This window comes from Photorhabdus sp. S10-54 (genome assembly GCF_963878145.1).
In the GTDB taxonomy this organism is placed as follows: domain Bacteria; phylum Pseudomonadota; class Gammaproteobacteria; order Enterobacterales; family Enterobacteriaceae; genus Photorhabdus; species Photorhabdus kayaii.
In genome coordinates this window covers 1-57671 of record NZ_CAWNXG010000016.1, presented here as the reverse complement: position 1 = coordinate 57671, position 57671 = coordinate 1, and the positions used below count along the sequence as shown (strand labels likewise).

Below are 57671 nucleotides of genomic sequence, written 5' to 3'. Positions count from 1 at the left end.
AATCATTGCGCCGAATGGCGCCGGTGTAGTCCAGGGCGAAATAGCGACCATTTTATGCACCAGGTCAAGATGCAGGACGCTGTAGGACAATACTGCATTGACCAATGGCACAACCAGTAATGGAATGAATAAGGTTGGATTCATCACAATCGGTGAGCCAAACAGTAGTGGTTCGTTAATATTGAATATGGACGGAACCACGCTCAGTTTTCCGATAGTACGCAAATGCATAGAACGGCTGCGCAGATAAAGAATCGCCAGAACCAGTGTAGAACCAGAGCCACCAATACAGATATAAAACGACCAGTAAGGGTCAGTAAAAATGTGTGTTGTAGCAGTACCTTGAGCCATTAATGTTGCATTGGCAGCAATATTTGCCATAAAAATAGGGGCCATCAAGCCAGTGACAATATTAGCGCCATGAATACCGGCAAACCACAGTAGGTTAGCAATGAGTAGTGCCAATATAATGGCAGGTAGAGTATCACCGACGGAAATGAGTGGGTGGAACATCTGCATTATGGCTGCGGGAATAAGTAGATTGAATTCACTCTGTAATAGCAAGCTGGCGGGATAAACTGTCAGCAAGATACCTATGACTGGGTACAGAAGTTCAAAAGAACGGGCGATTGCTGGTGGCACTTGTGTTGGCATTCTGATGGTAATGTTATATTTTTTTAGTAAACGCGTTAGTTCAACTGACCAGATAGCGCAAATTAATGCGGTAAATACACCTGCGCCACCGAGGAAATCGAGTGCTATTTTGTTTTCTATTTGTGGTGCTGCTGCTAGCAAAAACGCCATTAGTGACAGTAAAGCCGAAGTTAACCCGTCCAGACCGTAGGATTTAGCTAAACTGTAGGCGGTACCGACCGAAACAAAGACACTCATTAATCCCATCGTCATAAAGTAAGGCATTGTGATGGTGTCCCAGTGAGTTTTGGCAAAGGACAACCAAGCTTGGCCGAATGAGGATGCAGTCTGTAAATCGAAGGGTGGGTTTGCCACAATTAACATTATGCTGCCGATGATCAAAAATGGCATGGCTGAGATAAAGCCGTCACGCATTGCTGTAATATGCCGCTGGTTACCGATTCGCCCGGCAAACGGGATAATGTGGTTTTCTAAAACACGCATAAAAGAGGTATAGAGACTCATGAGGGTACTCCGCGTGATGATGAAATTGCTTATTCCAACAGGCTTAATGCCTTATCGAGAACCTTATCACCACGAAGAGTGCCATAATCCATCATGTCAATAACGTCTATTGGTTTACCAAGTGGTTTGGCGATAGCGGAAAAATGGGCCAATTGATACCTCACCTGTGGGCCGAGTAAAACAACGTCAGCGTCGGCTATCATGTGTTCTAATTCAACCGTGGGAACAGCCTTGATCTCGATGTCCAATGCCCGTTTTATCACTTCTGCCTGCATGCGTTGTACCAGCATGCTGGTGGACATACCGGCAGCACAACACAATAGGATTTTTTTCATTGTTCAATCTCCAGTTTGTTATATCGTTTCTTATGGGATAAGTGGTTGATGAGAGCTTTCACTTTTTATTAAGACTAGCAACTTATGTTAAATATGTTGCGATTTTGTTCGCATATTAATCAAGAATAGTTTAAGGAATAGCGATAGAATGTGATCTTCGTTTGGATTGTACATAGTGTGAAAATGTCAAGTTATGTAGGACGTTGCAGCGAGATTTCTCACTTATGGAATGAGGGTGAGTGCTTGTTTATACCTTGTATGGTTATCGGCTATGGATCGTTAATCTTTGCCTTTTTCATAAATACGCCATATCATCCATATAACTAATATATGCAAAATACGAACTCAAGTAGATACAATATGGAGGCAGTATGATTACTAAATCCCAAACTAAGTCGAAGCATGTCAGCTTTAACTTCCTTTCAATGGATACCATTGAGTTGTCAAACAATAAGGATGTTGCTAAGCATATCAATTTGTCTGATATTCCCGTTGATGAGGCAGATCAATATGTTGTCGTGAAATTGCCAAGATCAATTGATTATTATGATATTAAGCTTGCAATAGCTAGCGCGGTAACTGCTGTCACTACATTCAATAAGCACAAACATTTGCCTTTGGTGACTGAACCATCTGAAAGTGAATTTGCTTACCGTAATGAAGCACGCCTCGAAAAATTAAAAAATCAGATCCTTACTGATTCAAAGTGGCTAACTGCAAGTGAACTTAGCAGATTAACCGGATCTAAATCGATTAATTCCAGCGCTGCGGCAAATCGGTTGAAAAAGTCGAAAAAAATATTCGCATTGCCCATTAATGGTAAAGATCTATTCCCGTTGTATGCTCTAGACGAAGGCGGCCAGCCGTTACCTGTGATAAAAAACGTTATTGAGCTGTTTAAGAACAAAACGCCCTGGTCAATAGCTATTTGGTTTGGTACACCAAATAGTTGGCTCAGTAATAAAAAGCCAAAGGATCTTTTATTAACTCAACTTGATGATGTTTATATGGCAGCCAAAGAAGAAGTTGAAGGGCCACGTCATGGTTGATGATGAAAAGGAGCTTCAAGAAAATATACCATTTCCTCCAGAGAATACAGGAGTTAAGGTTCAAAAGTGGAAAGCTGGTACACCTATGAACGTATTCATAGAATTAAGTTTAAAGGGATTGAATTTAATCCTGGCATTGGCAATGCTCGTTTTAGCCCGTTCAAAAATAATGGAATTTTCATTCCGACAATCTATGGTGGTGAAAACATAGGGGTAGCTATTATGGAGACGATTTTACATGATATTCCATTGAATTGCTCCGGTATACCTGTTTATCTTGGTAAACTAGATGACTTAGTGCGTAGCCAAATTATTCCGAGAAAAGATATCAAGTATGTGGATATCAATCCACGAATACTGAAGAAGTGGGGAATTATTCAGTGCCAGCTAGTAGAATCAGAAGCATCGGATTATCATATTACTCGGAGATGGGCAGCCCAAATTTATCATGATAATCCTGATGCTCAAGCAATTCGATGGTCTTCTAAGCAGCACGGTGGCAAAGCGATAATAATTTTTGGGGATCGAGTAAAAGAAGGCGATTTGAGTGTGTCTATTGAATCTGAGCCAGCAGCTACTTCTAAAGAAGTTAACGAAAAACTTAAAGACCTTGCCGATGAGATGGAGTTAGTTCTGGTGCCTAAAAATATTACATAAATATCCGCTGATTTTCATCATTAGGGTAGTTTTTAAGTCGTTCGATTAAGCTATTATTTTACAAGTGGTTGCGGGCCGTTCTGTGTTATGACGAAATATTATGCGCTTCTGGGGCTGAAATGGATTTAACTTATTGAATCCTAAAAATAGTTTTTTTATTCTTTACCTATACAGTTCATTTACAACTATTTTCTGTGATAAACTTGTTGGCGTTTATTACCAGCTCTGTTTGAGGTGCTTCTGAACACACCATCGCAGCTTTCGTTACCTTTGTATCTTCCCGATGATGAAACTTTTGCCAGTTTCTTTCCGGGGGAAAATGCCACCCTGTTAGCTGCAATCAAATTGGCCATTAATCAGCCGCATGGCAGCTATATTTATTTCTGGTCCCGTGACAGTGGGGGCCGAAGTCATTTGTTGCATGCCGCCTGTGCTGAGTTGTCCCTGAAAGATGAAGCTGTGGGCTATGTTCCGCTGGATAAACGTGCCTATTTTATCCCTGAGGTGCTTGATGGCATGGAACACTTATCACTGGTTTGTATTGATAATATTGAGAGTATTGCTGGTGATGAAGAGTGGGAAATGGCAATTTTCAATCTTTATAATCGCATCCTGGAGATCGGTCGCACATGTTTGCTTATTAGCGGCGATCGCCCACCTCGCCAGATTAATCTTAAGTTACCTGATTTGGCTTCTCGTCTGGATTGGGGGCAAATTTATAAATTACAACCGCTTTCTGATGATGAGAAATTACAAGCCTTGCAATTGCGAGCGAAGTTACGCGGCTTTGAATTGCCAGAAGATGTAGGGCGCTTTTTATTGAAAAGATTAGACAGAGAAATGCGGACTCTGTTTATGGCATTGAATCAGTTAGATCACGCTTCGATAGTGGCCCAGCGCAAGCTGACGATTCCATTTGTGAAGGATATTTTGCACCTTTAAAGATGATGGTGATGTCACCATCATCATATCTATTCTTAATCAATTAAGAATTTCTTTTACTTTTTCCGGTGGGCGCCCAAGTCTGGCTTTATCACCGCAAACCACGATTGGGCGTTCAATCAGTTTAGGGTTGGCAATTATCGTTTTCAGTAAATCATGCTGAGTAAGTTTTTCATCAGCCAAATTCAACTCCTTGTATAGATCTTCTTTTGTTCTCATCAATTGGCGTGCATCATGAAAACCAAGCTGTTCTAGCAGAACGGATAATTGCTCTACAGTGAGAGGAACCTCCAGATAAAGAATAATCTGTGGCTTAATTCCTCGTTCTTCAATAAGTGCCAAAGTTTCACGGCTTTTTGAGCAGCGGGGATTATGATAAATTGTCACCTGTTGCATGAGAATTCCTTAACGTTTGTATTGACTGTAACGCTGTTGTAGCTGGCGTAATTGATCGATACGAGCATCATAACGTGCTTGATCGTAACTACCTAATTTTACCAGTGCGCTGGCACTACTGAGGTATTTGATGGCATTGCCAAACTGACCGCGAAGTGCCATTTCTTCAGCATGCGCTGATAATTCTTCATGGCGTTTTCCTTGTTTGGCGGCAGCTTCGGCTATCAGGCGCCAACCGTTGGGATCATCTGGATTATTGAATGTATAGCGATGGAGCAGTTTTAAAGCCTGTTGATATTGTTTTGCGTGAATAAGTGCATTAGCGAGATTGATTTGCAATACCAAATTGTCCTTTTGTTTCTGCAAAGCGTTCTGTAACCGGGTGATAGCCTGAGCAATTCGGTTCTGTTCAATGTCGATATCAGTCATTGTGTCAATGTACCAGACATTATCCGGTTGTTTTGCTAACAGTGGTTCTAGAATAGCCCGTGCCTCAGTGTATTTTTTATCTTGAGAAAGCAAGATTGCTCGGCCATAAGCGGCGGCAAGTTGCTCTTTAGCTGTGCCTCTCCGATAATTTTCTAAAATTTGCTCAAGATAGTCGCGTTGCTCGGTGGTGTACATGCCCATAACACGAACTCTGGCGAACAGAAAATCTTGAGATTGTGGAATGTTCTGGGCCGGGTATTGATTAGCGCGGTTACGTGCATCAGCAAGGCGGCTGTCAGGTAACGGGTGGGTGAGTAGCATTTCTGGTGGCTTAGAACTGTAACGGGTTTGATCTACCATGATTTGCATAAAATCTGGCATACCTTGAGGATCAAAGCCAGCTTTACGTAATGTCTGCATGCCAATACGATCAGCTTCTTGTTCATTGGATTGAGTAAAACTGATCATACCTTGTTGTATACCGGCAATAGTGCCGCTGAGGGCTGCCATCCCTGCTTGTGGGCTAGCCATTAGCAAAAGAATAGAACCCAACGTACCTGCCCAGGCTAGCGGTGCTGTACGTTGCTGATCTTCCATCATTCGCGCTAGGTGGCGTTGAGTAACGTGGGAAATTTCGTGAGCCATTACGGAGGCAAGCTCGCTTTCATTACGACTATAACGAAAAAGTGCAGCATGGAGTACTACATTACCGCCAAAGAAAGCATAAGCGTTGATATTCGGGTTATCAATCAGATAGAAATGGAAAGGCGTTTTAACTGAGTCTGCATGAGCCACTAGCCTTTGTCCAAGGGCATTAATGTATTGTGTCAATAATGGGTCATAAATCAGCGGAGCGTTGTCACGCATTTGGCGAGCGTAGAAATCGCCCATTGCCAGTTCCTGATTGATGCTCAGGATTGAACCTGCCGTGGTACCGATATCCGGCAATGAATCTTCAATGGAGGCGCTGAGAACAGGGGAGCTTGTTAGCAATAATGTACTGATTAATATTGCTGTCAGAGATTGATTAGACATTATTTTCATAAAACAAAAATGCTCTCATTTGACCATCGTTTTAGATAATGCGTGTATGATAAACAAGGGTACCTTAAAAATTAATCAATTTTTAAGAAAAATAGAAATATGAATATTGCTATCAAGGAGCCTGGTCAATGCTGGATATGATTATACAGTGGTATCGCCGTCGGTTTACTGATCCGCAAGTTATTGCGTTATTTGTTATCTTGTTGGCAGGGTTTTGCATTATTTATTTCTTACATGGCATTTTGACACCTTTGCTGGTGGCGATTGTTCTTGCCTATTTGTTGGAATGGCCAACGGCTAAACTTGAAAGACTGGGATGTTCGCGCACAGTGGCTGTTTGTATTGTGCTGATTATTTTTTCCAGTATTAGTTTGTTGGTCATCTTGATTGTGGCGCCAACTGTATGGCAGCAGGGAATTAATCTGTTGTCAGATATACCCAATATGCTTAATCGGTTTAATGAATATGCCCAGACATTACCAGCCCGTTATCCGGCTTTGGTTGATGCTGGCATCATTGATATGATGGCCGAAAATTTGCGCAGTAAGATTTCAACTGCTGGAGAGTCTGTAGTGAAATTTTCGGTGGCTTCACTGATTGGTTTGTTAACGCTGGCTATCTATCTGATTCTTGTGCCACTGATGGCCTTCTTCTTGCTAAAAGATAAAAACCAGATGTTGCAAGCATTGCAACGGGTCCTGCCACGTAACCGCATTTTGGCCGGGCAGGTATGGCGCGAGATGAACCAGCAAATCACTAACTATATTCGGGGTAAAGTCACCGAGATGGTGATCGTCGGTATTTGTACCTACGCGGTGTTTGCATTTCTTGGATTGGATTATTCATTGCTGCTTTCTGTTTTGGTTGGGCTGTCAGTGTTAATTCCTTATGTGGGTGCGTTGATTGTCACGATTCCTGTTGTACTGGTTGCGCTATTTCAATGGGGAGTCGGAACAGATTTCTGGACTTTGATTATTGCCTATTTGGTTGTTCAGGGGCTGGATGGTAACTTGCTGGTGCCGATTTTATTCTCTGAAGCCGTAAACTTGCACCCGTTGGTAATCATTCTTTCTGTGATTACTTTTGGTGGTTTGTGGGGATTTTGGGGCGTATTTTTTGCTATTCCGCTGGCGACGCTGATTAAAGCGGTGATCCAGGCCTGGCCGGAAGATATAGTTATAATAGAAGACGATGAAATAAAAGAGTAAATTTATTTTTAATGATGCGGGTACCCGTTATTAGAGGAAGCACGGGTTGGTGATATCCCTCCCGTACTTGCCCCTGGCATCTTGAGCTGTTAAATGAGCGTGATTAAATTTTGAGTCATTTTCTATTTAAGGGTGCAGTTTCAGATAATCCACCACGATTTGGTGGTGATCACTGGTCTTAAATTTATCAAAAACGTACTCGATATTACCGTTGGTATCAATCAGGAAACTGATACGGTGGATACCATCGTAGGTTTTTCCCATAAATTGTTTCTTGCCCCAGACACCAAACTGTTCAGCAACTTGGTGATCCTCGTCGGACAACAATGTGAAGTTCAGCATTTCTTTCTCCACAAAGCGTGACAATTTACTTGGGTTATCTGTGCTAATGCCTAGCACTTCAACACCTGATTCCTTTAATGTATCCATTTCATCGCGCAGACCACAGGCTTGTACAGTACAACCAGGAGTCATTGCTTTAGGGTAAAAATAGACTAAAACACGCTGGCCTTCGAAATCAGATAAATTGATTGTTTCTCCATCTTGGTCAGGAAGGCTGAACTGAGGGGCCTTATCACCGGCTTTCAATGGGTTCATCCCGTATTCTCCGTTTAATCTTTCAACTAAAGTGGTTCAAGAATACTAATACTGCCTTGTGCATTTAGATCTGTACATAACTTATTAAACGCCTGCTTAATAATTATGCCGTCATCCTCTAGGCTGTGGGCGGTAATCTGGATCTGCAACCGAGCAGGGATATCGCCTTCTGGTGGATGTGTTTTTGATACCAGTTCAGCAATATTAAAATCCTGTGTAGTAAACAGATTGGTAAACTGCTCAACAATACCGGATGAATCATCAACATCAACCTTAACGGAAACCGTGGAAGGAAATGTTGTGTGGGTATCGCACTTTGTGCGTTTCATTACAATAAGAAGATCGAGCTCGGCCCCTTTCTGTGGCAGTGAGGATTCAATCATTGTGATAGCGTTCCAACTACCGGAAAGTAGCATAATGAAGGTGAATTCCTCGCCAAACATGGCTAATCGGCTGTCTTCAATGTTACAACCACACTCACTCACAAGACGAGTAATGGTGTTGACGATACCAGAACGGTCAGCGCCTAAAGCGGTTATAACGAGAAAATGTTGTTCTGATTGTGGCAAAGTCACTTTTCCTTCTCTGCTGTGGTTTCGTTAAGGTAAACATAAAAAGGCTATGCTGCCAAGGTCAATTGCATCAAAGTTGCTCTATTGTATTCCCATTCTCTATCATTGAATTTCAATAAATTACTTTGGTTATCACTTCTTTTTAACAGAGGTTATCTGGTATTAACAAAATTCATTGAAATCCTGTGTTAAATAGTTTCCTTCTGAATGACTAAAAAGTACCATGGAGTTCTTGTTTGTATAGGGGGTTATGTAATGTCTAGCGGGAGATTTGAATTTACAGGTAGCATTGTTGCGCTGGTAACACCAATGGATGCGAGTGGTCAGGTTGATAAGGCCAGTTTGAAAAAGTTAATCGATTACCATGTTGCTAGTGGGACATCAGCGATAGTCTCGGTAGGGACAACCGGAGAATCTGCTACATTGAGTCATGATGAACACGGTGATGTTGTTTTGACAACCGTAGAATTGGCTGATGGGCGTATTCCGGTTATTGCCGGAACAGGTGCAAATGCGACTGCTGAGGCAATATCCCTAACGAAACGTTTTGAAAACAGTGGCGTTGTTGGTTGCCTAACGGTAACGCCTTATTATAATAAGCCGTCGCAGGAAGGTTTATATCAGCATTTTAAAACGATTGCTGAAAATACGGATTTACCACAAATTTTGTATAATGTGCCTTCTCGTACCGGGTGTGATCTGCTGCCATCAACTGTAGCGCGTTTGGCGAAGATTAAAAATATTGTCGCAATTAAAGAAGCTACAGGGAACTTAAATCGCGTTAGTCAAATCCAAGAATTGGTTAATGATGATAGTTTCATCTTATTGAGTGGTGATGATACAAGTGGGTTGGATTTTATTCAGCTTGGTGGCAAAGGGGTTATTTCTGTTACTGCAAACATTGCAGCGCCTGATGTTGCTAAGTTTTGTGAATTGGCATTAAACGGCCAGTTTGCAGAGGCGCGTAAGTTAAATAACCGTCTGATGGATTTACACCGTCAGCTATTTGTTGAACCTAACCCGATTCCAGTTAAATGGGGATGTCACAAATTGGGTTTGATTGCTGATGACACCGTGCGTCTGCCGATGACGCCATTGACGGATGCAGGAAAAGTCTCAGTTGAAAAAGCCTTGAAAATGGCCGGATTATTGTAAAATTTAGGGAATTTTAATGGCAATATTGTTGCAAAAATCGAAGGTGATGAAGGTTGCTGGTATGTCACTTGTCATGTTATTGGCAGCTTGTTCCAGCGACCAGAGCTATAAGCGCCAAGTCAATGATGATGAGACATATCTTGAAACACCTCCCCGGAAGGCGTTGAAAGTTCCTGCGGGTATGGTATTGCCATTGCAGAATGGTGAATATGATATTCCAGCAATAGCCTCTAAAGGGCAGGTTGGGAAAGCGCTTGATATTCGCCCGCCATCTCAGGCACTAGCCCTATTGAGTGGTTCCCGTACTGAAAACAGTGTAAAGAGCAGTAAGTTGCTACTTGAAAGCACTCCTGAGAATAGTCATCTGTGGTCACAGATTAACAATGTGCTATTGAAAAAAGGTTTCCAAGTTAGCCAACGTGATGATGCTAGCCAGACATTGACAACCGATTGGATCGATTGGCCGCGAGCAGATGAAAATGTTCCATATCAGACTCGTCATCGTATTAGTGTTGCACGCCAGAGCTATCAGATTGAATTATCCGTGACTAATGAAGGGCTGAGACAAGGTGATCATCAGATAACTGATCCTCTTGAAATCCAACGTTATAACGCACTGATGCTCAATGAATTAATTGAGGGTGTAAACCAGCAGCGTGAACGTATTAGCGATGACTCTGTGGCGCGTAATCTAGGTTCATTGGACGTACAGAGTGGTGGTGATACATCTGGATTACCTCAGATGATTGTTCGGGCACCATATAATATTGTTTGGGATAGATTACCGGCAGCACTGGAAAAAGTAGGTATGAAAGTGGGTAGCCGCAGCCGTTCAACGGGTTCTATTACTGTAACTTATAAAAGCCTCAGTTCATCTAGTTGGAAATCAATGGGTGTTAATGAACCATCCATTAGTGAAGGTGATTACAAATTACAGGTTGGTGATTTGAATAACCGGAGCAGCTTACAGTTTATTAGTGATAAAGGTAAGCCGTTGACCCAATCACAAAATGATGAATTGGTTGCAGCGTTGAAGGCTGCTTTCAGCCAGACCACAGGATTATAGGTCTAATAAAGGGGGTGAAAAGCCCTTCAGATTATTGACAAAGCGCTGGCCGTTTGGTGAGCGCTTTGATTTGATTATAAATTTATATAAAAAACGAGTTTGACGCGCGATTAAGAAGCCCCCCAGCGCAATTTCTCCACGAAAGGATACCTCTGAAAAGTTGGCGCCTAAATATTATCTAGTCTATGGAATTGATTCGATTGTCAATTTTGCATTTATCTATGGTAAAGCTGTTATACCCTATGGATTTTAAGATGCATCGCGACGGCAAGGGAGCGAATCCCCAGGAGCATAGCGAACGATGTGACCGGGGTGAGCGAGTGCAGTCAACAAAGAGGCAACTTGAAAGATAACAGGTATATCTATAACTGCTTAATATTGGTTGCCAATATACAAAAGATAGACTAGATCTGACAGCCATCATATTGCTGAAAGCTTAAAATCCTATCATCAAAATGATTGGGTTTCCTTTCTCCACTATGAATGATTATCTCACTAATATATTAATGACCGAACTGGCAGCCAAATTGGGTATGAATGGACTCTCTTTTGATGAAGAGGGAAATTGCTTCTTACTCATCGATAACGCTATGCCTGTTATTTTGCGTCGCCAGGAAGAATATTTAGTCATTATTGGCCAGATAGATATGGTACTTCCAGATTCAGCCGATGCTGACACTCTTCGTTATTTGCTCAATATAGCACTTAATCCATTAAATAATCAGTTACCTAGCGTTGGTTGGCATCAAGAGCTTGGGGTCGTTGCGTATAGAATATTACCCTTGCTACATCTAACGGCCAATAAGTTGGAACATGAATTGTCTGAATTTATTACTTGGGCAAATACATTTCCATCGTCACTATCACAGAAAAATACCTTGCCGTCGTCTTATGACAGGAGAATAATTTATGATCGAATTTAAAAATCTTACCGCATTACAACATGCCTCATCACAAATACAAGAGCAGGTTCGTAACGAAGGTAAATTGCAAATTGCTGGCCATGAATACCATATTAATGCAGACCTGCAACAGGTTTTGCGTACGCATCCAAAAAGCAATCAACTTGCCCGTTTCTTTGAGGGGGTAAGTAAATTTTTCTTGCATGGCAGTAGTGCCTCAGTGGCTAAAGAGGTGACTAAAACCCTCTTTTCTACCGAAGGGGCGCAACAGCAGCGTCTACAGAGCACTGATTCGGTTAGCCATGCTCGTATGTTGTTTAAGGATGGCAGTTTACGGACACTAGAACAAGTACTAGAGAAATTAAGAACAGTAGATACACATAAAATGACAGAAGACATGTTGGCTGAACATACGCTTTTGCTACAGCGTACTATGTCAGAGTCGCTACAAAATACAGAAACCGGTAAAAAATTACAGGATCTGATGGGACATCAGGCAACAGCTCAATTGACCAACAAATTGGTTGCCCCTAAGCAGGAGTTTGTCAGTCTTGAACAATTGCGTAAGCAACCTTCGGCTGCTAATGCTGTTGCCAGTCTTGAGCCAGTTTTGATGATGGAAGAGAAGCACTTGCTGGCAGCTCAACATCATCAAGAAGTAATAAGAGGCCAAGATCTTAATCAGGGCATTTATGCAGAAATTCTTCCTGAAGAGTCTTATAACCCAAATAAGCTAACTGATAATGTTGACCGCGCTGCCGCCTGGATCCTTAAGGCATCCAGTTCAAAGGGGAACGAATGGAGTAACTTCACCGCGCTACTCAAGGAGTATACCCATAATGGAAAAGATCTCACTGATAGCCAAGTTCTTAAGGAGCTTCATCATAGACTGGTTCCAAACATAGAGCGTGATTATCGTGGTCCAGCAATTAGCGGTGGGAGCCTTCCTTCCAGTGTAGGCGGTGCAGCAATGCTGGCACATCATTTAGAGACATTGGATAAGGAAGATCCCCAGATTGGGAAACAGCTCTTTGCTGCTGTCGTCGGTTTTCACGGTTTCACTGATGGTAATGGTAGGATGGGACGTCTCCTCTATGCACTGACAGAACTGAGAGCGGGTCAATTTTCGCCCCTTTCTCTCCAGACAGAAAATGTTTTGCACGGGATCAAGTGAAAATAGGCCTGCGTATGCAGGCCAGCTTATTGACCTGGCGCTGTGTTAAGTGTCCCCTTCATGTAATTTCTCCCTGAGACTCAGGAAATTCAAGTTAATATCGCTTACTACCGTTGGTTACCATACTGCTAAGGTATTCACAATATTTTGGCTTTGTAACTGCTTAGAAATTTAGAAATGCAGAATTGATTAATTTTTTTATTAGCTTTATTTACGGATGGACTTTTGGGATAAGTTTTTTGACGGTTATCAGCTTGCCTTGAGACTGATTAGGGAAGAGAGGAAGTTTTTTAGCATGATGTTTGGCTGTTTTTTAGACTGTTCAGATAACTATAGAAAAAATCAGCCCCTTGGGCAGGATTTTATCGACAATCTGTTTTATTATTTATTTATGGTATTTATACAGTAGTAATATCTCTGGAGTATATAAGATGCAAAAAAAAGCTGAGTTGTATCGTGGAAAGGCAAAAACGGTGTACACCACGGATGATCCTGATTTGTTAGTGTTGGAGTTCCGTAATGATACATCAGCATTGGATGGCGAGCGTATTGAACAGTTTGATCGTAAGGGGATGGTGAATAATAAATTCAACCATTTCATTATGAGCAAATTGGCAGAAGCAGGGATTCCGACGCAAATGGAACGACTGTTATCGGACACTGAGGTATTAGTTAAAAAGCTGGATATGGTGCCGGTTGAATGTGTTGTGCGTAATCGGGCTGCGGGTTCGTTGGTCAGACGCCTTGGTGTTGAGGAAGGTCTGGTATTGAATCCACCTCTGTTCGATCTGTTTCTGAAAAATGATGCTAAGCACGATCCAATGGTGAATGAGTCCTATTGTGAAACTTTTGGCTGGGTTAGCAAAGAGCATCTGGCTGAAATGAAAAAGTTAAGCTACAAGGCCAATGAAGTATTGAGCAAATTGTTTGATGATGCGGGTTTGATTTTGGTTGACTTTAAACTGGAATTTGGTTTGTTCAAAGGGCAGATAGTTCTAGGGGATGAATTCTCTCCTGATGGTAGCCGTTTGTGGGACAAAGAGACGTTGAACAAAATGGATAAAGATCGCTTCCGTCAAAGCCTTGGTGGCCTGATTGAAGCGTATGAGGAAGTCGCGCACCGTATCGGTGTTCTTTTGGACTAATTGCGCAAACGATTACTTGGGCCGAAAGGCCCTTTTATTGGTACCAGTGATTCTGGTTGTGATTTTTTCGCTGGCCTTTTATGATCAAATATTATCTGACAATATGAGTAGTTAATATGAATTAATTTGATATAGAATAGCCCCCTGCGTTGTAGTAATGAATTGTTTAAATTACGGGCAATTTAAGGTACGTTAATATTGAATAGGAATTCATTTATATAGTCGCTATATATTTGTAAAAATCATTATAATTCATTGGAATTATTGCTATTTTTCACTCTATTTATGATTTATCGTTTGGAATAAGTTATTTATTGTTCATTATTCATATTGAGAATGTATCTGACAATTAGGTTATTAAATGACCTGATATACCCTATAGATTTCAAGATGCATCGCGACGGCAAGGGAGTGAATCCCCGGGAGCATAGGTAACTATGTGACCGGGGTGAGCGAGTGCAGCCAACAAAGAGGCAACTTGAAAGATAACGGGTATAAAGGTATTGACATCGTAGAATAAGGTATCAAGTTTATTTTTCGGCTATTTTCTTGTGATAGCGTTTATAAACATTTCAATCAGATCGTGATAAATGCGGGTATTTTGCGATAATTGCATTTTGCTGAATGTGAACCAGATCTTGCTGTTGTGATTGATCTGTTATTAATAACCTTGATGTTGGCTGCATATACAGATGTTGCAAATAACATCGCTAATTTTAATGAGGTGCCATAACCTAAAGATGAAAAGCGTGATGTCAAAGAATTTAACTGTATGGCGGATATTGCTACAGAGTGCCATACCATTTAAGGGGACAGTTGTATGTGCGTTTTTGGCCTTAGCCGTTACATTATCGTGCGATCTAAGCGGTCCTTATATTATCAGGAATTATGTTGATAAGGCGACATCAGGAACGACTGTTGATCAACTCATCATGTTGGCCATCATTTATGTTTTTATTGCGTCGATTGGTGTTATCGGTAGTCTGGTAACCAGTTACATGAACACTAAGGCCGGTTGGGGCATTGCTGATATCATTAGATATAAGCTCTTTCACCATGTGATGACGGTTTTACCTGTATTGGAAATAGAACGACGATCACAGGGCGAGTTGCTGGAAAATATCGAAGGTAATGCTGATATTATAGGAAAAACGATTTCTAAAGCAGGTTTTAAGGCCATTGCTAATTTAGCGCTGACATTAGGGACATTGGTCATTATATTCAGCGTTATGCCTCAGGCGGGTATTGCCATAGGGGTTGTCGTCATACTGGTGGCGTATGTGCTGATTCAGTTAACCAGACTTTCTGTCCGTCGTTGGCTAATTGCGCGAAATGAAAAAGCCCGGATTTTTGGTTTTGTCGGTGATTCATTACATGCAATGGATGATTTACAGCCATTGTCGCAGGCACATTGGCCTGCCGTTGCGTTTCGTAGGAAGCTGTCAATGTTGCTTAAATTTGAACGCAGCGCTTATATTGGTGGCAGGGTTTTTTGGCCAATTACTCAGCTCTTCTTTGCACTCTGTTTCGGTATAGGTTTTGGTTTTGGGCTTCAATTACTTGGTGAAAATAGCTTAAGCATCGGTACATTAACGATGGTTTATCTCTACGTTGATAAACTTCGGGAGCCGGTGGAGGATATGTCATCAGAAATAGAGCTGATACAGAAATTATTTGCTGCGTTGTCACTTTCGGCAAAAATGTTAAGTGAAGGTACCCCTGATAAATCATTAGATAATTTATTGCCTGATGGTCCTCTCTCTATCCATTTCGATAATGTTGATTTCAGTTATAACGGAGAAGAAACGCAGGTTTTGCATGGTGTTAATTTTTACGTCGCTCCGGGGAGTAAAATTGGCATCGTTGGTAGAACGGGAGCGGGAAAAAGTACCATTCTTAATTTGATGTGTGGATTTGCGCGACCTGATTCAGGAAGAGTGACAATTGGCAATGTCGATGTCTCAACGATTAAACCGGAAGAATTTGCAAAAAAGATTGCTGTTCTTAGTCAACGTACTCATCTGTTTTCTGCAACGCTACGGGAAAATTTAACGCTTTTCAGTAATGAAATATCTGACGATCAAATTTGGGAGGTTCTCCAGGAATTAGATGCGCTTGAATGGGTTAGGGCATTACCTGATGGCCTTGATACACAGGTTGGTACTAATGGTCTGATGCTATCAGCAGGAGAAATTCAAATGATAGCGGGTGCCAGAGTGATGCTACAGCATTGCTCGTTAGTGATTATTGATGAAGGAACTTCTCAACTTGATCCCCGAACGGAAAAGAGTTGGCTGAAATTGCTTGAAAAGTTAAGCCACAATTGCACTGTCGTGATGGTTGCACATCGCCTTCACACGCTTTCGGTTGTTGATGAAATTATCATTATCGATGATGGGCGGATTCAACAACGAATCCCTGAAACAGAAATCGCAATGTTAACGAGTAATCATGGGCTCATGGTATGACTATATCCAATGTATCAACTAAACTTAAAATGTTACCGGCCTTGACTGAACTGATAAAAAAGTTTGCTCCTCTCTATTTCGTTACCATGTTTGTGTGGACACTGATGCATGGTTTTCCTCTGTTGATTGGTTACCAAATCAGCAAATTACTTGATAGAGCGATGAATGAGCCAACTAACCCTGTCGTCTGGTGGTTGCTTGCCTCTGCGATTGCCACAATGGTCTTGCGATCGCTGTTTTTGTTCCTGGGATTAACCTTTGACTTTACGTTAATCTTCAAAGTCAGTGCTTACCTGAAAGAGCGGGTTTTGTGGGGAGTGAGCCATTGTTCCCGTAATCAGAGACAGACTTTTTCTCAAGGCGATATTCTGAACCGTATTCGTGATGATAGTGATGAAATTGCGGAATTTCTGAGTTGGACCTCTGATTTTATTTACCGCGCATTACTTTTAATTATCGCATTAGTTGTGCTTATCAACACTGACATAATAACCACACTTGCTCTTATGCCTATGATTGTGGGCCTTTGGGTCGGGGCGATACTTAAACGCAAGGTAGGGAATTTACAGAAGAGTAAACGTCAATCGCAAGGGGATATTGCTGGCAAGATTACGGACGTCTTAACGGGGATACGCGACCTGCGCCTTGGCAACAAAATGGAGGGGCAGATTGAGAATCTATCACGGAAATTTGTCAATCGACGGGCGATTCAAGCCAAACATCAGGTATTTACTGACCTTCTTTCTGGGCTGTTCAAAAATATTGTCATACTTGGAACGTCGGCTGTTTTACTGATAGTCAGTAAACGGATCGTTGATGGCAGTTTTACTGTAGGGAATCTGGCACTATTTTTAACCTATATCGGTTGGATCAGTGAACAGATACTCTTCTTTGGTCGGTCGGTTGCCTATTATAAAAATGCTGATGTGTGTTATGGACGAATCAGACAGTTTCTGGCAAATAAAGTAGATAAAAAAGAGACCAAAGAATATGAGCAAGGTGAAATTCTGCATAAACTGAGCGTTAATCATCTGACATATTCAAAAAACCAACCCCCTGTTTCGTTTGAAGCAACAGCTAATCAGGTTATTGGCATTGTTGGTGATATAGGTTCGGGTAAAACCACCTTTTTGCGTTATCTGATTGGTCTGGAAAAATCCAGTTCTGGCAGTGTACTGTGGAATAACCGAGAGGTTCTGGGAAATGAAAATTGGTGGCGGAATCCACGTATCGGATATGCCAGACAGAAAGCGGGTTTTTTTGGTGGCACCGTCAGACAAAACCTCGCGTTGGGTGATAAGGATATTGATGATGATGTCATGGTACAGGCGTTGGAGGCGGTAGGTTTAACGCCCGGCTCATATGAATTGCCAGAGGGACTTGATACCGTCATTAATTCTGGCAGTGCCGGTCAATTATCTGGCGGCCAGCGTCAACGTTTGGCATTGGCCAGGATGCTATGTCGTCCCGCTGACGTTTATATTGTTGATAACTGCGATTCGTCATTAGATACGGATACAGCCCGTCGTTTATGGACTGTTTTACCTAAGCGCTGGCCAGGTTTATGGATTGTTGTTTCACAGAATGCTGATCTTCTCGCTAAGGCGGACCATATTGTTACCGTTCAACAGCGGAGAGAGTTAGCATAATCTACTTGATATCCACTCCTGGCTAAGTTGGTAGGAGTGGGTTTCAATAATGAAATGGTATATACTTTTTTATATCAAACGAGGAGGGATTATGGGTAAACAGGCTGTTTTTACTATGAAACTTGAATCAGATCTGCATGACTACTTCGTGGTTGCTACTGCGATGAACATGTGGGCATTTGCAATATGGTTGAGTTGGCAGTTCACTCTGCTATATTGTAAATATGAAAAGAGAGGTTGTTATGGTGAAAATTGCTGATTATCCACAAATGAAAAATTGTGCCTGGTATCTGGCTGAGGATACGGAGCTAACTGATCGTGATGCGCTTGCGTTTTACGAACGCAATTGGAAATATGTCGAAGAAGATAAGCTTGAACCTCAAGAGCGTCAGTTGATTGAACGACTCATCCATGAACAGGGGCATGGTTTTTTGAATGTCTAATTTTCGTCTTGAGCATCATAATCGTATTGCGAAAGTATTAAGTTCTTTATCACATGGATTTCTTGATGGCGCAAATTGCTATTTTGCAGGGGGTACTGCAATAGTTATGATGCTTTCTGAATATAGGGAATCGGTCGATATTGATTTTTTGTGTTCTTCACGTGAAGGTTACAGTAAGCTTCGTTCAGCCCTTTATGGGACAGATTTTTCCCCACTTTTTACATCACCTATGCCCACCATTGGAGAGATTAAAAAAGATCAATATGGTGTTAGAGGACGCATCAATGTTGATGGTGTTCCTATTAGGCTTGAATTTGTTAGTGAATCCCGACTGGATCTCTCGTTTGGCTCCCGTATTCTTGGTGTGCCAACGCTAGGTAAAGTAGATCTATTGGCAGCTAAACTCCTGGCTAACGCTGATCGTGGCCTTGATAAAGCTTCGCAGAGTAAAGATCTCATCGATCTCAGCATGATGCAGTCCGAATGGGGATGTATCCCCGTTGAAGCTTGGAATAAAGCGCGCTCTGCATATGGTATTACGGTTGATAAAGCTTACGATTCTGCCATTCAAATGCTGAATAATAATCAAGCTTATTTTGATAGGTGCATGAAGAATTTGGTTATTTCTGCTGAAAATCAGGAGAAGATAGTTAATACCCTGAAGTTGGAATTTGTTCCTCCTGAGCTAGATAGTTATTATCGCGATTATTAATCTAAGATAGTACTAGTATGAAGCAGAGCTAAATGAATTTTAAGTAAATATGGTCAGATTTGAGTAATTACATGCTTATTAAGAATTTAATTGTCACATTGGAAGGTGAAATACAGATATTAATAACCACATTGCTTAATGAGCAATGGGAAGCAGCCAGGGAATTAATGAATGAATCATTGCGTATGGCTGCTGATGATTTAGCTTTAACTGTATTGGCAGACAGTTTGTGTAACTCAGATATCGATATTATTTATCAGCAGCAAGGTGCTTGTCATTTACGGCTAAATACTCTCAATGGAAAGTTCAATCTTTATATTGGGATTAAAGATCGGCAAATTGATTCTCTCACGTTATCTCGATGCCCAATACCTGATGCGTATGCAAAACAGGGTATTTTTATCGAAAAAACGTTAAAGACGTTTGGTCTTAGAGATGTCCCGGATGGTTTGGTATGTTTGCCATCACCATATAATGATGCCAAAGCACTTGTACTATTGCTTGCGGGTTCTGGTCCGCATTCGATGGATTATGATGTTGGGCCTAATCCACTGTTTCGTATGTTGGCACATGAATTAAGTCAATATGGAATTGCGAGTGTACGTTTTGACAAACGTTATTACCGTATCCGGCAGAGAAATATGAACCCTGAGGTTGTCGATCTCAATACGGAAATTGTTGATGATGCTTGTAATATTCTGACTGGTTTGATGGGACATGTTGAATTTCACGATGTGCCAGTATTTCTGGTTGGGCACAGTTTCGGCGGATATGTCAGCCCATTAATTGCAAAGAACTTACAGCAAAAATCGGGTTTAAATGTTACGGGTATTGCGATGTTGGCGGCGCCTTTCCGTAATTTACTCCGGGTGATTTTATCCCAATTACCCAGTGGGAAAGAGCAAGATACAGTATCTCTTGAGCGCTTTTTGTCAGTGCCGGATAGTTATCTCAAACAGATTGAGAATTATCATGCATTTGACTGCTTAAACAGCTTGCCTGCAATGCCGTTATTTTTTGCCCAGGGAGATCAGGATTTCCAGATTTTGCATAATGTTGATTTCACGATGTGGAAAACTGCACTGCAAAATAATAGGCAGGCAGAGTTCAAACTCTACACTGGATTGAATCATATTTTATTGCCTACAACAGGATGTGATGGTGGAGAGGATTATTTGCAACCAGGTCAGATACCGGAGCAGGTAATTGCGGATCTGTCTGCGTGGATCATCCACCATTCATCATGAAATAATGAAAGCGCTATTTATCTTTTGCCAGCAGTTTGACCCAATCGTTAATTGTCGGCCATCGCGCTAAATCTGCAAAGTTGACTGGATACCCCGCACATTTTAGCTGATCAACCAGCATCAGCATTTTTATCGAATCGAAACCGATATCAAAAAGATTTTCATCCTCCGGTATTATTTTTGCTTCCGGGTGAAGCGCTCTGATTTCTCGATGTAAAATTTCATAGATAAGCTGATTTTTCATTGTGTCTCCAAAAAGTTTTATGAAACAAAACAAGTTACAATTCTCTGATACCTTCGATTGGCGCTGATGCGGCTGCGCGATGTGATGGATATACACCAAATACTACGGTAATAAAGCAGGCTGCGAGGGAAGCGAGTAAAAAGGAGTAGAAAGAGAAACCAACCGTAATATCAAATAGTAATAAAATTCTGAAACCGATAAATGAGAATAACAATCCTAATAGTGTTCCCAATAGTGAAATTAAAAATGCTTCGGTAAGAAATTGATAAAAAATATCGGAATAACTTGCCCCTACGGCAAGTCGTATACCAATCTCTCTTCTACGTTCTCTGACACTGATGAGAATGGTATTCATGACACTGACACCTGCAACGAAGAGGGTCACTGATGATATTGACAATAGGAAAAGGTTAATTTTTGACTGGGTCTCATGCAACGTTTTCAACAACTCGGTGGTATTACGTACCTCATAGCTTTGTTGATGTTTAAACCGTGACAACCGTTGTTCAAGAGCGTATTTAACCGGCTCAATATGAGAGGCATCTTTGGCTTTCAACACCATACCGCCAGGAGGTGTATGGCCGAACAGCCGTACCAAATAGCTGTTGCCTGGCAAAAATGCGGCATCATCGACGCCTGCATCCATGCCTTCGCCTTTCTGTGTCAGGATACCGATAACTTGCATTGAGATATCGTTGATCTTGATGCTCTGCTCAAATGCGGTTTCTTTTTGTGGAAAGAGTCGCTCGGCCAGAGATGCTCCCAAAACCACGACATTTGCCAAGGCAGCATCGTCTTGTGGTGTGTAAAAACGTCCACGATCAATCACCAGATTACGGATAATCGCGATATTTGCATTAGCGCCAATCAATTGAGCATCAGCAGAGCCTTGTGGCGAAACTATTGTTCCTGGCGCAGTATAAAATAGAGTGCTGTGGCTAATATGGGGGTTACCTGAAAGTGACGTTATATCCTCTTGCGTCAGATAATTATTATGGGAATCGAAAGCGCCGTTTTTTTGTCCCTTGTATTTTACTGAAATGATATTACTTCCCATTGAAGAAACCATCTTAACAATATGATGTTTGGTTTCTGTACCAATTGCTTGCATGATCACAATCGAAGCTACCCCGATGGCAATGCATAATAGAGTTAAGAAGACTCGTGTTTTATGAGCGGTAAGAGAGCGTACCGCCATTTTGAGGTTGAACAGGATAACGGTTAAATAAGCATTAAATCTTAAGGTTATTTTACTCATGCTCATTGAGCCACCAAACAACCACTGTCCAGATATAGCCGGCGTTTGGCATATTCAGCAACAACTTGGTCATGTGTTACTAGAATGATGCCGCATCCATTATGATGTAATTCAGTAAAAAGCTGCATGAGGTTGGTCGCATTAGTGGTATCTAACGCGCCGGTAGGTTCATCAGCAATAATAAACTTTGGATTGTTGATCAAAGCGCGAGCGACAGCAACGCGTTGCTGTTCTCCCCCTGATAGATGGCGCGGGTATTTATCTAATAAATTGTCGAGCTGGAGACGATCGATTAAGTAACGGAAATGTTCTCTGTCATAATTGAAGTTTCTTTTTAAGTAGTACATGGGCATCAAGATATTTTCATCAATACGGTAGTTTTCCAGCAGGTTATAATTTTGAAAGACAAAGCCAAAATATTTTCGCCGTAAAAGCGCCAATGAATGAATCTTTTGCTGAGTTACCGTGAGATCGTTAATAAGATATTCTCCCGCACTGGCGATATCCAAAAGCCCTATTATATTCAATAAGGTACTTTTCCCTGAACCGGAGCGACCAAGAATAGCAACATAATCATTCTGGTCTATGGTTAAGCAAATATCTTTCAGGACAAGATGCTGTTTACTCTCATTGCCGTAGGTTTTGCAGATATTATTTAGCGTTATCATTGTTACTACCTCCAAGATTATCTTGTTTGGAAAGTACAATGATCTGCTCGTTATTCTGCAATCCGCTGACAACGACTGAACGTCTTCCATTGTTATGACCGATCAATAATTTTCTTACTACGATGTTTCCATCTTTCATTTCACGTAAAAAATAGGTAGTTAGATCATCGTTCAAAGGTTGATGCCGTTTATTATTCAGTATGTCACTGGGTATGGTCACTACGCCGGTGCTTTCGTGGGTCACAATAGTGACATCCGCACTCATACTGGGTTTGAGCAGGAAATTATCATTAGGGACATCAAATAGCACGGTATAATAAACGGCATTATTAATGAGATCGGGCTTATACATAATCTTCTTAACATTACCGTGCCATATATGCTGATTTGTACTATAGATCTTGAAGGAAGCTTTTTGCCCCGTCACGATTTGGTTAATATCTGCTTCGGAAACTTTTGCATAAACAGTCATATTTTTGAGGTCGGCAATTTGCATGAGAACCGGTGTCTGTTGATTGACATTTAGCGTTTGCCCGGGGTCAACATGAATTGCAGTCACTACGCCAGCAATCGGCGAATAGATTTGGGTATAACTGAGGCTGACTTCTTCACTATGCAAAATATGTTCATTTTGCCTGATGTCTGCTTGGAGGCTTTCAATTCTGGCCTGGCTTTTTTTGACGCCAAAAGCAGCCTCATCCAGTAGCTGCTGGCTGGTTGCGGAGTGCAGGTTAAGCTCTCTTTGGCGCTTTTCCGTGATGACCAGAAGCTGATAAGCATATTGTTCCTCCTGCAACATGGCTCGCAATTTTTCTAATCGCGCTCGGCTTGCCTCAACTTTAGTACGATAAAAAGTATCATCAATGCTAGCGACCAGCTTACCTGCTTCAACGCTATCCCCGACTTCAACATATAACTTGGTTAACTGGCCTGAGATTTGGCTACCAACATTGACCTGACTGGTTGGTTGTACAACACCGGCAGCATTTACCGTAGTAATAACATCACCTAACGTTCCGGTGATGATTTGTTCTGTCATCACCGTAGATGTCTCTTTTTGGCTAAAGTTGTTATAAGCCACGGCAAGAAAAGCGATCATGATGATGGTGATAACAACCCATTTCTTTTTTTTGACCAGCACAATCAGCATCCATTTTACTATTTGTTATCGTTCCATATTGCCAGGCATCAGGTCATGCTGAGTGCCTATGCAATCCAATAAATCAATCAAAAACAGCCCCATGTCGCTGATGATATCTTCAGAGAAAATATCATCATCGTAGAGCCATTCCAGACCTATCCCAGTTGGCAAATTGATCAGTTCGAGCGCGATATCTCCTTTAGGCTTGAGTCCCTTGATTTTTTCTTTGGTGCAACGGGTTTCACCAAGATATAAACCGGTTTCAAACCCTATTTGAGAAGAGAAATAATAAGTGACTTCCGGCAATTGCATACCGTGGTGGTGATGGAGATGTTGTTTCAAATAGGCCAGTGAGACATTGGAATGAGTATTCGCGTCTGCCAGAAAATCGCGGACATACCTGGATACGTTAATCAGCGAAGTTTCCGCAGTAACGTAGGGCAGCAGTAGAGTGGTTGCGAAGCTACCAACACTGTCAAACGGTATGGGAGGAGCGCGGTTGGCACAAGGAATACCTATGATAATCTCATCTTTATTGAGTAATGAGTTAATGGTCATCAGAAATGCGCCAATCACAATATGTTCCAGAGTCACCGCATATTTTTTCTGCGTGCTGGATAGTGCGGCAATTAATTGTGGAGACAACGGCATTGAATAACGTCGGCCTCGGACCCTAAGATGAGCTTCCGATGAATCATTATCTTGTCCGGCAACCGAAAGGACGTTGAACAATTTTTCTGTCCAAAAATTTAATGTTTCGTCTGACATGCGCTGATTAATGAGATTAATGCTTGTTTCTGTCGCGGCTTCAATTTTTGGTACATTATCTGCGTAAGCGGAAGATAATTTTTGCAACACATGAGCAATCGACATCCCGTCACAGAATGCATGATGAAAATTTAATAAAAGGTAGTGCTTATGTTCTGCTATTTTTAATAACTTAAAATATACCGGTGGATTATCCTGTAACGCCATCGGTTTAAATGCCATATCATTTAAGATCTTGCGGAATGAAATCTCAATATTGATGCCGGTAGCATGAGTTAAATCGATATATTCGAAAGGCAGATTCTCTTCAATAACAGGTGAAAGGGTTAAAGAGAGTTGCCCATCTATTATGGTGACTCTTTGGCAGAGGGCAGGGAAATATTGCATGATATACAGCAAAGCGTAACGTAATTTCTTTAAATCAATCTCGCCGGTCAGATGATAATATAGTGGGATATTATGAGCGCCGGAACGATTAGAGATAGTATCGATGATCCAATAATACTGGTCGTGTTGTTCTGTCAGGCAAGTGTTATTTTTATCGATTAAAACCGGTATTTGCCCTTGTTGAATGACAGATTGTAATAGATAACCTAATCTAGGGGCGTGATAGAAATCTTCCAGGTGAATAGAACAATTAAAACGTTGCTGGATCTTGTTAATTAATAATAATGCCTTAAGCGAAGTACCACCTGCGTCAAAGAAATTAGTCTCTTCATCAACAATGCCATCGCTATCGCCAAAAACTTCCCGCCATAAAGTAAAAAATATTTCTCGTTTTTCGCCTTTAATCTGCGAAATATTATCTTCTTTATTCAACTCTGATATTGTAACAGAATTGTTGGGTGATGATAATTCGACAATAAAAGGTACCTGCAATTTTGGATAACATCCACGCAAAAATGAGACGATTTCGTGACGTGTGATTGAGCATGATCTATCAGGTATAAATATATTAATATATTGGTACCCCGTTTCATTTTCTTTTATCGTTAAATGAATGTCATCAATATTAATCGCCGCTGTAAGTAATTTTTGCATTTCATCCAGATCGACACGTTTCCCGTCAATTTTATGCTCTTTATCCAGACGGCCAATGAAATTTAAATTACCTTGGGCATCGTAAAATCCACGGTCTCCGGTTAAATAATAGATTTCTCCATCGTTCAACTGTAAGAATTTACGTGAAGTTGACTGATTATCGTTAATATATCCGGTACAGATAGAATCGCCACGGATGCATATTTCTCCACTACTGCCATTAATGATCTTATTAGTTCCATATTCCCGAATAACGATAGTGGTATTTGCTAGCGCTTTACCAATGATATTACCGGGTTGAAATTTATCATCTATTTTGTGACTGCTAGCCACAACGCAACATTCTGTTGGGCCATAAGAGTTAATCAAGGAGATACCGCATCCTACTTTTTCCAACCAATGATGAATGGCTTTATCCATTGCTAGATCGCCACCGATAATTGTCATTCTAATCGAAGGTGCGAGTTCTTTAATGGCTGAATGTAGGAAAAAGACAATTTGATGCCAATAATTGGTAGGAAAATTAACTATAGTGACCGATTGTGCATGGCAGAATGAAAATAGTGTCTCCAGTTCAACGATCATATTATCATTGGCAATGGCTAATGTGGCGCCTTGATAAAAACATCCGAACACCTCTTCAATATAAGCATCGAAGACGGGTGTGCTGAAATTGAGAATAACGTCATCTTGTTTAATATCATACTGCTCTGTCATTGCCGCCAAATAGGCATAAAGCCCCTTAAACGTTATCGGTACTGCTTTCGGTACACCTGTGGTGCCTGATGTGAAAAAGATATAGGCTTCGTCTTCTTGAGTTGTGGGACGTTTTATATCATGCCCCAGAAATATCTCGGAAGGGCGAGTTTCTATATCTTCGATAAAGAGAATGTGTGTATTATTAACACCGTTTACTTTTTCATGGTAATGACGAGCAGTGATTAATAAAGAAATATTCAGGCTACTTAATATATTATTTATCTCTTCTTGCCCAAATGTCATATTGATTGGGACAAAACATAATCCCGCAGTATGGATTGATAATATGGATAATAAGGAATCCACCCCTCTGGGCAATAATACGGCTACCCTTCGGTTTTGTAGTGGGCAGGATAATAACAATTGACTGAAAGTGGATAATTTGCGGTAAAGTTCACGGTAATTAAGGCAATGCACGGCGTTTATTTCTGCTTGATCCCCATAAATGACTGATTTTTTGTCCGGTGACACTGCAAATATTTGTGCTATTCGACCAATAATATTCTCTTTGATAGGGTGATTAACGACAATATTTTCTGGGTTATCTAGGCTAGATATAATATTATCCGTTGGTTCAATTTCTTTATATTTCCCCCAATATGTCTCAACCGTTTCATTAATATTTTCTGCAATCGTACTATAAATACGTAAATAATCGTCGATCAGAGTATGGGCGGCAAAATGACTATACAGGCGGCTTCCCACATCCAATTCAACTAATGCTGATTTCCCATCAGGAGAAAACCGGATGTTAATACCATAATTATTGACTGCGCCGGAAGTCATACAACCGCGAATGGCGCGATTATCTTTCATAAGATCATGTTCAAGCTCATGTAGCAGATTAACATAGGGAGCGGCAGTAAATTGATCTGCTCGACTGATTGCTTCATCATTTAAATCATTTATATCAATACGGCTATGTTTGCTATGCAGACTAATTTGCAACTGCATTGCTACGAGGATCTGTTTTATTGTTGCCTGCGGGGCCAAAGAAACCATCAGAGGCAAGGTGTTCATTGCCGGGCGATAATAGCGGTACTCTCCTTTATCATGTCGGTTAGAGAAGGGTAAATTGATGATACTTGTTGATAAGCAACCTCGTTTGGTCATTTGCAGACATAGAGCCAGTATCATCATTAATTTATCATTAAAGGTAAAACCACCGTTATTTGCGGTGAGCGGCCGGCTTACTTTAATTGCTTTTGAGGGAAATAGGCGTTTACGGGCATAATCCTCTAATTTGGGCAGTTGGTTGAGGTAATTATTCCAATACTCTTTGTTGTTGGCATAATGCACGTTTGCTTTATATTTAACTTCGTCAAGGTAAGCCTGATAGGTAAAAATAGGCGCTGATGTTGGGTGGAATGTTTGTTGTTCATAGCAAGACAAAACATCATGAATCAACTGACCTATGCCCCAATAATCTGTGGCAATATGGTGAGCGATGATTCCCCAGAAATAGCACCCAACATCATTAAAGTAAAGATAATGCCTTATCGTCACACCCTTTTCAGGCGCTAGCGGTTGAGTTGTTCTCTTTGCAAAATCCGCTTTTGCCGCTGGTTCTACTATTGGCTCTGACAGTTTTATTGGTATCACTTCGACCAGTGTAGATCCCTTCTCCTGAAAAATATTGTGTTCAGCAATACGGTAACGTAAGGAAAAACCATCATTGAAGTGATGAATGGTTATAATGGCCAGCTTCAATCTTGCCAAACTAATATTATCACTGAAACTGACGAATTCACCGACATTGAAGACAGACTTATCGTCAGCAACAGTGTTAGCAATAGCTAAACGGAGCTGTGTATAATTCAACGGCCAATAATTGTCACTATATTCCATTATTTTACGGCTCCACGCTATATTTTACCTTGTAACTCGCCCTTTATTTTTTCAAAAATAGATTCATCTATGCATAACCCAATATTACCTTCTGAGCTAAAGCAGATCAGAGGGCGTTTACTTACACGTAGAATAAAATATTTGTTTTGTCCCTTGTGGTAGTATCCAGACGAATAATGGATAATATGTATACCATTACTTCGACTAAAATCTTCCAAGGAAACGCCTTCTTCCTGGTGTAATGAGGAAATAACCCATTCGTGTGAATATACCCCGGACTTCATCAATAATTTTCCTTCCTTGACCACGGCTTTATTTGATAACAGTTGATAGCCTATAAATAAGGTAATGATGACAAAGAGCGTTGTCGCAATACTTGCCGCCAGCTTATTGGGATTGCTGTTACTGAGCCAGTATGGTACAGGCAGAAAAACTAAAGCGATCAGGACGAGCATAGCGACATTCATTAATATGACTTTGAAGTCTGGATTTAATCCCACGATATTATTCATGCTGCTGCCATTCCTAAAGATAATTCGGTAAAGAGATGAATCACTTCTTTGCGTTCTTCGCGGGTTGCGGGCAGATTGATATAACCACATTTTTGCGCCGCAAACAGACAAGCGGTGATTTCCCTTCTGACAGCTTCTTTGACCAGTGTATCCACCATTTCTTGGTTGTTATAGAGTCTGGCAAGATGAAGAGAAGCCGTGCCGGTTGAAAGATCGCTATGATCAATTTTGGGTAAATAATTTGCCATACATACAGTAACCGCTACTTGTACCGCCAGGCTCAAGTAAGCTGCTACGTTAACTGCCGCCGCCGCGTTCACCGCTGCGACAACTCGGGTGCCAACAGCTACGTTAACCGCCGCAACGACATTTGCCCCTACCACAAGGCGAGCAATCTCAATACTGGTATCATCTTCACGGTTTAAGGGTTCCAGAATTTCCTTCAGCCGGATAAGAGGAGGAGTGTCTGTATCTTGGAGCTGATAGGATTCGATGTGTTCTTTAAAATGCGCGACAAGACTGGCATCTTGATTGAGATGGTGATTGATTCGGCTTCTCAGACTTGAGCCCCTTTCGTTTAAACCATAGGTTTTTAAGTGGGAAAAGAGCGCTTCATAGTCGTTGGTTTTTACCGCATTCATTAAGTCTTTGTCATAAGTGATGAATAGCAGTAATTCCTCTGCGGAACCGGGGCTAACGATATCTTTGTCCATGCCAAATTCAGCCAGCACTTTTTCCGGTGATTCCCGGTATTCTAATGCTAAATTGGGCTGTTGCTGTAGGGTTTCCCAGAATCGGTTATAGGTGATGATCTCTTCCCAAACTTCAACCGGGAGTTTGGCGTTTGACATTGACAGCCTTAGCTTATTTTCTTCAACCTCCCCCGGAGAGAGTAATGAACGTGGCACGCCAAACAGGCGGTTGCTATCAGTGCTAGCGTTGACGGTGGGTATGACACTGCCAATAGCTGCACCGGCAGCCACGCCAATAAATGTACGTCTTTTCATAATTCGTTCCTTTATAAGTTAACGGAATTCTTTTTTTATTGAGCGTTATACCCGTCATCTTTCAAGTTGCCTCTTTGTTGGCTGCACTCACTCACCCCGGTCACATAGTTATCTATGCTCCCGGGGATTCGCTCCCTTGCCGCCGCGATGCATCTTGAAATCCATACGGTATATATAAGATAATATGTAACCTTTCCTTATTAAGCTTCTTCATTACTGAGATAATTTCATGAAATAATTATCTAACTGATATTTCTTGCCTGCGATATTAATTGTAAGTATATATTGTGATTACCATAACAGTATTTGGGTATAGCATCTAATACTCAATGGGAAAACATAGAATAATTTACCCTCCGTTCGATTAAAGGTTAGACGGTACTAACTATTAGCTGGATGGTGACATTTTGCAATAGATTAGTTGATTAAATTTATATTTTGAGCGTTTAGACTAAATATATCTTGCGACAAAATGTCCTTATTTAGAGTCCGATCACAAAATAACAAGTAAAAATATTCCTAAAGAAGAATAAAGTATTTCCTTTCCTTGATTACCACTACATTCAATAAAAATTTGCTAGCCGGAAAAGGAGTGTTTTCGCAATATTCGTTAGTAGTAACATTAAAGCTCCAACTCGATCCTGTTATACCCGTTATCTTTCAAGTTGCCTCTTTGTTGGCTGCACTCGCTCACCTCGGTCACATAGTTATCTATGTTCCCGGGGATTCACTCCCTTGCCGTCGCGATCTATCTTGAAATCCATAGGGTATATATTTTTCATTCCTCAGTTAAATTAATGGCATTTTTTTCTGCTGAGTAGTAGATGAGATCCAGCCGTTCTTTAGCGTTAAATTTCTTTATTACCGGAATAATTTCTTTGTGATAATTATCTAACAGATTCCGGCGTGTCCTTTCGTCTTTATGCAAATAAGCACAAGCTTGGCAAGGATGAACGATTTTTTCCAGATCAATGCTGCTATTCTGTGGGCGATATTTTTTTAGGATCTTGTACGGCCCCTCAGTTCTTAACCATACTTTCATAAAGTCTTCTTCCTGACCTTTAAAAAGCTGAGATACATCGCCTCCTTGCAAACGGCCAAGTTTCATTTCGGGGATATGCTCTAATGTCAGCCCACAGCAAGCGGAAATTTCACCGTGTGGTGTCAGTACAATATTTTCAAAGACCTGATCGCACCCTTTTGCCAGTTGCTGATCCCGGTTTGGAACATCTTTTCGTTCTTCGCTGGTGTCATAGAACGGCATCCAGGTATTTCGCTGTAAGTTAATTTTGTTTTTTTCTTTCAGTCGCTTAATAACAGGATTCTGGGTGATTTGCGTTGCAATGGCGGAATCAAAGGTATCCTGTTCTACTGTAATCAGTGTTGTAATATTTTGTTCGGCCAATGCTTCTGCCGCGGTCACTACGCTGTCAAGGGGAATCCATTCACTGTGATCTTTCCCTGTACTGATGTTCATCTCTGTGATGCCAGCATCTATTAAGTCTTGGGCGATTTTTTGCGCCTTTTCTCTATTTTTTCCCCAATAACCGTTAGTCACGCAACGAGTTAATAAGCCGTGATCTGAGGCAAAGCGAATGGCTTCAATCAGATCTTTACCTAGCAGGAAACACTCCCCACCACTGAAAACAACTAACTTTAGCCCTGGAAAATTAGCTTTTGAGTGTGCAATAAATTGTTTAATTTCATCCAGGCTTAAACGCGCTTTTACCGAGGGGTTACATTCAAAACAACATTCTTTGCAAGCAGCATTGCAAGTATATGTTGTGATCACGGTGGCAGTGTTCGGATATTGTTCCCAATATCCAGGAGGAAAGCATGACATAATTTACCCCTGTTGGATTAAAGGTTATACGTTACTAACTATTAGCAATATGATTTTATTTTGCAATATATTAGGTAATTAAATTTGTATTTTGAGTGCTTGCACGAAGTATGATTTGTTACGAAATGAATTTATTTAGAAGCAGCTCACAAAATAGGGTTAGAAATATTTCTGGTTGAGGATAAAGTAAATAGGTATAAACAGTAATCGACGATTTTTCAAGGTATTGAATATTATTGTAAGGAATAAAATCATGTCTATTGAATTTACACCCTGGCCGGTTGAATTAGCAGAACGTTATCGTGAAAAGGGGTATTGGCTTGGTAAACCCTTGACTGACATACTTTATAAACAATGTCAGAGACAACCTGAAGCAATAGCTATTATCTGTGGTGACCGTAAATTTAGTTATCATCAACTTGATCAACAATCATCTGCATTAGCTAAAAATTTAACGTCAGTGGGAATAAAGAGAGGTGATACTGCTATCGTACAATTGCCAAATATAGCTGAATTTTATATTACATTTTTTGCGCTACTGAAAATGGGGGTAGTACCTATTAATGCATTATTTAGCCATAATAAATTAGAGTTACTTGCTTATGCGCAACAAATTGATCCAAGTCTAATTGTATTTTCGTCAGAGCATTCACTTTTACAGAATAATGATTTCCTGGAGCAATTAAAAACACATTGTCCACGGTTAAGGAATATCGTCGTTGATGGTGGCAAAATACAATATACTAATGAATTATATACCAATGAATTAAAGCCGTGGTTAGAGCCAATAAATTTACCTTTGAATTTTGAGGCGACACGTTCAGATGAAGTCGCTTTTTTTCAACTTTCAGGCGGGAGTACAGGGACACCTAAATTAATTCCAAGGACGCATGACGATTACTATTATAGTGTGAGACGCAGTGTTGAAATTTGTGAGTTGACACAACAGACCCGTTATCTTTGTGCTTTGCCGGCGCAACATAATTATCCATTGAGTTCTCCGGGGGCGCTTGGCGTATTTTATGCTGGTGGTTGTGTCATATTAGCAACAGATCCTGGACCTACGACCTGCTTTCCACTCATACGTGAACATAAAGTAACAATGACCTCACTGGTGCCATCGGCTGTTGCGTTATGGATTCAGACGATGAGGAAATACGAATATTCACTAGAAAGTCTTCGGCTATTACAAGTCGGTGGAGCAAAGTTAAGTGAAAGTGTGGCGCGAGTGATACCGAAATTTTTTTCATGTAAGTTGCAACAGATTTTTGGTATGGCCGAAGGGTTGGTATGTTATACCCGGCTTAATGACGATGATGAACGTATATTTACCACTCAGGGGCGCCCAATGAGTGAAGATGATGAGATACGTATCGTTGATGATCAAGGCAATATCCAAGCGCCAGGTTCGGCGGGTATGTTAATCATTCGTGGGCCATATACATTCCGGGGATATTATAAAAGTCCAGAGCACAATGCGAAGGTGTTCGATAAAGAAGGTTTTTATTATTCCGGTGATTTAGCCTATATGACGAAAGAGGGTTATGTGTGTATTGTCGGACGAGAGAAAGATCAAATTAATCGCGGTGGTGAAAAAATTGCTTCGGAAGAAATTGAATCTTTGTTACTCAAACATGAAGGTGTTATCCATAGCGCTTTGGTTTCGATGCCTGATCCTCTGATGGGAGAAAAAAGTTGTGCTTTTATTGTAGTGGCTGATCCGAATATAAACACGTTGCAACTGAGGAAATATTTAAGAGGTATGGGGATTGCTGAATATAAATTGCCTGATCGTTTCGAGATTATTGATGTTATGCCTGTTACACCAGTCGGAAAGATTGATAAATTATTATTAAGAAAAATCATTCGAGACAAATTAGAAAGCTAATTAATGACATGAAGGTATTAAAATGACCATTCCATCATTGAAAAATTATACACTACCTCAGCCAAAAGATTTTCCAAGCAATAAAGCATCTTGGTTATTCGAACCCCATAGGGCAATTTTACTTATTCATGATATGCAGGATTATTTCTTGCAGTTTTTCGGTGATAATAGCTCTCTAATCAATAAATTAATTGAAAATATCCATTTGTTGAGAATGTTTTGTAAAGAAAAAGAGATTCCCATTATATATACAGCACAACCTAAAGTACAAAGTGATGAAGAGCGTGCATTACTTAATGATATATGGGGGGCTGGCTTGAATAGATCACCCCATTTACAGAATATTAGCCGTGCGTTAGCCCCTAATAATGATGATATTGTAATAGTTAAGTGGCGTTATAGTGCATTTCAACGCTCTTCGTTAGAAAAAAATATAAAAGACTTAGGTCGGAATCAATTAATTATTTGTGGTGTGTATGGACATATTGGTTGCATGATTACTGCGGTTGATGCATTTATGAGAGATATCAAGCCTTTTTTAGTGGGTGATGCGATAGCTGATTTTACGCTTGAAGATCACCTCATGGCTTTAAAATATGTTGCCGAAAAATCAGGAATGGTTGTGAGTACTGAGGAAATAATTTCATCAGTAAATTTCGATAAATAGAATTTATAAAAAATGCGTAATAAATCGCTATCAAAGAAGAAATAAAATGAGAAATAAACAGAATTTACAAATGGATTTTAACCATAAAACCGTCTGGGTAACTGGGGCGGCACGTGGCATTGGTGAACAAATTGCCCGTGATTTTACCGCGCTTGGCGCTGACGTAATAGGTTTCGATCGCGTATTTGAGCAAGATAATTTGCCTTATAAATGTATACAACTCGATATCAGTGATCCAGAAAAGGTCGAAATGATTTGTTCCCAACAACTGTCTATCTCAGCCAAATTAGATATTCTGGTTAATGCTGCCGGTATATTGCAATTGGGAAATATTGATGAGCTAAATATTAGTGACTGGCATCGTTGTATTAATGTTAATGCTTCTGGGGCTTTTTATCTATTTCGTACAGTGATTCCCCATTTTAAACGTCAGCGCAGTGGCACTATTATCAGCGTCAGCTCTAATGCGGCACATGTTCCACGTATGCAAATGGCGGCTTATTGTGCATCAAAATCAGCACTGACAAGTTTAACGCATTGTGTTGGGTTGGAACTCGCGCCGTTTGGTGTACGTTGTAATGTTGTATCCCCTGGTTCGACAGATACACCTATGCAGCGTTCCATGTGGAAAACTGATGATGATGAAAAAAATATGATTAACGGGTATCCTGAGCAATATAAATTAGGTATTCCCCTCGGAAAGATTGCAAATGTTAATGAAATTTCACACACCGTACTTTTCTTGTCTTCTGATTTGGCAAGCCATATAACGCTACAGGATATTGTGGTCGATGGTGGTGCGACGTTAGCTTGTTAATTGTTTGAATTGATACGAAAATACCCGTCATTTCTGTAACATAAGGAAAAATTACCCTAGCCTAAATAGGATTAGGCTGTTGTAGGGTATTGAAATCAAATCTATGAGCCATCTCGATCCTACTTTACTGGTGCTGCTAGTGTTGGCCGCACTGGGCATCATCAGCCACAACATGACCGTCACGCTTGCAATGCTGCTCTTGCTGGTTATCCGTATAACGCCACTGAATCATTTTTTCCCGTGGGTGGAAAAATATGGGCTGACTATTGGTGTACTTATTTTGACTGTGGGAGTCATGGCGCCTATCGCCAGTGGAAAAATTACGGTACAAGCTGTCCTCAACTCGTTTATGAATTGGAAATCGTTACTCGCGATAGTGATAGGTGTATTAGTGTCATGGTTGGGTAGCCGGGGGGTTTCATTGATGTCTAATCAGCCATCGACAGTCGCTGGTTTGCTGGTGGGGACGGTATTGGGTGTTGCCCTGTTTAAAGGTGTTCCTGTGGGGCCGCTGATTGCTGCGGGGATTTTGTCATTATTGATTGGTAAATCATAGCCGTTATGTTGCCGGAACTGAGTGTGATACAGACAGAAATGCAGCAGCAAGGGTTACGTCGTTTGTTGGTGTTGAGTGGAGATGATCATTGGTGCTATTTGCAGGCTAATGAATTACAGCAGAGATTTATTGGTGATTGGTTATGGATCTCTTATCGTAAACAGCACGCTGTGCTGCCAGAAAAGGCGGCCAGTTTATTAGGCCAGGAATATCTGCATGGAATATTTGATGCTACCGCAGGTTTTAATGCGGAAGCACTGGCGATATTGGCAGGCACATTGAAAGCTGGAAGCTGGTTGGTGATGATGGTTCCATCTTGGTACCAATGGCATTATCAACCAGATAAGGATAGCGCGCGTTGGAACGAACAGTTAGATGCTATGCCAACGCCGCATTTTGTTCAGCATATTCAGCAGCAAATTGTTAGCGATCCTCAAGTTTTGCTATGGCGGCAAAATGATCCCTTATGCATCCCTGAATTTCCACAATATAGTGCGTGGCAACTGCCTGATGGCAACCCAACGGCCAGCCAACATGCCATTTTGACTCGACTTTTGCGGGCAAATCAGGGGGTATGGGTCATTACTGCGCCAAGAGGGCGAGGTAAATCGACACTTGCAGGTATGTTAATGCAGCAATGGCAAGGAAATTGCTGGTTAACTGCACCAGCAAAAGCGACAACTGAAGTTATCAGATGTTATGCGGAGGAAAAGGGAAAATTCTGGGCCGTAGATAATTTGCTGAAATATTGTAGACAAAATAGCGTGTCAGATATTGATTGGTTGCTTATCGATGAAGCCGCTGCTATTCCAATGCCTCAATTATCTGAGTTGATCAGCTATTTTCCCCGAATATTGTTGACCACAACTGTGCAAGGATATGAAGGTACAGGACGCGGATTTTTACTTAAATTTTGTGTTGGAATCCCTGATAGTCATATTCTAAACCTGACGGCTCCTGTGCGTTGGGCTGAAAATGATCCGCTGGAAAACTGGTTGGAAAAAGCTTTACTGTTTGAGGATGCAATTCCTGTCAACAATTCTGATAAGGCTATCAGTTATCACGTTTGTCATCAGCAACAATGGATTAAACAACCTGAATTGCTGAGGCAGTTTTACGGCATATTGACCAGCGCTCACTACAAAACTTCACCTTTAGATTTACGGCGTTTACTTGATGCCAAAGGCATGCAATTTGTTGCGGCTTTTGGAAATAATGCCTTAATGGGGGCTTTGTGGATGGTTGAAGAGGGTGGATTGGCGCTTGAGTTAGCCCATGAAATATGGGCAGGCAGGCGTCGTCCAAGAGGAAATTTGGTTGCTCAATCGTTAGCTGCCCATAGCGGTTTACCGCAGGCGGCGGTTTTGAAATCTCAACGGATCAGCAGGGTTGCTGTACAGGCTAATAATCGCAGACAAGGTATTGCTCAGGGAATGATCGCGTATCAACGGGAAAGGGCAGAAAAACAGGGAGTGGATTTTATTTCCGTTAGCTTTGGTTATACCGCGGAGCTTTGGGCATTATGGCAGAAATGTGGCTTCCAATTAGTGCGAATGGGAACCCATTTAGAAGCCAGCAGCGGTTGTTATACGGCAATGGCTATTTTTCCCCTGAGTGAACAAGGGATTGTGCTGGGGATTCAAGCTGAGCAACAGCTTGCCCGTGATGCACATTGGCTGGAATCGCAGATTGGATTTAGCTTGCCTGTTGATTACCAAACTGACCATCATCTCAATCAGCATGATTGGCAGGAACTGTCAGGTTTTGCATTTGCTCACCGACCATTTTCTGCTTCATTACCGGCCTTGCAACGATTGTTGCTGAACAGTGATTTGCCGTTGATTGCGCTAAGAAATCATCTCCAGCAAGAAATGAGTGTTGAGCAATGCATCACCGTATTAAAGTTGAGTGGATATAAGGCATTAATGCGACTCTGGCGGCAAGAAACCGCACAGGCGTTGTCAAGTCTCAATCGGAAACTTACCAGAGAGTGGCAAGAGTGGACTATGGCTTTTTCTGTGGCCAATCATCTTCATCATCCCACTTGCTATTAAGATCCCGATGAGGAGGTAGTTCCGGTTTATTGTCCAGAAATTTTTTAACATCCAGTCGGCGTAACTCTTTAATGGCATTGAGAAGAACGCCAACTAATAAAACTAAAATAATCCACCAGTAATCAGCTAACCATTGCATGAGGTTGTCTCCTGCGCAACATGGAGGTAATTTTCAAATACATAAGGTAAGTTAGTAGATAACCAGTCAATGCCGGCGATGTCATGCTGTTGCCATACATCCAGTAACATCTGCTGAGTCAGCAATTTTTCCAATTGCTTGGCTAATGGTTGGTAGCTGATATGCCACGGTTCATCAGCGACACTGCCACGGTTACCGACAAAAGGACGGTAAAAACCGAAATGAGCCATATTCTCGGTCAACCAATGAGTTAATGGTGCGAAATAACCACCATTTTCATATTCCCAAGGTTCGAGTAATAACGTCTGGTTATCCGGTAGCATCGTTGGATCATAGATATCCAAATCTGTTCCCCAATGATGACGGCTGGCGCCGGGCAGGGCGGACCAACGAAGAATTGCCTTACAGCGTTCTCCTTCTGATAATTGGGTGATGTCCATGGGTTGGCTGTTTTCATCCAACACCGGGCGTTCACCACGGAATTTTCCATTCCAGATAGCTTGCTGACGTTGAAAATCACGGAACGTGCTGGCCGGTTGCAGATGAATTCCGGCCTTTTCAGCGGCTTGTTGCATGGAAAGAAAAGCATTGGCGGCTTCTGGTTGTAATCGGTGATTGCCAAAGAGAGAAATCAAGTGGCCAGTAGCCAGGCCGGTTAACATATTTGCTGTGATCACTGGATTAATTGCTCCATAACACGTTGATAAATCCGGCTGAGTTGTTGCAGATCGGCGGCGCTAACGGACTCATTAACTTTATGAATTGTTGAGTTCAGTGGCCCCAGTTCGACAACTTGAGCACCCATCGGAGCAATAAATCGCCCATCGGATGTACCACCACTGGTAGATAATTCAGGTTGATAGCCGCAATATTGGTCTATTGCTTGAATGACGGCATTGACTAACTCACCTTTGGCTGTTAGGAAAGGCTGACCTGCCAGTATCCACTCAATCGTGTAATTGAGATTGTGATTTTTGAGGATAGTTTCAACCTGTTCACGGATTTGGCTGTCAGTCAGTTCTGTACTGAAACGGAAATTGAATTGAACTTGCACATTCCCAGGGATCACGTTATGACTGCCTGTTCCCGCGTGGATATTGGCAATTTGCATACTGGTCGCCGGGAAAAATTCATTCCCTTTATCCCAATGTGTATTGATCAATGTCTGTAAAGCAGGAAGGAGACGGTGGATTGGGTTATCAGCTAAATGCGGATAGGCAACGTGGCCTTGAATACCGTGAACAGTGAGATTCGCAGTAAGGGAACCTCGACGGCCGTTTTTCACCATATCGCCAAGATGATGCTGGCTAGAAGGTTCACCTATCAGGCAATAATCCAAACGTTCATTGCGGGACATCAAGGTTTCAACCACTTTAATGGTGCCGTGGGTGGCTTTCGCTTCCTCGTCTGAAGTAATAAGAAAGGCCAGACGTCCATTATGGTTGGGATAGGCGGCAACGAAACGTTCAGCCGCGACAATCATGGCAGCTAATGAGCCTTTCATATCTGCCGCACCCCGGCCATATAGCATGCCATTACGGATAGTTGGCTCAAATGGGGGATATTCCCACTGAGATTCATCGCCCGCAGGGACGACATCGGTGTGTCCGGCAAAGGCTAATGTCGGGCCTATGCCGCGATAGGCCCAAAAATTGTTTGTATCGCCAAAGGGCATTCGTTCAATGGTAAAGCCAATTGCTTGCAAATGAGCGATCATAATATTTTGGCAACCTTTATCGTCCGGGCTGATAGAGGGTTGTCTGATGAGTTGTTGTGCAAGTTCAATTACAGGGCAAGTCATTTCAGAGTGCCTCAGCAAAAAATTGCTGATACTCATCCACTTTATAGCCTAATAGGCAATCACCTTTTGCAGAAATTAATAGTGGACGTTTGATAATAGCGGGTTGTTCCAACATCAACGCTTTTGCTGCGTCAGCATTATTAATTGTTGTTCGTTGTTGATCGGTCAGTTTACGCCAGGTTGTACCACGGGTGTTAATTAATGATTCCCAACCCAGTTTGTCAATAAATGACTGCAAAAGTGTTGCATTGAGTCCATCAACACGATAATCATGAAACAGGTAAGTAATTTCCCGTTCTTCCAGCCAACGACGGGCTTTTTTTATCGTGTCACAATTCTTGATCCCATAGAGAGTAAAAGCGGGTTGAGAAGATTTATCCAATATCATTTAACAGATCCTTAAAAAAATTTAAATACCTAAACATAATGCTGGAAAATGCCTGTTTTATCTAGATGATATCCTGATTTTTATTATCGGAGATACCAAAACAGGAGACTCAATTTTATTGGCCTGTTCTCATAGGGGGTATTTGCTACATAACATTTACTACATAACAGCGATAAGAGCCGACCCTCGGTAATAAGCTCAAGGAGCGGCTCGGAAGAAGTATTAGGCTACTCCATTTTTCCTATGTTGCAAATACATGATTGTTGCAGCCAGACGGGAACGTACATTCAGTTTTTTTAACAAGTTTCTGATGTGTACCTTCACTGTCTCTTCAGAAATAAATAAGACATCAGCAACTTCCTTATTGGTCATGCCACTGGAAACTTCTTTTAATACATCTAACTCACGTTTGGTCAATTCAGATAAAGGATCAACATGTTTATGACGGTTAGCGAGATGTTGGTATATTTTTTCACTAAATACAGTTTGTCCACGAGCAGCATGGCGAATACTGCTTAATAACGAATCTAAGTCGCTATCTTTAAGCAAGTAGCCATTAGCTCCTGCGTCAATGGCTGCGTAAACATCATTTCGATCATCTGAAACGGATAATACCAGTACATAGGAATTGATCCCTTTTCTACGGATAGATTTAATCGTGTCCACGCCTGAAAGGCCATTCATATTGAGATCTATCATAATGACATCAGGTTTCAGCTTGCATGCAATATTTATTGCTTCTTCACCATTGTCAGCTTCCGCTGTTACGGTAAGCGCCCGATCGAGCTCTACAATCTGTTTCAAGCCATGGCGAATGAGAGGGTGGTCATCAACTATCATCACTGAATGGTTATACATTTTCCTTCTCCCTTAAATAAGTAAAGCCACGAAATGCAGACTTTGAATTTGATTAAAAGGCAGTAATGAATGGGTCTGCCCTAAATTAAATTGCTATGAAAAAATTTTATCAAAACCGATTGATTTACAAAGTTGATAGCTCTGTAAGTCCAGAAAGCACATCCTGATATAAAAATATAAATAGCGCAAATTAGTTTGATAAGTAAAAAAAGAAGATGAGTAATTTTCACAAAAAATACATAACTTAACTTCTTTTAATGGTGTTAAAAATCAATATGTTAAATGTATGATTATTAGATTTGTTTTCTTTTATAAAATTTATTTTAATTGAATTTATATTGAGAGTTTTTCTGAGTTATAGTTATTATTGTTACTATAACTTCAATGATATTGTATAAATGGTAATGTTTCTTTCTTTATTTTCCTATATTAAGTAGGGCATTAGTGGATAAATTGGGTAGTATTTTTCATGAACAAAAAAGTGCTACTTTATTGATAAGATGCTGTCAATGTTATGATTTGACACACAGTACCTATTATACTGCTCCTGCTTTTACTCCAGATTGTATATAAAGGATCCGACGATGGATGAAAAATTAAAACAGAGTGCATTGGATTTTCACCAGTTTCCACAACCAGGGAAAATCACGATTACTCCTACTAAGCCTCTGATAACTCAGCGAGATTTGGCCTTAGCTTATTCACCAGGTGTTGCTGCGCCTTGCTTGGAAATTGCAGAAGATCCATTAGCGGCTTACAAATATACTGCGCGTGGCAATCTTGTGGCAGTGATATCTAATGGTAGTGCGGTCTTAGGATTGGGGAATATTGGTGCACTGGCAGGTAAGCCAGTGATGGAAGGAAAAGGTGTCCTATTTAAAAAGTTCTCAGGTATTGATGTATTTGATATTGAAGTTGATGAGTCTGATCCTGACAAATTGATTGATATCATTGCGGCACTGGAGCCGACGTTTGGGGGAATTAACCTCGAAGATATCAAAGCACCGGAATGTTTCTATATTGAGAAAAAACTTCGGGAAAAAATGAACATTCCGGTATTCCATGATGACCAGCATGGTACAGCGATAATTTGTACTGCTGCTGTTTTGAATGGTTTACGGATTATGAAAAAAGAGATTTCAGCGGTTCGCTTAGTCGTTTCTGGTGCCGGTGCTGCCTCTATTGCTTGTATGAACTTGCTGGTTGCGCTTGGGTTGCAACGCAAGAATATCGTGGTATGTGACTCTAAAGGGGTGATTTATCGTGGTCGCGATAAAAATATGGAAGAAACTAAAGCTGCCTATGCGATTGAAGACAATGGCAGCCGCACATTAGGTGATGTTATCCCTGGTGCAGATATTTTCCTCGGATGTTCCGGTCCTGGCGTGTTGACTCAAGACATGGTGAAAATGATGGCTAAAGATCCCCTCATCATGGCATTGGCAAACCCTGAACCAGAAATTTTGCCGCCATTGGCAAAACAAGTTCGCCCTGATGCAATCATTTGTACTGGTCGTTCTGATTATCCGAATCAGGTTAATAATGTGCTCTGTTTCCCGTTTATTTTCCGTGGTGCGCTGGATGTTGGTGCAACAACCATTAACGAGGAGATGAAGCTCGCCTGTGTTCATGCGATTGCGGATTTAGCGCTGGCGGAACAGAGTGAAGAAGTGGCTTCCGCTTATGATGATCAGGATCTGTTTTTTGGCCCGGAATATATTATTCCTAAACCATTTGATCCGCGCCTGATTGTAAAAATTGCCCCGGCAGTTGCCAAAGCAGCAATGGATTCCGGCGTAGCAACCCGCCCGATTAAAGACTTTGGAGCGTATATCGAGAAGCTGAATGAGTTTGTCTATAAAACAAACTTGTTTATGAAACCTATTTTTTCTCAGGCTAAGAAAGCGAAAAAGCGTATCGTTTTGGCCGAAGGGGAAGAAGTACGTGTATTGCATGCGACTCAGGAGCTGATCTCTCTTGAGCTGGCTTACCCGATTCTAATTGGTCGCCCCAGTGTTATCGAAATGCGTATCCAGAAACTGGGATTGCATATTGAAGCGGGTAAAGATTTTGAAGTCGTCAATAATGAGAATGATCCGCGCTTCAAAAAATACTGGCAGGAATATCATCACATTATGAAACGTCGAGGTGTTTCTGCTGAACAAGCTCGTCGTGCAGTTATCGGTAATCCCACCCTGATTGGGGCGATTATGGTACTGCGTGGTGAAGCTGATGGCCTGATTTGTGGCACCGTTGGCAGTTACAGTGAACATTACGATGTCGTGAGAAATGTGTTTGGTTTCCGTGATGGGGTTCATACTGCTGGTGCAATGAATGCATTGATGTTGCCAAGTGGTAATACTTTTATTGCGGATACTTATGTCAATAATGATCCAACGCCTGAACAATTGGCCGAGATTACCCTTATGGCCGCAGAGACAATCCGCCGTTTCGGTATTGAACCAAAAGTTGCTTTGCTTTCTCATTCAAGTTTTGGTTCCACAGATTGCCTCTCAGCACAGAAGATGCGCCAGACGCTGGAATTGGTGAATAAAATGTCACCTTCGCTTGAAATTGATGGTGAAATGCATGGTGATGCCGCATTGGTTGAAAGTATTCGCCGTGACATTATGCCAGATAGCCCATTGAAAGGGGCTGCCAATCTGTTAATTATGCCGAATATGGAATCTGCCCGTATCAGTTATAACTTGCTACGTGTCACCAGTTCTGAAGGCGTTACCGTTGGCCCAGTTCTGATGGGGGTTTCCAAACCGGTACACATTCTGACACCAATTTCTTCTGTACGTCGTATCGTTAATATGGTCGCTCTGGCGGCAGTTGAAGCGCAAACTCATCCGCTGTAATACCCATCGCCCCTGTTTCCTATAGGCAGGGGCGGTTTGTTGTAAACGATTCTTATTATCTATATGATGCGCAAAACATTAATATGGATAATGGGCATGATGAAATTTCTCACGGTTGTAAAATCTTTTCTGATTATCTGTGGTTTACTGGTCTTATCTGGGTGTGTATTTGTACAACAGAAACCAACTCTCCAAGCGCTTTCACCGGAACTGACTCAACAAGGGGCTATTATCGATCTTAAAACAGGTCATGCCCTGACCCCTGATGAATTGATCAATCGGCTGGCATCACATCAGCGGGTAGTTGTGGGTGAAAAACATGATAATCCATATCATCATCAGATAGAGCTTTGGTTGGTTCAGCAACTTCCGCTTAAAAGAGAGCAGGGTTCAGTCCTGTTAGAGATGATTAATCCTGATCAGCAGCAAAAAGTGAATAAGGTTAAGAGTTGGTTGCAAACTAAGCCTATCGTACGTGAAAGTCGCATAAAAGAGCTTCTTGCATGGCAAGATGGGTGGCGGTGGGAGTTGTATGGTGGATTGGTCATGGAGCTTATGTATCAGCCTTATCCGTTGCTGTCTGCAAACTTAGATCGCAGTGAAATTAAAGCAGCTTACAGTAACCCTCCGACCCTCCAGGGGAATATTTCTGTTGCTGAAAATGTTAAAGCGCAGATTAAAGCGGTGATTAAAGATGTTCACGGTGGTGAAATAACGGAACAACAGTTATCTGCCATGACAGCTATTCAGCAAATGCGGGATCGCAGAATGGCGGAACAGTTACTTAAAGCGCCGGCTCCTGCCACACTGATTGCGGGTGGATATCATGCAACAAAAGTAATAGGTGTTCCTCTGCATGTTAAAGACTTATCTCCCCAAGAGGATCTTGTTGTGTTGATCATCGCTGAAAAAAGCAATGTACTGGATAGCCAATATGCTGATTATGTCTGGTATACACCAGTAAAAAAACCGTAGATATTTTAAACAAATGGTAATCTTTTCCCCGTATATAAGGGGCCTTGGCACAGGGATGTGCTCAAGTTAACGATACAGGGAAAAATAATTTTCATTAGCATATGAAATTAATTATCATTACTAAATGATAATTAAAATTATGCGCTATCATCCATGTTGACGCTGACACACCCGGCCTTTCAAACGGGGCATTTTAAAAAATGGCTCATTTCTGCTATTGCTGCTCACCTCATTTTGGTTGGTTGGATTATCTACCAGCCAGACGAAATTGCTATTGATGAACTGATGCCGCCGCCGGCGGTGATGATGGAGCTTTCATTGTTAACAGAAGCGACACATCGGGTACAAAAACAGCCTATCGGTATTGAACAGCAACTTGCTGTTGCCAGCCGGCAGCAGGAAAGCGAGATTAATGAGATTAAGACGCCTGAGCTTATTAAAGATGAACAGGCGCAGATTCTGGTGCATAAACCTAAAAAACAGAAAAAACACCATGAGGAGCTTGAAAAAACACCACCGGTGAAGCGCCAGCAGGTAGAAGAGCAAGAGAGTGAAAAATCTCAAAGTAGTGCTGCTATGGTGAGCAGTACGGCTATATCTACGAATGTTACTTCGCGGGTTGCTGCTTCTTATGACAGTGATTCAAAGGCTATCGCTGATGCGGATGCACTATGGCGAGCCGAAGTTATCGGGCATTTGAACCGCTATAAACGCTATCCAGAGGATGCACAGAGAAGAAATCGCACGGGTCGGCCTACAGTCAGATTCACTATTGATAAACAGGGCTATGTTACTAACAGTGACTTAGTTCGTCGTTCAGGAACTCATTCTTTAGACAGGGAAGCGAAGCAAGTTCTGGCAAGAGCGCAACCGTTGCCAGCTCCCCCCGATACCGTTTTAAGCGGTAATGGAATTACGATAGAACTTCCGATTGATTTTAGTTTAACTAATTAATACTTTGAGCGACTTAAGGACAGCAAATATGTTAAGGCAGCAAGCGCGGTTTGCCCTGAAAACTAAAGGGCTGTTATTGATGTTTTTATTAAGCGGCTGGTTGAATCCTGTCGCCGCAGAGGAAGAAATTATGCCACCAAAGGCAATGAAACAACCACACCATATAACTACCCACGGTGATACTCGTATAGATGATTATTACTGGATGCGGGATGATAATCGTAAAGATCAAAAAGTCATTGATTATCTGACAGCCGAAAATAAATATACCGAACAGATGCTAAAACCCGGTGAACAGCTACGGGATACGTTATACGAAGAAATGGTTGGCAGGGTGAAGCAGGATGATCAATCGGTACCCTATACTTATAATGGGTATATTTATCGGACAACCTATGAAACGGGCAAAGATTTCCCGATTTATCAGCGTAAACCTGTTGATGGCTCATCAGATTGGCAGGTATTGGTCGATGGTAATGAAAGGGCTAAAGGGCACGAATATTACCAACTGAGTAATTTTGCCATCTCTCTGGATAATAAACGTATTGCGATTGCGGAAGATACGCAAGGGCGCCGTAATTATCAGATATCTTTTAAAGATATTGCGGATAAACAGTGGAATAACGATGTAATAAAAAATACTTCTGGCAACATGGTTTGGGCTAATGACAATAATACGTTGTTTTATGTGCGCAGACATTCACAGACCTTATTGCCATATCAGGTATTTCGTCACCAATATGGTAGCAATACCAGCGAAGATCAGAAAATATATCAGGAAGACGATGAGCGTTTTTATTTAAACGTGTCTAAAAGCACTTCCCGTGATTATATTATGTTGTCGATAACCAGTAATTCGACTTCTGAATATTTGCTGATTGATGCCAATAAACCCCAAGCTGAACTTCAGGTATTTTCTCCTCGTCAGGAAGGCAGAGAGTATTATATTGACCATTTCCGCGATCACTTCTACATCCGGTCAAATCATGAGAATGAAACTTATGGGCTTTATCAGACGGATGCCATTAATACACCGTGGAAAATAGTCATTGCTCCGCAACAAGATAGTGATCTTGAAGATTTCGACCTGTTTAATGACTGGTTGGTTGTACAGGAGCGAACAAAAGGATTGCCGACAATTCGTCAGATTAATTGGCAAACACAGCAAGAAAAACAGATTAAGTTTGACGATCCAAGTTATATGGCATGGATTGATTACAACCCCGAACCTAATACTGATTTTGTCCGTTATGGTTATTCGTCCATGACGACACCAAGCTCAACATTCCAATGGAATATGAGAACAGGCGAGCGGGAATTACTTAAGCAGCAGGAAGTAAAAGGTTTTGATAAACATCATTATGAGAGCCAGCGTATTTGGGTGAAGGCCCGTGATGGCATTGAAGTTCCGGTATCTCTGGTATATCGTAAATCACTGTTTAAAAAAGGTCATAACCCAATACTGATTTATGGATATGGGGCTTATGGTATCAGCATGGACCCTTCATTTAGTTCACCACGATTGAGTTTATTAGATCGGGGCTTTGTTTACGCCTTGGTGCATGTGCGTGGTGGCGGTGAATTGGGTAAGAAATGGTATCTACAAGGTAAAGTCGAAAATAAAATGAATAGTTTTAATGACTTTATTGATGTGACTAAAGCACTGATTGCTCAGAAATATGGTGACAGTAAACGTGTTTATGCGATGGGAGGGAGTGCGGGTGGTTTGCTAATGGGCGCTGTGATTAATCAGGCACCGGAATTATATCGCGGTGTGGTTGCTCAAGTTCCATTTGTTGATGCCGTAACAACCATGCTTGATCCTTCTATTCCGCTGACCGTAGGAGAATATGAGGAGTGGGGTAATCCTGAAAATAAAGAAGATTATTTCCGGATTAAATCATATAGTCCGTATGACAATATAAAACATCAACGTTATCCAAACTTATTGGTTACGAGTGGATTTTATGATTCCCAAGTGCAATATTGGGAACCGACTAAATGGGTAGCAAAATTACGGGATATGAAGGAAGATAACTCTATTTTGTTATTAGAAACCAATATGAGTGCCGGGCATGGTGGTAAATCGGGCCGATTTAATCGATTAAAAGATACTGCGCTGGATTACAGTTTTATTTTGATGCTGGATGATGCTAAAAAGTATTTTCCGCAATTAAAAGATAACTGAAATAAATTATAAATAGTATAAGTTTGTTATTTAAAGCACTGATAAATCATTATCAGTGCTAAACATTTTTATTTTCTAAAGACGGGCATGTGAGCAAATATTGATTTGTATGCATTTGGGATGATTGAAATGAAAATAATGACAAAGATAGCAGGGGCTGGTGTGGTTTTCATTGGGCTTCAAGGGTTTGCTTATGGCGAGGAAAAGCAAGAGAAAAAATCAGATAAGGTGATGAAATTCAGTAGCCTTAAGGTTTCTGGTTCACAGGATGATGCGGAAGTGAGGGCAATGGAAAGGCCCGGTTCATACAGTTCTAAAGGAGAAGATACAAAACTTCAATCAACGGATAGTATATTACGTAGTATGCCTGGGACCTATACGCAAATAGATCCGGGGCAGGGAACCGTGAGTGTGAATATTCGTGGATTAAGTGGATTTGGGCGAGTAAATATGATGGTTGATGGTGTTAGCCAGAGTTTTTATGGTACATCTCCGACGAGTCCAGCTCACGGTACTACTTATAACCAATTCGGTACAATCATTGATCCCAATTTTATTGTGGGAGTTGATGTCAACCGTGGTCAATCTGATGGATCGAATAGTGTTAATGCATTAGTGGGTAGCGCTAATTTTCGCACAATTGGTGTAGATGATGTGATATTCGCAGAGAATTCGTTGGGAGTACGCACAAAAACAGCTTATGGAAATAATGGTATTGGCTATAATGGCATGATAGCGGTTGCGGGTAAAACACCCGCTTTTAGTTCTGAAGGTTCAATAGGTGCTATGCTGGCTGTCAGCGGGCATTCAATTGATGCACATTATAAGAATGGCGATGGAGTATTAAGCGATGAGTTTGTTACAGATAAATCGTTTAAGCAAAAACCTAATTCGCAATTAATGAAAATAAAAATTGAACTAAATGAATTTCATGATATGGAGCTAAGTGGCCGAAATTATCATAATAAATTTACCCGCCGTCATATTGATAGTCGGGATATTTATTTAAAATACAATTACACTCCATTTAGTGAATGGGCTGATATAAAATTACTGGTTAGCACTAGTGAGAGTAGTCAACGTTATGAAGGTGATTCACTTTTTAAGTTGCTAAATAGTAATGCAAAAAATAAATCAGATGCAATAGATATCAGTAATATTAGTCGTTTCGACTATGGTGATACAAATTTTGAGTTAACATTTGGCAGTAAGTTGATGGAAACCGAATATAGCAGGACAACGAGTAGTGTTTATTCTGGTCGAGGTAAAGATGAAAAAGAAAAGAGCGAATATAAAAAGAAAGATAGTGAAGTAAAAGAAAACAATGTTTTCGCGCCAAGTGGTAAACAAGATATTGTCAGTATTTATGGTGGATTGAAAATAAATCGTGGAATTTATCAGGCAGATATTACGTTTAATTATATGGATTACAGTGTTAAAGGCTATAAACCGGCTTGTGATCTGCGGATTCCCTGTTTTCCCCAGGGAGCAACCGAATTGGATTTAAAAGAACATGGGTTTAATCCAGGTATTTTACTATCAGCAGAAATTATTCCTGAGTTCCAACCATTCGTCAGTTATGCCCGTTCAATGAGAGCACCAAATATTCAGGAGACTTTCTATAGTAATGAAGGTGGTGGATCTATGAACCCATTTTTGAAAGGAGAGTCATCAGACACTTATCAAATTGGCTTTAACAGTTTCCGCCCAGATTTAATTGTAAAGGGAGATACTTTCCGTCTGAAAGCTGCTTGGTATCATACTAAAGTAAAAAATTATATTCTCAGTGATATCTGGCTTATTTGTGGCAATAGGAAAAAATGTAAAGACGATAGTTCGACAGATTACAATGAAGTCGATCCTAACATCAAAATGTATATCTATCACAATAGTTTGACTCCGGTAAAAATACGCGGATATGAAATTGCTGCTGATTATGATGCTGGTATGTTTTATAGCAAATTGGCTTATAGTTGGCAAAAAACGCGCCAGCCAACTTCTGCCGCTACAGCGCATTTTGGTGCAGAGCCGTTGTCCCAATTACCTGATAGCTTTATGACGTTGGATACCGGTGTTCGTTTATTTAATGAGAAACTCCGTGTTGGTGCGATTGTTAAATATACCGGTGATTCTCATAGGCTGGACCCAGATCAATATAATTTTGATGAAGATGGGAGGGTTGTACAGCAAAAAGAACCTAAAATCCCAACGATAGTCGATCTTTATAGCGATTATCAGATAAATCACAATGTGTTGTTGAAATTTTCAGTACAGAACTTGGCAAATAAAAATTACTCTGAAGCACTTAATCGTGCAAACTCTTCTCCATTAATGACTGAGCAAACTTCGGCTATGCAAACTGCTCGGGGCCGGACTTATATTGTCGGCGCAGAAATTCGTTTCTGACTTGTAGGAGAAATAAGTGGCAAAGGAAGGCCACTATTTCAGATTTGCAGAGCGTTTTTTCCGTTCTTTCTTGATTTTCAACACCTCACTTTCAATCCAGCCATCTTGTAAACGGGTATTCAGGACATCACCAACACGTACCTGTTTGGTTTGTTTTAGTAATTTTCCATCCGATGTTTGACTAATGTTATAACCACGAGCCAGTGTTGCCAGAGGGCTAACGGCTTCCATCCGTGAACAGGAAATGGCAAATTTTTCTCTGGAACGGCTGATTTGCCTTTCAATCGCTTGTCTTAACCGGAAATCTTGTTGCTGAATCTGTTGGCTATACTGGTGGATTTGCGAGCTAGGTTCAGCGTACCAGAGCCGTTGCTGTAATTTCTCATAAGCCAGGCTGTTTTGCTTTAAGCACCGTTGTAAGCTGTCAGTGAGTCGCTGGCGTAAATTGACCAGTAAGTTTTGCTGACGCGCTAGTCGTAAATGAGGGTGTTGTTGCTGTAAACGATGAGATAACAGACTGAAAACACGTTGTTTCTGGGCAAAGAAATAATCCATTGCCATTTCCAACCGCTGTTGTTGCGACTGAATTTGACGTAATAATTCGAGCTGATTACGGCTAACTAACTCAGCGGCCGCTGATGGCGTCGGGGCGCGTAAATCTGCCACAAAATCAGCAATGGTGACATCTGTTTCATGACCGACCGCACTGACTATCGGAATATCACTGTGAAAAATGGCTCTGGCGACATGTTCATCGTTGAAACTCCATAAGTCTTCCAGCGAGCCACCACCGCGCCCAACAATCAATACATCACACTCCCGACGCTCATTAGCTAATTCAATAGCCCGGATAATCTGTAACGGTGCTTCTGTGCCCTGAACCGCTGTTGGATAAATGATGATGGGTAATGATGGATCACGGCGCTTTAAAATATTCAAAATATCATGCAGGGCTGCGCCACTGGTTGAAGTAATGACACCAAGCTGTTGAGCAGGGGATGGCAGGGGCTTCTTGTGGCTTTGGTCAAATAATCCTTCTGCATCAAGTTTTTGTTTCAATAATTCAAACTGTTGCTGTAACAGGCCATCACCGGCGGGTTGCATATTTTCAACAATAAGCTGGTAATCTCCTCTTGGTTCATAAAGCGTGATTGTCGCGCGAACCAAAACTTGCTGACCATTTTGTGGCCTGAATGTTACCCGTTGATTGCTACTGCGAAACATTGCCGCCCGCACTTGGGCACGCTCATCTTTCAGCGTGAAATACCAGTGCCCGGAGGCGGGGTGAGAAAAATTGGATATTTCAGCGCTTAGCCAAATTCTGCCCATTTCCATTTCGAGCAGTCGCCGAACCGTCTGATTGAGACGGCTGACAGAAAAAATTCCAGTATTAAAAGGTAGTGACATGTGAGAAAGATCAAATTTCAAAACAATAACTTAATATGCTGATACTAACCTTCATCACGAAGTAAGCAAGAAATTTTTTAATAAAATGCTGGAGGCAACCGATTACGTTCTGTATAATGCCGCGGCAATATTTTATTCCTTAAATTTTCAGCAGCTTGGTGAGATATTGCTTATGTTACGAATTAAAAAAGAAGCTTTAACCTTTGATGATGTTCTGTTAGTTCCTGCCCACTCTACTGTTTTACCTAACACTGCTGACCTGTCTACTCAACTGACTTCCTCCATTCGTTTGAAAGTTCCTATGTTGTCTGCCGCTATGGATACCGTCACCGAATCCGGTTTGGCTATTGCGTTGGCTCAGGAAGGTGGAATGGGTTTTATCCATAAAAATATGTCCATTGAGCGTCAGGCAGAAGAAGTTAGCCGAGTCAAAAAACATGAGAGTGGGGTAGTGACAGATCCAGTCACTGTGGCACCTAAAACAACGCTGCGTGAAGTTAAGGAATTGACAGAACGTAATGGTTTTGCGGGTTATCCGGTTGTCACTGAAGGAAACGAGTTGGTTGGTATTATTACTGGCCGTGATGTGCGTTTCGTTACCGATTTGGATCAGCCTGTTACTGCGGTAATGACGCCTAAAGAGCGTCTGGTGACAGTAAAAGAAGGTGAAGCCCGTGAAGTTGTGTTGCAAAAAATGCACGAAAAACGTGTCGAAAAAGCGCTGGTAGTTGATGAAAACTTTCATCTACTTGGCATGATCACGGTTAAAGATTTTCAGAAAGCAGAACGTAAACCGAACGCCTGTAAGGATGAACGTGGTCGTTTACGTGTTGGTGCTGCGGTTGGTGCCGGTGCTGGCAATGAAGCGCGTATTGATGCATTGGTTGCCGCCGGTGTTGATGTTCTGCTTATTGATTCCTCGCATGGTCATTCTGAAGGGGTACTGCAACGTATTCGTGAAACCCGCGCTAAATACCCGAATCTACAAATTATTGGTGGTAACGTGGCGACTGGGGAAGGCGCAAAAGCGCTGGTAGAGGCTGGCGTCAATGCGGTTAAAGTCGGTATTGGTCCCGGTTCTATCTGCACTACCCGTATTGTTACCGGTGTAGGGGTGCCACAAATTACGGCTATCTCTGATGCTGTTGAAGCGTTGGAAGGCACCGGTATTCCAGTTATTGCTGATGGTGGTATTCGTTTCTCTGGAGATATTGCCAAAGCCATCGCCGCAGGAGCGTCATGTGTTATGGTGGGCTCTATGCTGGCAGGGACAGAAGAATCACCAGGAGAAATTGAGCTCTACCAGGGGCGTTCATTTAAATCTTATCGCGGCATGGGATCATTGGGGGCGATGTCCAAAGGTTCTTCTGATCGATATTTCCAAACTGATAATGCCGCAGACAAGCTGGTACCGGAAGGTATTGAAGGCCGTGTAGCCTATAAAGGTTTGCTGAAAAACATTGTCCATCAGCAAATGGGAGGCTTGCGTTCCTGTATGGGGCTGACTGGCTGTGCAACTATTGATGAATTGAGAACCAAAGCAGAATTTGTTCGCATTAGTAATGCCGGTATTCAGGAAAGCCACGTTCACGATGTCACCATTATCAAAGAGTCTCCAAACTACCGGTTAGGTTTGTAATCCATATTTATTGTGGCCCATATAAGGGCCACTTATCTTTTATTTGTTACTTGTTTTTTTGGAATTCACCGCACATGACAACTAATATCCATCAACACCGCATTCTTATCCTTGATTTTGGTTCGCAATATACTCAATTGATTGCTCGCCGTATCCGTGAAATCGGGGTTTATTGTGAACTTTGGGCATGGGATGTCACTGAAGAGCAAATCCGCGAATTCAACCCAAGCGGTATTATTCTTTCCGGTGGTCCGGAAAGTACCACAGCACAAGGAAGTCCACGTGCACCTGAATATGTTTTTAACGCTGGCGTTCCGGTTCTGGGCGTTTGCTATGGTATGCAAACGATGTCAGTACAGTTTGGTGGTAAGGTAGAAGATTCTACTGAGCGTGAATTTGGTTATGCCCAGGTTGAGATTAAAGCGGAGAGTGCATTATTCCGTGGGATTCAAGATTCATTAAATGAGCAAGGTAAACCATTATTGGATGTATGGATGAGTCACGGTGATAAAGTTACTGCAATTCCCGAGGACTTTGTCACTATCGCCAGCACTGATACCTGTCCATTTGCCATCATAGCAAATGAAGAAAAACGTTTTTATGGCGTGCAATTCCACCCGGAAGTCACCCATACCCATCAGGGGCAGCGTATATTGGAACGTTTTGTACTGGATGTATGCCAATGTGAAGCGCTGTGGACACCTGCTTCTATTATCGAAGATACCGTTGTACGTCTGCGTGAACAGGTTGGTGAAGATCACGTTATTTTGGGGCTGTCCGGTGGTGTTGATTCCTCTGTCACCGCATTGTTACTGCATCGCGCAATTGGTAACCGCCTGACCTGTGTATTTGTTGATAATGGTTTACTGCGTTTGGATGAAGCTGAGCAGGTGATGGAAATGTTTGCCGGTAAATTTGGGCTGAATATTATTCATGTCCCAGCAGAAGACCGCTTCCTTACTGCACTGGCTGGCATCAATGATCCTGAAGAGAAGCGTAAAACAATTGGTCGTGTATTTGTTGAAGTCTTTGATGAAGAGGCGAGCAAACAGGCTCAGGTTAAATGGCTGGCACAGGGCACTATATATCCGGATGTCATCGAATCAGCAGCATCTGCGACAGGCAAAGCACACGTTATCAAATCTCATCATAACGTAGGTGGTTTGCCGGAAGAGATGAAATTGGGTTTGGTGGAACCGCTGAAAGAGTTATTCAAAGATGAAGTGCGTAAGATTGGCTTGGAATTGGGATTGCCTTATGACATGTTGAACCGTCATCCATTCCCAGGCCCTGGCTTGGGTGTTCGTGTACTGGGTGAAGTGAAGAAAGAGTACTGCGATCTGCTGCGTCTGGCTGATGCTATTTTCATCGAAGAGCTGCACAAGGCTGATTTGTACAATAAAGTCAGCCAGGCGTTTACCGTATTCTTGCCAGTTCGCTCCGTGGGCGTGATGGGGGATGGTCGTAAATATGACTGGGTTGTTTCGTTACGGGCAGTAGAAACGATTGATTTTATGACCGCACATTGGGCGCATTTACCATACGATTTCTTAGGCCGGGTTTCTAACCGGATCATCAATGAAGTCAATGGGATATCAAGAGTTGTCTATGATGTCAGTGGTAAACCACCTGCGACTATTGAGTGGGAATGATCCCGCGTCCGGCATAGACCGGCACCTGGACCTGCAGCGCGACGCGCTCAAGCAGGCCGGGCTTGCAGCAGCCCGCGCACGTGGCCGCAAACCGAAGCTAGACGACCAGCAGGAGCGCGAGATCAAAGCCCTGTTGCGCGATCCCGATATTCAGGTGGCCGAGGTAGCCCGCTGTTATGGCGTGTCCCGAACCACACTTTACAAGCACGTCGGCGTCATCACGCCGCGCCAATGAGGATTTGGGATGACCCAACAACTAGATGCTGCAGACAGCGTGCTCAGCAAGGTTACTCCTAGAGCTGTTGCAGTGCCTGTATGTCCCGTCACGGTAGCGACTGAGGCTTTGGCGACGGAGGGCGGGCTCGAAGCCCGAGGGGCCATTTTCACGCGCTCTGAGGTGGTGGATTTCATTCTCGACTTGGTTGGTTACACAGAGGATCAACCGCTTCACGAAAAGCGGCTTTTGGAGCCGTCATTTGGTGGTGGCGACTTTCTGTTGCCGATCATTGAGCGGCTACTGAGTGCATGGCGGGCAGCAAGGCCGAGCGGTTCCGCGCTCGACGAACTAACCGATGCAATCCGGGCGGTGGAACTGCACTACGAGACCTTTAAGAGCACCAAAGCTGCCGTTGTTGCACTGCTCAGGCGGCAAGGGATCGCTGCGAATGCTGCGGCAACGTTGGCTAGTTGCTGGCTGTCGCAAGGCGATTTCCTGCTGGCACCGCTGGAGGGGCAATTCGATTTTGTGGTTGGCAACCCACCCTATGTCCGTCAGGAGTTGATTCCGGCGCCGCTGCTTGCCGAATATCGCGGTCGTTACCTGACGATGTATGACCGGGCAGATATTTACATTCCCTTCATCGAGCGGTCTCTGTCGGTTTTGTCGGATGGTGGCCGCCTAGGCTTCATCTGCGCTGATCGCTGGATGAAAAACCGCTATGGCGGGCCACTGCGCAGCCTCGTAGCCGAGCGGTTCCACCTGAAAGTCTATGTCGACATGGTGGATACACCTGCCTTCCACTCCGATGTGATTGCCTACCCAGCAATCACTATCATCAGCCGTGAAGTGCCGGGGTCAACGCGCATCGCTTACCGCCCGGCTATTGACCGGGCGACGCTGACCGCATTGGTAGGTTTGCTCAAAGCCCCCTCGCTGCCGAAGGAAGTCGGCCCGGTGCGTGAACTTGCCCAAGTGACCAACGGTTCGGAGCCGTGGTTGCTGGAGTCATTCGACCAGATGGCGGTTATTCGCCGTCTGGAGGGGGACTTTCCCCTGCTGGAAGAGGCAGGGTGTAAGGTCGGGATCGGTGTTGAGACTGGCGCGGACAAAGCGTTTATCGGGGATTTCGACGCGCTCAATGTTGAGCCAGACCGGAAGGTGCCGCTGGTAACAACCAAAGACATCATGACCGGCGAAGTGGAGTGGCGCGGTCTGGGTGTTATCAACCCCTTTGCTGAGCAGGGCGGACTGGTCGATCTTGACGAGTATCCCCGTCTGCGGAGCTACCTTGAGGCCCGACGAGAGGTGATCGCTGGGCGTCACTGTGCGCAGAAAGCTCCGGCCAACTGGTATCGCACAATTGACCGCATCACGCCGTCGTTGGCTGCGAGGCCAAAGCTCCTGATTCCAGATATCAAGGGACAGGCGCATATCGTCTATGAAGATGGTGAACTGTATCCTCATCACAACCTCTACTACGTCACGTCAGACGACTGGGATTTACGGGCCTTGCAGGCTGTTCTGCTATCCGCTGTCACTCGTCTGTTTGTGGCGACCTATTCAACGAAAATGCGAGGTGGATTCCTACGCTTCCAAGCGCAGTACCTGCGCCGTATTCGCATTCCGCACTGGGCTGAAGTGCCAGAACCGCTGCGCCGTGAGTTAGCCGAGGCTGCTATCAAACGGGACTTGCAAGCTTGCAACCGGGCTGTGTTCAGGCTCTACGACCTAAGCCAAGAAGAACGATCTGCCCTCGGGGGAAATGGAGAATAAATGGCGCTCGATCTCGTCGACTACGAACAGAAAGCCCGCGAAGCCGTGAAGGAGTTTTGGGGCAACCGCGAAGCAGCAAGACAAAAATAAATAGAGTCGGGCAAGGCTGACCAAGGTGAACGTGCAGGAGTCACCGCTGGCAAGAACATGGACGGGTTCTTGGCTTTGGTGCTCTACAAGGGACAATTGATCGCAGCCATCGAACTGAAAAGCCAAGTAGGCCCCTCGTTCGGAAACAACTTCAATAATCGAACTGAGGAAGCAATCGGGACGGCTCATGATTGATGGACAGCCTTCCGTGAAGAAGCTTTCGGCAAGCAACCGCGTCCATTTGTAGGGGGGATGATGATGGTTGAGGATGCGCTGGAGTCTCTCTTCAATCACGTTGCGGCCTCGGTTCGGTTTATCAAGTCGCTAGAGGCGAGGATAAAAGCTAAAGTGACACAGGCGAAACACGGTGGTTGGGACGAAAGTATTAGGTAAGCACAACCGTTCTAGCCGCGATGGCATCGCACGGAACTTGGCTACCAAACCGTGCACTTTGAAAGGAGGGAGACACCAAATGAAAGACAGATCGCCACGGCCTCGGAACAGGATGCGAGTAAGATGCAACCGATGTAGGGCGCAAATTAACCCCTTGATTAGAACGTGGTATTTTTCATGGTCTTGTGAGTTCCTGTTGTTGCAATATGCTGATTTATATGTGTTTTTATTCGTAATTTATAAGAGTGGAAAGTTCTCAGAGTCTATAGACATCGGTTGAAGCCTAAACTAAAAACACCAATAAAATTAAAGCGTTTTTTGGTGTTTTTATTTGTGATATGCACTGTGGATGTTCACTTTAGGTTTTTGTTAAGACTAACCTGAACTCTGGATAAGGAAGAAAAGAAAAAAGGAACTAAGTGCCTGAGGCACGATCAAAGTTTTTGCTTAGAAAACAAAATCGTGGGGATCCTCAGGCTATGACTACTTTAGAAGAACTTTACTG

Annotated in this window: 47 protein-coding genes and 2 pseudogenes (1 of these 49 running past the window's edge); 29 read left to right on the top strand and 20 right to left on the bottom strand. The window is 42.2% G+C overall.

Features of this window, described 5'->3' with window-relative positions:
• Both AACQ83_RS11090 and AACQ83_RS11085 read right to left on the bottom strand, forming a co-directional pair.
• Window positions 1–1158, bottom strand: the 5' portion of a protein-coding gene (locus AACQ83_RS11090) for a PTS sugar transporter subunit IIC (protein ID WP_112877716.1). 171 nt of this gene lie to the left of the window's left edge; only the first 1158 of its 1329 coding nucleotides appear in the window; it begins with the start codon at window positions 1156–1158; its stop codon lies off the left edge, out of view.
• Between the two features lie 29 nt (window positions 1159–1187).
• Window positions 1188–1493, bottom strand: a complete 306-nt coding sequence (locus AACQ83_RS11085; RefSeq protein ID WP_112877714.1) for a PTS sugar transporter subunit IIB — start codon at window positions 1491–1493, stop codon at window positions 1188–1190.
• A gap of 371 nt (window positions 1494–1864) precedes the next feature.
• On the opposite strand from AACQ83_RS11085, the gene AACQ83_RS11080 reads away from it, so the two are divergent.
• From AACQ83_RS11080 to hda, 3 genes are all read left to right on the top strand, one after another.
• On the top strand, window positions 1865–2542 hold the full coding sequence (locus tag AACQ83_RS11080) for a DUF2384 domain-containing protein (protein WP_112877712.1): 678 nt from the start codon (window positions 1865–1867) through the stop codon (window positions 2540–2542).
• Window positions 2543–2608: 66 nt separating this feature from the next.
• Window positions 2609–3199 carry an RES family NAD+ phosphorylase gene (locus AACQ83_RS11075; RefSeq protein ID WP_240000775.1) on the top strand — a complete coding sequence of 197 codons (591 nt, stop codon included), beginning with the start codon at window positions 2609–2611 and terminating at the stop codon, window positions 3197–3199.
• A 234-nt stretch (window positions 3200–3433) separates the two neighbouring features.
• Window positions 3434–4141: a DnaA inactivator Hda gene (hda, locus tag AACQ83_RS11070; protein WP_011146972.1), complete on the top strand. Its 708-nt coding sequence runs from the start codon at window positions 3434–3436 to the stop codon at window positions 4139–4141.
• Window positions 4142–4180: 39 nt separating this feature from the next.
• Here the strand turns inward: hda and arsC are convergent, their stop codons facing one another.
• Window positions 4181–4537 carry an arsenate reductase (glutaredoxin) gene (gene arsC, locus AACQ83_RS11065; protein ID WP_112877710.1) on the bottom strand — a complete coding sequence of 119 codons (357 nt, stop codon included), beginning with the start codon at window positions 4535–4537 and terminating at the stop codon, window positions 4181–4183.
• A gap of 9 nt (window positions 4538–4546) precedes the next feature.
• Complete coding sequence (locus tag AACQ83_RS11060) at window positions 4547–6010, bottom strand: beta-barrel assembly-enhancing protease (protein WP_112877708.1); 1464 nt, start codon at window positions 6008–6010, stop codon at window positions 4547–4549.
• A gap of 128 nt (window positions 6011–6138) precedes the next feature.
• Between AACQ83_RS11060 and AACQ83_RS11055 the strand changes: the two genes are divergently transcribed.
• Window positions 6139–7218 carry an AI-2E family transporter gene (locus tag AACQ83_RS11055; RefSeq protein WP_112877706.1) on the top strand — a complete coding sequence of 360 codons (1080 nt, stop codon included), beginning with the start codon at window positions 6139–6141 and terminating at the stop codon, window positions 7216–7218.
• A gap of 126 nt (window positions 7219–7344) precedes the next feature.
• Here the strand turns inward: AACQ83_RS11055 and bcp are convergent, their stop codons facing one another.
• Window positions 7345–7815: a thioredoxin-dependent thiol peroxidase gene (bcp, locus tag AACQ83_RS11050; protein WP_112877704.1), complete on the bottom strand. Its 471-nt coding sequence runs from the start codon at window positions 7813–7815 to the stop codon at window positions 7345–7347.
• Window positions 7816–7841: 26 nt separating this feature from the next.
• Window positions 7842–8384: a glycine cleavage system transcriptional repressor gene (locus tag AACQ83_RS11045; RefSeq protein WP_112877702.1), complete on the bottom strand. Its 543-nt coding sequence runs from the start codon at window positions 8382–8384 to the stop codon at window positions 7842–7844.
• A 258-nt stretch (window positions 8385–8642) separates the two neighbouring features.
• Between AACQ83_RS11045 and dapA the strand changes: the two genes are divergently transcribed.
• The 10 genes from dapA to AACQ83_RS10995 all read left to right on the top strand — a co-directional run bounded on the left by dapA (window position 8643) and on the right by AACQ83_RS10995 (window position 20348).
• Complete coding sequence (gene dapA, locus AACQ83_RS11040) at window positions 8643–9542, top strand: 4-hydroxy-tetrahydrodipicolinate synthase (protein ID WP_112877700.1); 900 nt, start codon at window positions 8643–8645, stop codon at window positions 9540–9542.
• Window positions 9543–9558: 16 nt separating this feature from the next.
• Window positions 9559–10608 (top strand): outer membrane protein assembly factor BamC, encoded by a 1050-nt coding sequence (gene bamC, locus AACQ83_RS11035; protein ID WP_112877698.1) that lies wholly within the window; start codon window positions 9559–9561, stop codon window positions 10606–10608.
• 479 nt (window positions 10609–11087) lie between these two features.
• Window positions 11088–11531: a type III secretion system chaperone gene (locus AACQ83_RS11030; RefSeq protein WP_158537769.1), complete on the top strand. Its 444-nt coding sequence runs from the start codon at window positions 11088–11090 to the stop codon at window positions 11529–11531.
• Complete coding sequence (locus AACQ83_RS11025; RefSeq protein WP_112877694.1) at window positions 11518–12684, top strand: VopS family T3SS effector adenosine monophosphate-protein transferase; 1167 nt, start codon at window positions 11518–11520, stop codon at window positions 12682–12684. Before AACQ83_RS11030 ends, AACQ83_RS11025 begins: the two co-directional genes overlap by 14 nt.
• A 431-nt stretch (window positions 12685–13115) precedes the next feature.
• Entirely contained in the window at window positions 13116–13829 is a 714-nt protein-coding gene (gene purC / locus AACQ83_RS11020) for a phosphoribosylaminoimidazolesuccinocarboxamide synthase (protein WP_112877692.1), read from the top strand.
• A gap of 752 nt (window positions 13830–14581) precedes the next feature.
• A complete protein-coding gene (locus tag AACQ83_RS11015) occupies window positions 14582–16297 on the top strand; it encodes an ABC transporter ATP-binding protein (protein ID WP_240000774.1) in 1716 nt (571 codons plus the stop codon).
• Window positions 16294–17946 carry an ATP-binding cassette domain-containing protein gene (locus AACQ83_RS11010; RefSeq protein WP_112877690.1) on the top strand — a complete coding sequence of 551 codons (1653 nt, stop codon included), beginning with the start codon at window positions 16294–16296 and terminating at the stop codon, window positions 17944–17946. Before AACQ83_RS11015 ends, AACQ83_RS11010 begins: the two co-directional genes overlap by 4 nt.
• A 242-nt stretch (window positions 17947–18188) precedes the next feature.
• Window positions 18189–18389 (top strand): hypothetical protein, encoded by a 201-nt coding sequence (locus AACQ83_RS11005; RefSeq protein ID WP_036849600.1) that lies wholly within the window; start codon window positions 18189–18191, stop codon window positions 18387–18389.
• A complete protein-coding gene (locus AACQ83_RS11000) occupies window positions 18382–19101 on the top strand; it encodes a nucleotidyl transferase AbiEii/AbiGii toxin family protein (protein WP_112877686.1) in 720 nt (239 codons plus the stop codon). Before AACQ83_RS11005 ends, AACQ83_RS11000 begins: the two co-directional genes overlap by 8 nt.
• A 71-nt stretch (window positions 19102–19172) precedes the next feature.
• Complete coding sequence (locus AACQ83_RS10995; RefSeq protein ID WP_112877685.1) at window positions 19173–20348, top strand: alpha/beta hydrolase; 1176 nt, start codon at window positions 19173–19175, stop codon at window positions 20346–20348.
• A gap of 13 nt (window positions 20349–20361) precedes the next feature.
• Here AACQ83_RS10995 and AACQ83_RS10990 read toward each other — a convergent pair whose 3' ends face one another.
• The 8 genes from AACQ83_RS10990 to AACQ83_RS10955 all read right to left on the bottom strand — a co-directional run bounded on the left by AACQ83_RS10990 (window position 20362) and on the right by AACQ83_RS10955 (window position 31437).
• Window positions 20362–20592 (bottom strand): phosphopantetheine-binding protein, encoded by a 231-nt coding sequence (locus AACQ83_RS10990; protein ID WP_112877683.1) that lies wholly within the window; start codon window positions 20590–20592, stop codon window positions 20362–20364.
• Window positions 20593–20626: 34 nt separating this feature from the next.
• Window positions 20627–21850: an ABC transporter permease gene (locus AACQ83_RS10985; protein ID WP_112877764.1), complete on the bottom strand. Its 1224-nt coding sequence runs from the start codon at window positions 21848–21850 to the stop codon at window positions 20627–20629.
• Between the two features lie 2 nt (window positions 21851–21852).
• Window positions 21853–22518: an ABC transporter ATP-binding protein gene (locus AACQ83_RS10980; protein WP_112877681.1), complete on the bottom strand. Its 666-nt coding sequence runs from the start codon at window positions 22516–22518 to the stop codon at window positions 21853–21855.
• On the bottom strand, window positions 22502–23668 hold the full coding sequence (locus AACQ83_RS10975) for an efflux RND transporter periplasmic adaptor subunit (protein ID WP_240000773.1): 1167 nt from the start codon (window positions 23666–23668) through the stop codon (window positions 22502–22504). Before AACQ83_RS10975 ends, AACQ83_RS10980 begins: the two co-directional genes overlap by 17 nt.
• A gap of 15 nt (window positions 23669–23683) precedes the next feature.
• On the bottom strand, window positions 23684–28075 hold the full coding sequence (locus AACQ83_RS10970; RefSeq protein ID WP_112877679.1) for a condensation domain-containing protein: 4392 nt from the start codon (window positions 28073–28075) through the stop codon (window positions 23684–23686).
• 17 nt (window positions 28076–28092) lie between these two features.
• Window positions 28093–28587: a hypothetical protein gene (locus AACQ83_RS10965; RefSeq protein ID WP_112877677.1), complete on the bottom strand. Its 495-nt coding sequence runs from the start codon at window positions 28585–28587 to the stop codon at window positions 28093–28095.
• Window positions 28584–29594 (bottom strand): hypothetical protein, encoded by a 1011-nt coding sequence (locus AACQ83_RS10960; RefSeq protein WP_112877675.1) that lies wholly within the window; start codon window positions 29592–29594, stop codon window positions 28584–28586. Before AACQ83_RS10960 ends, AACQ83_RS10965 begins: the two co-directional genes overlap by 4 nt.
• Window positions 29595–30372: 778 nt before the next feature.
• Window positions 30373–31437, bottom strand: a complete 1065-nt coding sequence (locus AACQ83_RS10955; protein ID WP_112877673.1) for a radical SAM protein — start codon at window positions 31435–31437, stop codon at window positions 30373–30375.
• 253 nt (window positions 31438–31690) lie between these two features.
• Between AACQ83_RS10955 and AACQ83_RS10950 the strand changes: the two genes are divergently transcribed.
• From AACQ83_RS10950 to AACQ83_RS10930, 5 genes and pseudogenes are all read left to right on the top strand, one after another.
• Window positions 31691–33325 carry a (2,3-dihydroxybenzoyl)adenylate synthase gene (locus tag AACQ83_RS10950; protein WP_112877671.1) on the top strand — a complete coding sequence of 545 codons (1635 nt, stop codon included), beginning with the start codon at window positions 31691–31693 and terminating at the stop codon, window positions 33323–33325.
• A gap of 22 nt (window positions 33326–33347) precedes the next feature.
• Window positions 33348–33968 (top strand): annotated as a pseudogene (locus AACQ83_RS10945) (isochorismatase family protein); the annotation flags it as partial.
• A 70-nt stretch (window positions 33969–34038) separates the two neighbouring features.
• Window positions 34039–34809, top strand: coding sequence for a 2,3-dihydro-2,3-dihydroxybenzoate dehydrogenase (dhbA, locus tag AACQ83_RS10940; RefSeq protein ID WP_112877667.1), 771 nt, complete (start codon window positions 34039–34041; stop codon window positions 34807–34809).
• 103 nt (window positions 34810–34912) lie between these two features.
• Window positions 34913–35365, top strand: coding sequence for a DUF441 domain-containing protein (locus AACQ83_RS10935; protein WP_011146947.1), 453 nt, complete (start codon window positions 34913–34915; stop codon window positions 35363–35365).
• Between the two features lie 5 nt (window positions 35366–35370).
• Window positions 35371–37419 (top strand): tRNA(Met) cytidine acetyltransferase TmcA, encoded by a 2049-nt coding sequence (locus tag AACQ83_RS10930; RefSeq protein ID WP_112877665.1) that lies wholly within the window; start codon window positions 35371–35373, stop codon window positions 37417–37419.
• Here the strand turns inward: AACQ83_RS10930 and AACQ83_RS10925 are convergent.
• The 5 genes from AACQ83_RS10925 to AACQ83_RS10905 form a co-directional block, all read right to left on the bottom strand.
• Window positions 37370–37558, bottom strand: a complete 189-nt coding sequence (locus AACQ83_RS10925; RefSeq protein ID WP_112877663.1) for a YpfN family protein — start codon at window positions 37556–37558, stop codon at window positions 37370–37372. The genes AACQ83_RS10930 and AACQ83_RS10925 overlap by 50 nt on opposite strands.
• The gene (locus AACQ83_RS10920) at window positions 37546–38235 is read right to left on the bottom strand and encodes a M15 family metallopeptidase (protein ID WP_112877661.1); all 690 of its coding nucleotides are present in this window, start codon (window positions 38233–38235) and stop codon (window positions 37546–37548) included. The genes AACQ83_RS10925 and AACQ83_RS10920 overlap by 13 nt, the downstream gene beginning before the upstream one ends.
• Window positions 38232–39359, bottom strand: a complete 1128-nt coding sequence (dapE, locus tag AACQ83_RS10915) for a succinyl-diaminopimelate desuccinylase (RefSeq protein WP_112877659.1) — start codon at window positions 39357–39359, stop codon at window positions 38232–38234. Before dapE ends, AACQ83_RS10920 begins: the two co-directional genes overlap by 4 nt.
• A gap of 1 nt (window position 39360) precedes the next feature.
• The gene (locus tag AACQ83_RS10910; RefSeq protein WP_112877762.1) at window positions 39361–39744 is read right to left on the bottom strand and encodes an ArsC family reductase; all 384 of its coding nucleotides are present in this window, start codon (window positions 39742–39744) and stop codon (window positions 39361–39363) included.
• A gap of 225 nt (window positions 39745–39969) precedes the next feature.
• Entirely contained in the window at window positions 39970–40605 is a 636-nt protein-coding gene (locus AACQ83_RS10905) for a response regulator (protein ID WP_011146941.1), read from the bottom strand.
• Between the two features lie 584 nt (window positions 40606–41189).
• Here AACQ83_RS10905 and maeB point away from each other — a divergent pair.
• The 5 genes from maeB to AACQ83_RS10880 all read left to right on the top strand — a co-directional run bounded on the left by maeB (window position 41190) and on the right by AACQ83_RS10880 (window position 49992).
• A complete protein-coding gene (maeB, locus tag AACQ83_RS10900; RefSeq protein WP_112877657.1) occupies window positions 41190–43469 on the top strand; it encodes an NADP-dependent oxaloacetate-decarboxylating malate dehydrogenase in 2280 nt (759 codons plus the stop codon).
• Between the two features lie 99 nt (window positions 43470–43568).
• Window positions 43569–44444, top strand: coding sequence for a ChaN family lipoprotein (locus AACQ83_RS10895; RefSeq protein WP_112877761.1), 876 nt, complete (start codon window positions 43569–43571; stop codon window positions 44442–44444).
• A 153-nt stretch (window positions 44445–44597) separates the two neighbouring features.
• Window positions 44598–45398 (top strand): energy transducer TonB, encoded by an 801-nt coding sequence (locus tag AACQ83_RS10890; protein ID WP_112877655.1) that lies wholly within the window; start codon window positions 44598–44600, stop codon window positions 45396–45398.
• Between the two features lie 79 nt (window positions 45399–45477).
• On the top strand, window positions 45478–47586 hold the full coding sequence (locus AACQ83_RS10885; protein ID WP_370446058.1) for a S9 family peptidase: 2109 nt from the start codon (window positions 45478–45480) through the stop codon (window positions 47584–47586).
• A 129-nt stretch (window positions 47587–47715) separates the two neighbouring features.
• Window positions 47716–49992 carry a TonB-dependent receptor domain-containing protein gene (locus AACQ83_RS10880; RefSeq protein WP_112877759.1) on the top strand — a complete coding sequence of 759 codons (2277 nt, stop codon included), beginning with the start codon at window positions 47716–47718 and terminating at the stop codon, window positions 49990–49992.
• 33 nt (window positions 49993–50025) lie between these two features.
• Here the strand turns inward: AACQ83_RS10880 and xseA are convergent, their stop codons facing one another.
• Window positions 50026–51399: an exodeoxyribonuclease VII large subunit gene (gene xseA, locus AACQ83_RS10875; protein ID WP_112877653.1), complete on the bottom strand. Its 1374-nt coding sequence runs from the start codon at window positions 51397–51399 to the stop codon at window positions 50026–50028.
• A 172-nt stretch (window positions 51400–51571) separates the two neighbouring features.
• Here xseA and guaB point away from each other — a divergent pair, with 172 nt between their 5' ends.
• The 5 genes and pseudogenes from guaB (at window position 51572) to AACQ83_RS10850 (ending at window position 57166) form a co-directional block, all read left to right on the top strand.
• Window positions 51572–53038, top strand: a complete 1467-nt coding sequence (gene guaB / locus AACQ83_RS10870) for an IMP dehydrogenase (RefSeq protein WP_112877758.1) — start codon at window positions 51572–51574, stop codon at window positions 53036–53038.
• A 74-nt stretch (window positions 53039–53112) separates the two neighbouring features.
• The gene (guaA, locus tag AACQ83_RS10865) at window positions 53113–54690 is read left to right on the top strand and encodes a glutamine-hydrolyzing GMP synthase (protein WP_112877651.1); all 1578 of its coding nucleotides are present in this window, start codon (window positions 53113–53115) and stop codon (window positions 54688–54690) included.
• Complete coding sequence (locus AACQ83_RS10860) at window positions 54647–54925, top strand: helix-turn-helix domain-containing protein (RefSeq protein WP_240000772.1); 279 nt, start codon at window positions 54647–54649, stop codon at window positions 54923–54925. Before guaA ends, AACQ83_RS10860 begins: the two co-directional genes overlap by 44 nt.
• Window positions 54926–54934: 9 nt before the next feature.
• On the top strand, window positions 54935–56683 hold the full coding sequence (locus AACQ83_RS10855; protein ID WP_240000771.1) for an Eco57I restriction-modification methylase domain-containing protein: 1749 nt from the start codon (window positions 54935–54937) through the stop codon (window positions 56681–56683).
• Window positions 56684–57166: pseudogene (locus AACQ83_RS10850) on the top strand (PaeR7I family type II restriction endonuclease).
• The last annotated feature ends 505 nt before the right edge of the window (window positions 57167–57671 follow it).

Bases quoted from the DNA above. Each gene is read 5' to 3' on its own strand.
- AACQ83_RS11085 (WP_112877714.1), bottom strand. From the start codon at position 1,493: ATGAAAAAAATCCTATTGTGTTGTGCTGCCGGTATGTCCACCAGCATG.
- AACQ83_RS11080 (WP_112877712.1), top strand. From the start codon at position 1,865: ATGATTACTAAATCCCAAACTAAGTCGAAGCATGTCAGCTTTAACTTC.
- arsC (WP_112877710.1), bottom strand. From the start codon at position 4,537: ATGCAACAGGTGACAATTTATCATAATCCCCGCTGCTCAAAAAGCCGT.
- AACQ83_RS11060 (WP_112877708.1), bottom strand. From the start codon at position 6,010: ATGAAAATAATGTCTAATCAATCTCTGACAGCAATATTAATCAGTACA.
- AACQ83_RS11055 (WP_112877706.1), top strand. From the start codon at position 6,139: ATGCTGGATATGATTATACAGTGGTATCGCCGTCGGTTTACTGATCCG.
- bcp (WP_112877704.1), bottom strand. From the start codon at position 7,815: ATGAACCCATTGAAAGCCGGTGATAAGGCCCCTCAGTTCAGCCTTCCT.
- dapA (WP_112877700.1), top strand. From the start codon at position 8,643: ATGTCTAGCGGGAGATTTGAATTTACAGGTAGCATTGTTGCGCTGGTA.
- bamC (WP_112877698.1), top strand. From the start codon at position 9,559: ATGGCAATATTGTTGCAAAAATCGAAGGTGATGAAGGTTGCTGGTATG.
- AACQ83_RS11030 (WP_158537769.1), top strand. From the start codon at position 11,088: ATGAATGATTATCTCACTAATATATTAATGACCGAACTGGCAGCCAAA.
- AACQ83_RS11025 (WP_112877694.1), top strand. From the start codon at position 11,518: ATGATCGAATTTAAAAATCTTACCGCATTACAACATGCCTCATCACAA.
- purC (WP_112877692.1), top strand. From the start codon at position 13,116: ATGCAAAAAAAAGCTGAGTTGTATCGTGGAAAGGCAAAAACGGTGTAC.
- AACQ83_RS11015 (WP_240000774.1), top strand. From the start codon at position 14,582: ATGTCAAAGAATTTAACTGTATGGCGGATATTGCTACAGAGTGCCATA.
- AACQ83_RS11010 (WP_112877690.1), top strand. From the start codon at position 16,294: ATGACTATATCCAATGTATCAACTAAACTTAAAATGTTACCGGCCTTG.
- AACQ83_RS11005 (WP_036849600.1), top strand. From the start codon at position 18,189: ATGGTGAAAATTGCTGATTATCCACAAATGAAAAATTGTGCCTGGTAT.
- AACQ83_RS11000 (WP_112877686.1), top strand. From the start codon at position 18,382: ATGTCTAATTTTCGTCTTGAGCATCATAATCGTATTGCGAAAGTATTA.
- AACQ83_RS10995 (WP_112877685.1), top strand. From the start codon at position 19,173: ATGCTTATTAAGAATTTAATTGTCACATTGGAAGGTGAAATACAGATA.
- AACQ83_RS10990 (WP_112877683.1), bottom strand. From the start codon at position 20,592: ATGAAAAATCAGCTTATCTATGAAATTTTACATCGAGAAATCAGAGCG.
- AACQ83_RS10985 (WP_112877764.1), bottom strand. From the start codon at position 21,850: ATGAGTAAAATAACCTTAAGATTTAATGCTTATTTAACCGTTATCCTG.
- AACQ83_RS10980 (WP_112877681.1), bottom strand. From the start codon at position 22,518: ATGATAACGCTAAATAATATCTGCAAAACCTACGGCAATGAGAGTAAA.
- AACQ83_RS10975 (WP_240000773.1), bottom strand. From the start codon at position 23,668: ATGCTGATTGTGCTGGTCAAAAAAAAGAAATGGGTTGTTATCACCATC.
- AACQ83_RS10970 (WP_112877679.1), bottom strand. From the start codon at position 28,075: ATGGAATATAGTGACAATTATTGGCCGTTGAATTATACACAGCTCCGT.
- AACQ83_RS10965 (WP_112877677.1), bottom strand. From the start codon at position 28,587: ATGAATAATATCGTGGGATTAAATCCAGACTTCAAAGTCATATTAATG.
- AACQ83_RS10960 (WP_112877675.1), bottom strand. From the start codon at position 29,594: ATGAAAAGACGTACATTTATTGGCGTGGCTGCCGGTGCAGCTATTGGC.
- AACQ83_RS10955 (WP_112877673.1), bottom strand. From the start codon at position 31,437: ATGTCATGCTTTCCTCCTGGATATTGGGAACAATATCCGAACACTGCC.
- AACQ83_RS10950 (WP_112877671.1), top strand. From the start codon at position 31,691: ATGTCTATTGAATTTACACCCTGGCCGGTTGAATTAGCAGAACGTTAT.
- dhbA (WP_112877667.1), top strand. From the start codon at position 34,039: ATGAGAAATAAACAGAATTTACAAATGGATTTTAACCATAAAACCGTC.
- AACQ83_RS10935 (WP_011146947.1), top strand. From the start codon at position 34,913: ATGAGCCATCTCGATCCTACTTTACTGGTGCTGCTAGTGTTGGCCGCA.
- AACQ83_RS10930 (WP_112877665.1), top strand. From the start codon at position 35,371: ATGTTGCCGGAACTGAGTGTGATACAGACAGAAATGCAGCAGCAAGGG.
- AACQ83_RS10925 (WP_112877663.1), bottom strand. From the start codon at position 37,558: ATGCAATGGTTAGCTGATTACTGGTGGATTATTTTAGTTTTATTAGTT.
- dapE (WP_112877659.1), bottom strand. From the start codon at position 39,359: ATGACTTGCCCTGTAATTGAACTTGCACAACAACTCATCAGACAACCC.
- AACQ83_RS10905 (WP_011146941.1), bottom strand. From the start codon at position 40,605: ATGTATAACCATTCAGTGATGATAGTTGATGACCACCCTCTCATTCGC.
- maeB (WP_112877657.1), top strand. From the start codon at position 41,190: ATGGATGAAAAATTAAAACAGAGTGCATTGGATTTTCACCAGTTTCCA.
- AACQ83_RS10895 (WP_112877761.1), top strand. From the start codon at position 43,569: ATGAAATTTCTCACGGTTGTAAAATCTTTTCTGATTATCTGTGGTTTA.
- AACQ83_RS10890 (WP_112877655.1), top strand. From the start codon at position 44,598: ATGTTGACGCTGACACACCCGGCCTTTCAAACGGGGCATTTTAAAAAA.
- AACQ83_RS10885 (WP_370446058.1), top strand. From the start codon at position 45,478: ATGTTTTTATTAAGCGGCTGGTTGAATCCTGTCGCCGCAGAGGAAGAA.
- AACQ83_RS10880 (WP_112877759.1), top strand. From the start codon at position 47,716: ATGAAAATAATGACAAAGATAGCAGGGGCTGGTGTGGTTTTCATTGGG.
- xseA (WP_112877653.1), bottom strand. From the start codon at position 51,399: ATGTCACTACCTTTTAATACTGGAATTTTTTCTGTCAGCCGTCTCAAT.
- guaB (WP_112877758.1), top strand. From the start codon at position 51,572: ATGTTACGAATTAAAAAAGAAGCTTTAACCTTTGATGATGTTCTGTTA.
- guaA (WP_112877651.1), top strand. From the start codon at position 53,113: ATGACAACTAATATCCATCAACACCGCATTCTTATCCTTGATTTTGGT.
- AACQ83_RS10860 (WP_240000772.1), top strand. From the start codon at position 54,647: ATGATGTCAGTGGTAAACCACCTGCGACTATTGAGTGGGAATGATCCC.
- AACQ83_RS10855 (WP_240000771.1), top strand. From the start codon at position 54,935: ATGACCCAACAACTAGATGCTGCAGACAGCGTGCTCAGCAAGGTTACT.